The sequence below is a fragment of the Paraburkholderia sp. NMBU_R16 genome (assembly GCF_013282575.1).
In the GTDB taxonomy this organism is placed as follows: Bacteria; Pseudomonadota; Gammaproteobacteria; order Burkholderiales; family Burkholderiaceae; genus Trinickia.
Window position 1 is genome coordinate 1 of the sequence record NZ_JAAAYE010000046.1, and the last position, 45,313, is coordinate 45,313.

General features: G+C 63.9%; 37 protein-coding genes and 1 pseudogene. 19 read left to right on the forward strand and 19 right to left on the reverse strand.

The genetic code is table 11. The features are described from left to right. The first annotated feature begins 171 nt into the window (after positions 1-171). From GWC77_RS20795 to GWC77_RS20805, 3 genes are read left to right on the forward strand one after another with little or no spacing between them, the layout of a single operon-like run. A complete protein-coding gene (locus GWC77_RS20795; protein WP_367949070.1) occupies positions 172-3,918 on the forward strand; it encodes an amino acid adenylation domain-containing protein in 3,747 nt (1,248 codons plus the stop codon). A gap of 38 nt (positions 3,919-3,956) precedes the next feature. Then, complete coding sequence (locus tag GWC77_RS20800) at positions 3,957-4,166, forward strand: MbtH family NRPS accessory protein (protein WP_173260046.1); 210 nt, start codon at positions 3,957-3,959, stop codon at positions 4,164-4,166. Beyond that, positions 4,163-5,578, forward strand: a complete 1,416-nt coding sequence (locus GWC77_RS20805; protein ID WP_173260047.1) for an MATE family efflux transporter — start codon at positions 4,163-4,165, stop codon at positions 5,576-5,578. The genes GWC77_RS20800 and GWC77_RS20805 overlap by 4 nt, the downstream gene beginning before the upstream one ends. An 81-nt stretch (positions 5,579-5,659) precedes the next feature. Here the strand turns inward: GWC77_RS20805 and GWC77_RS20810 are convergent, their stop codons facing one another. From GWC77_RS20810 to GWC77_RS20820, 3 genes are all read right to left on the reverse strand, one after another. Then, the gene (locus GWC77_RS20810) at positions 5,660-7,480 is read right to left on the reverse strand and encodes a M61 family metallopeptidase (protein WP_173260048.1); all 1,821 of its coding nucleotides are present in this window, start codon (positions 7,478-7,480) and stop codon (positions 5,660-5,662) included. 70 nt (positions 7,481-7,550) lie between these two features. Further along, complete coding sequence (locus tag GWC77_RS20815; protein WP_173260049.1) at positions 7,551-8,276, reverse strand: DsbC family protein; 726 nt, start codon at positions 8,274-8,276, stop codon at positions 7,551-7,553. A gap of 75 nt (positions 8,277-8,351) precedes the next feature. After that, positions 8,352-9,527: a UbiH/UbiF family hydroxylase gene (locus GWC77_RS20820; RefSeq protein WP_173260050.1), complete on the reverse strand. Its 1,176-nt coding sequence runs from the start codon at positions 9,525-9,527 to the stop codon at positions 8,352-8,354. Between the two features lie 170 nt (positions 9,528-9,697). Here GWC77_RS20820 and GWC77_RS20825 point away from each other — a divergent pair, with 170 nt between their 5' ends. After that, positions 9,698-10,798 carry a hypothetical protein gene (locus GWC77_RS20825; RefSeq protein WP_173260051.1) on the forward strand — a complete coding sequence of 367 codons (1,101 nt, stop codon included), beginning with the start codon at positions 9,698-9,700 and terminating at the stop codon, positions 10,796-10,798. Positions 10,799-10,832: 34 nt separating this feature from the next. On the opposite strand, the gene GWC77_RS20830 is transcribed toward GWC77_RS20825, so the two are convergent. The 3 genes from GWC77_RS20830 to GWC77_RS20840 form a co-directional block, all read right to left on the reverse strand. Next, complete coding sequence (locus GWC77_RS20830) at positions 10,833-11,264, reverse strand: YbgC/FadM family acyl-CoA thioesterase (RefSeq protein ID WP_173260052.1); 432 nt, start codon at positions 11,262-11,264, stop codon at positions 10,833-10,835. After that, positions 11,261-12,145: a metal-dependent hydrolase gene (locus tag GWC77_RS20835; RefSeq protein ID WP_173260053.1), complete on the reverse strand. Its 885-nt coding sequence runs from the start codon at positions 12,143-12,145 to the stop codon at positions 11,261-11,263. Before GWC77_RS20835 ends, GWC77_RS20830 begins: the two co-directional genes overlap by 4 nt. Positions 12,146-12,298: 153 nt before the next feature. Next, positions 12,299-13,516 carry an MFS transporter gene (locus GWC77_RS20840; RefSeq protein ID WP_173260054.1) on the reverse strand — a complete coding sequence of 406 codons (1,218 nt, stop codon included), beginning with the start codon at positions 13,514-13,516 and terminating at the stop codon, positions 12,299-12,301. Positions 13,517-13,980: 464 nt separating this feature from the next. On the opposite strand from GWC77_RS20840, the gene ychF reads away from it, so the two are divergent. Then, positions 13,981-15,075, forward strand: coding sequence for a redox-regulated ATPase YchF (ychF, locus tag GWC77_RS20845; protein ID WP_173260055.1), 1,095 nt, complete (start codon positions 13,981-13,983; stop codon positions 15,073-15,075). Here ychF and GWC77_RS20850 read toward each other — a convergent pair. Next, on the reverse strand, positions 15,065-16,333 hold the full coding sequence (locus tag GWC77_RS20850; RefSeq protein ID WP_173260081.1) for a glycosyltransferase: 1,269 nt from the start codon (positions 16,331-16,333) through the stop codon (positions 15,065-15,067). The two genes, ychF and GWC77_RS20850, sit on opposite strands and share 11 nt — an antisense overlap. A 185-nt stretch (positions 16,334-16,518) precedes the next feature. On the opposite strand from GWC77_RS20850, the gene ettA reads away from it, so the two are divergent. Beyond that, positions 16,519-18,186: an energy-dependent translational throttle protein EttA gene (gene ettA / locus GWC77_RS20855; protein WP_173260056.1), complete on the forward strand. Its 1,668-nt coding sequence runs from the start codon at positions 16,519-16,521 to the stop codon at positions 18,184-18,186. Between the two features lie 55 nt (positions 18,187-18,241). On the opposite strand, the gene GWC77_RS20860 is transcribed toward ettA, so the two are convergent. The 3 genes from GWC77_RS20860 to GWC77_RS20870 are packed head-to-tail and all read right to left on the reverse strand — an operon-like array spanning position 18,242 to position 20,994. Then, a complete protein-coding gene (locus GWC77_RS20860) occupies positions 18,242-18,871 on the reverse strand; it encodes an HAD family phosphatase (protein WP_173260057.1) in 630 nt (209 codons plus the stop codon). 27 nt (positions 18,872-18,898) lie between these two features. After that, on the reverse strand, positions 18,899-20,725 hold the full coding sequence (locus GWC77_RS20865; RefSeq protein WP_173260058.1) for an aminopeptidase P family protein: 1,827 nt from the start codon (positions 20,723-20,725) through the stop codon (positions 18,899-18,901). Between the two features lie 14 nt (positions 20,726-20,739). Next, positions 20,740-20,994, reverse strand: coding sequence for a hypothetical protein (locus GWC77_RS20870; RefSeq protein WP_173260059.1), 255 nt, complete (start codon positions 20,992-20,994; stop codon positions 20,740-20,742). A 223-nt stretch (positions 20,995-21,217) separates the two neighbouring features. Between GWC77_RS20870 and hemA the strand changes: the two genes are divergently transcribed. The 6 genes from hemA (at position 21,218) to GWC77_RS20900 (ending at position 26,629) form a co-directional block, all read left to right on the forward strand. Next, the gene (hemA, locus tag GWC77_RS20875; protein WP_173260060.1) at positions 21,218-22,504 is read left to right on the forward strand and encodes a glutamyl-tRNA reductase; all 1,287 of its coding nucleotides are present in this window, start codon (positions 21,218-21,220) and stop codon (positions 22,502-22,504) included. 88 nt (positions 22,505-22,592) lie between these two features. Continuing rightward, entirely contained in the window at positions 22,593-23,675 is a 1,083-nt protein-coding gene (gene prfA / locus GWC77_RS20880; protein WP_173260061.1) for a peptide chain release factor 1, read from the forward strand. Positions 23,676-23,721: 46 nt separating this feature from the next. Continuing rightward, complete coding sequence (prmC, locus tag GWC77_RS20885) at positions 23,722-24,612, forward strand: peptide chain release factor N(5)-glutamine methyltransferase (RefSeq protein WP_173260062.1); 891 nt, start codon at positions 23,722-23,724, stop codon at positions 24,610-24,612. 122 nt (positions 24,613-24,734) lie between these two features. After that, positions 24,735-25,046 carry a Grx4 family monothiol glutaredoxin gene (gene grxD, locus GWC77_RS20890; RefSeq protein ID WP_173260063.1) on the forward strand — a complete coding sequence of 104 codons (312 nt, stop codon included), beginning with the start codon at positions 24,735-24,737 and terminating at the stop codon, positions 25,044-25,046. A gap of 43 nt (positions 25,047-25,089) precedes the next feature. Further along, positions 25,090-25,692: a UbiX family flavin prenyltransferase gene (locus GWC77_RS20895; protein WP_173260064.1), complete on the forward strand. Its 603-nt coding sequence runs from the start codon at positions 25,090-25,092 to the stop codon at positions 25,690-25,692. Between the two features lie 145 nt (positions 25,693-25,837). Beyond that, a complete protein-coding gene (locus GWC77_RS20900; RefSeq protein WP_173260065.1) occupies positions 25,838-26,629 on the forward strand; it encodes a class III extradiol ring-cleavage dioxygenase in 792 nt (263 codons plus the stop codon). A gap of 90 nt (positions 26,630-26,719) precedes the next feature. Here the strand turns inward: GWC77_RS20900 and GWC77_RS20905 are convergent, their stop codons facing one another. Continuing rightward, on the reverse strand, positions 26,720-28,309 hold the full coding sequence (locus GWC77_RS20905; RefSeq protein ID WP_173260066.1) for an APC family permease: 1,590 nt from the start codon (positions 28,307-28,309) through the stop codon (positions 26,720-26,722). 413 nt (positions 28,310-28,722) lie between these two features. Here GWC77_RS20905 and GWC77_RS20910 point away from each other — a divergent pair, with 413 nt between their 5' ends. Then, positions 28,723-28,926 carry a cold-shock protein gene (locus tag GWC77_RS20910; RefSeq protein ID WP_173260067.1) on the forward strand — a complete coding sequence of 68 codons (204 nt, stop codon included), beginning with the start codon at positions 28,723-28,725 and terminating at the stop codon, positions 28,924-28,926. Between the two features lie 61 nt (positions 28,927-28,987). Here GWC77_RS20910 and GWC77_RS20915 read toward each other — a convergent pair whose 3' ends face one another. After that, positions 28,988-30,253, reverse strand: coding sequence for an Hsp70 family protein (locus tag GWC77_RS20915; protein WP_173260068.1), 1,266 nt, complete (start codon positions 30,251-30,253; stop codon positions 28,988-28,990). A gap of 189 nt (positions 30,254-30,442) precedes the next feature. On the opposite strand from GWC77_RS20915, the gene GWC77_RS20920 reads away from it, so the two are divergent. Further along, positions 30,443-31,918 carry an MFS transporter gene (locus tag GWC77_RS20920; protein WP_173260069.1) on the forward strand — a complete coding sequence of 492 codons (1,476 nt, stop codon included), beginning with the start codon at positions 30,443-30,445 and terminating at the stop codon, positions 31,916-31,918. An 86-nt stretch (positions 31,919-32,004) separates the two neighbouring features. Here the strand turns inward: GWC77_RS20920 and GWC77_RS20925 are convergent, their stop codons facing one another. Beyond that, entirely contained in the window at positions 32,005-33,291 is a 1,287-nt protein-coding gene (locus GWC77_RS20925; protein WP_173260070.1) for an MFS transporter, read from the reverse strand. Between the two features lie 204 nt (positions 33,292-33,495). On the opposite strand from GWC77_RS20925, the gene GWC77_RS20930 reads away from it, so the two are divergent. Both GWC77_RS20930 and GWC77_RS20935 read left to right on the forward strand, forming a co-directional pair. Then, positions 33,496-34,146, forward strand: a complete 651-nt coding sequence (locus tag GWC77_RS20930) for a TetR/AcrR family transcriptional regulator (RefSeq protein ID WP_173260071.1) — start codon at positions 33,496-33,498, stop codon at positions 34,144-34,146. Positions 34,147-34,175: 29 nt separating this feature from the next. After that, positions 34,176-34,736 carry a DUF1415 domain-containing protein gene (locus GWC77_RS20935; protein WP_173260082.1) on the forward strand — a complete coding sequence of 187 codons (561 nt, stop codon included), beginning with the start codon at positions 34,176-34,178 and terminating at the stop codon, positions 34,734-34,736. Between the two features lie 22 nt (positions 34,737-34,758). Here the strand turns inward: GWC77_RS20935 and GWC77_RS20940 are convergent, their stop codons facing one another. Next, a complete protein-coding gene (locus GWC77_RS20940) occupies positions 34,759-35,589 on the reverse strand; it encodes an SAM-dependent methyltransferase (RefSeq protein WP_173260072.1) in 831 nt (276 codons plus the stop codon). 338 nt (positions 35,590-35,927) lie between these two features. Between GWC77_RS20940 and GWC77_RS20945 the strand changes: the two genes are divergently transcribed. Further along, positions 35,928-36,254, forward strand: a complete 327-nt coding sequence (locus GWC77_RS20945) for a DNA-binding protein (RefSeq protein ID WP_173260073.1) — start codon at positions 35,928-35,930, stop codon at positions 36,252-36,254. Between the two features lie 31 nt (positions 36,255-36,285). Here the strand turns inward: GWC77_RS20945 and GWC77_RS20950 are convergent, their stop codons facing one another. After that, positions 36,286-37,347 carry a methyltransferase gene (locus GWC77_RS20950; protein ID WP_367949071.1) on the reverse strand — a complete coding sequence of 354 codons (1,062 nt, stop codon included), beginning with the start codon at positions 37,345-37,347 and terminating at the stop codon, positions 36,286-36,288. 540 nt (positions 37,348-37,887) lie between these two features. Here GWC77_RS20950 and GWC77_RS20955 point away from each other — a divergent pair. After that, positions 37,888-38,367 carry a DUF1566 domain-containing protein gene (locus GWC77_RS20955; RefSeq protein WP_173260075.1) on the forward strand — a complete coding sequence of 160 codons (480 nt, stop codon included), beginning with the start codon at positions 37,888-37,890 and terminating at the stop codon, positions 38,365-38,367. A gap of 47 nt (positions 38,368-38,414) precedes the next feature. On the opposite strand, the gene GWC77_RS20960 is transcribed toward GWC77_RS20955, so the two are convergent. The 3 genes from GWC77_RS20960 to GWC77_RS20970 all read right to left on the reverse strand — a co-directional run bounded on the left by GWC77_RS20960 (position 38,415) and on the right by GWC77_RS20970 (position 43,225). Next, complete coding sequence (locus GWC77_RS20960) at positions 38,415-40,319, reverse strand: EAL domain-containing protein (protein ID WP_173260076.1); 1,905 nt, start codon at positions 40,317-40,319, stop codon at positions 38,415-38,417. Positions 40,320-40,491: 172 nt separating this feature from the next. Further along, positions 40,492-42,093, reverse strand: a complete 1,602-nt coding sequence (locus GWC77_RS20965) for an MDR family MFS transporter (RefSeq protein ID WP_173260077.1) — start codon at positions 42,091-42,093, stop codon at positions 40,492-40,494. Then, entirely contained in the window at positions 42,086-43,225 is a 1,140-nt protein-coding gene (locus GWC77_RS20970) for an HlyD family secretion protein (protein WP_173260078.1), read from the reverse strand. Before GWC77_RS20970 ends, GWC77_RS20965 begins: the two co-directional genes overlap by 8 nt. 126 nt (positions 43,226-43,351) lie before the next feature. Between GWC77_RS20970 and GWC77_RS20975 the strand changes: the two genes are divergently transcribed. Continuing rightward, positions 43,352-44,092, forward strand: a complete 741-nt coding sequence (locus GWC77_RS20975) for a CerR family C-terminal domain-containing protein (RefSeq protein ID WP_173260079.1) — start codon at positions 43,352-43,354, stop codon at positions 44,090-44,092. Positions 44,093-44,157: 65 nt separating this feature from the next. On the opposite strand, the pseudogene GWC77_RS20980 reads toward GWC77_RS20975, so the two are convergent. Then, a pseudogene (locus GWC77_RS20980) lies at positions 44,158-45,186 on the reverse strand (MFS transporter); the annotation flags it as partial. Positions 45,187-45,313: the final 127 nt, after the last annotated feature.

Genomic DNA, 45,313 nt, shown 5'->3' on the forward strand with positions numbered 1-45,313 from the left:
GACGGGGGACTGCTCGGCGCGGCGTGGCGGCAGCGGTTCCGGGCTACGCCCTTCACCGCTGCCGCCACGCCAGTACTCTCATCCTGATTGACGCGCTGCTCTCATCTTGTTTGACGCGCGGCAGCGCTTCGTACGACGTTCAGGCTGCAGGGCGACCGGCCTGTACGGACCATCGCACCAGCCGACGTCGGGATGACGTTGCGGTTCGTCGATCTCGGCGATCTGGCCGACGCGAACGAACGCCAGATGCGGCTGCAGCAACGGCTCGCCGACGAAGCCGCCGAGCCGTTCGATCTCGAACGCGGCCCGCTCGCCCGCGCATTGCTACTGCAGCTCGCGCCGAACGAACACGTGCTTTTCTTCACGGTCCATCACATCGTATTCGACGCGTGGTCGAACGGTGTCTTCGCCACGGAGCTGGGCGCGCTGTATCGCGCCTGCGACGAGGACCCGCTGCCGCCGTTGCACATCCAATACGCGGATTATGCGCAATGGCAACGCGAGCGGATCGACGACGCACGGCAGCAGCACGCGGCCGACTACTGGAAGCAAGCCCTCGCGGGTCTTCCGCCCGCACTCGAACTACCGACGGACCGACCGCGCCCGCCGCAACGGCGGTACGACGGCGCCCATTGCCCGGTTGTCATCGACGCGGAGCTGACCCGTCAGTTGCACGCGTTGAGCCGCCGTCACGACGCGACGCTCCAGATGACGCTGCTGGCGAGCTGGGCCATGCTGCTCGCGCGGTTATCGGGACAGCATGACATCGTGATCGGCAGTCCGACCGCCGGGCGCCAACGCAGCGAAACCGAGCCGCTCATCGGCTTCTTCGTCAACATGCTCGCGCTGCGTTTTCCGCTGACGCCTGCGCATACGGTAGCGGACTGGCTGCGCCACAGCCGGCAGCAGGCGCTCGACGCGCAACGGCATGCCGAGCTCCCGTTCGAGTACGTCGTCGAACTGGTGCAGCCGTCGCGCAGCCTCGCGCATGCGCCGATTTTCCAGACGACGTTTGCTTGGCAAAACGCGCCGCGCGGCGCACTCGAATTCGCAGGTCTCGACGTTTCGCCGCTCGAAGACCTGGGCGGTGCGACAGCGAAGTTCGACCTGTCGCTCGGCCTGCGCGAAGTCGACGGAAAGATCGCAGGCGTCCTCGAATATGCCACTGCCCTTTACGACCGCGCGACAGTCGAGCGGTATGTCGACCACTGGCGCGCGCTCGTCGCGGCAATGGCGGCTGACGATACCCGGGCGCTCGCCGACCTCCCGCTGCTGACTCCCGCTCAATACCGGCAACTGACAGTGGACTGGAACGCCACACACGTTCCGTCGCCGGCGTCCGTTTGTCTACACCGGCAATTCGAAAAGCAAGCCGACCGCACGCCCGATGCGATCGCAGTCGTGTTCGAAGAACGGCAGCTGACGTACGCTGAGCTGAATGCCCGAGCCAACCGGCTCGCACGCCGCCTCGTCGCACTCGGTGTCGCGCCTGACGATCGGATCGCGTTGAGCGCCGAGCGCGGCATCGAGATGATAATCGGCGTGCTCGGCATTCTGAAGGCCGGGGGCGCCTACGTACCGCTCGATCCGCACGCGCCGCCTGCTCGGCTCGCCTACCTGCTCGAGGACTCGGCGCCCGTCGCCGTGATCATTCCTTCGGCGCAGCGCGCGAGCGCGATCGTGCCGACACATCTACCGGTTGTCTCGATCGAAGAACCCGACGGCGACGCCGACTTGCCGGCAGACAACCTACGCGCGCCAGCTCCCGAAGTCACCTCACAGCACCTCGCGTACGTGATCTACACGTCGGGCTCGACCGGTCAACCCAAAGGCGTGATGGTCGAGCACCGATCGGTCATGAACCTGTGGACCGGGCTGGAGCAAGCGATCTATACCGCCACTGGCGACTGCACGCGAATCGCAATGAACGCGGCGCTCTCCTTCGATGCGTCGGTGCAGGCGCTCACCCAGTTGCTCAGCGGCCGTTGCGTCGTCGTCGTGCCGCAATCCGTGCGAGGCGACGCCGCCGAGCTGTGCGCTTTCCTCGTCCGCGAGCGGATCGACGCATTCGATTGCACGCCGGCGCAACTGGAATGGCTAGTTGCGGAGGGCTTCTTCGAGGACCGACACGGTCATTGTGTGAAAGCGATACTCGTCGGCGGCGAGGCAATCACGCACAGGACGTGGGACCGGCTGCGCGGCGTGCGCACCCCGGCGCTTTACAACGTGTACGGACCGACCGAGTGCACGGTCGATGCAACCATTGGGCGCATCGGCGCCGACGCACAGCGCCCGCACATCGGCCGACCGCTGGCAAATACGCAGATTTATATCCTCGATCGCCGCGGACAGCCGGCGCCGGTCGGCGTGGCCGGCGAAATCTGCATCGGTGGCGCCGGCGTGGCGCGCGGCTATCTGAACCGGCCCGCGTTGGACGCGGAGCGCTTCGTTCCTGACCCGTTCGCCGGCATCGACGGTGCGCGCATGTATCGAACCGGCGACCTCGGCCGCTGGCTCCCCGACGGCACGATCGAATATGTCGGCCGGAACGATCAGCAGGTGAAGATCCGTGGTTTTCGCATCGAGCTAGGCGAACTCGAGTGCGTCCTGGAGCGGCATGCCGACGTCTTGCAGGCCGTCGTCGCCGTTCACGGCGACGACGAACGTCGCCAACTAGTCGCCTATCCAGTCGTCCGCCGGCAAGCGGGCGTCGAGGGGACGGACGCCGCTGCGCTGCGTCGCCACGTCGCAGCATACCTGCCCGAGTACATGGTCCCCGCTGCGATCGTGATCCTCGATGCCCTGCCGCTCACCCCGAACGGCAAGGTCGACCGCCGCGCGCTGCCGGCCCCCGATTTCGCCGCGCGCACGCCGTCGCGGGAACCGGTTACGCCGTCCGAACACGCGCTGGCCGCGCTCTTCGCGGACACACTCGGTATGGCTCGCGTCGGCGCCGACGACAACTTCTTCGAGCTCGGCGGTCACTCGCTGCTCGCCGTGCAACTCGTGAGCCGCATTCGCGCAACGCTGAACGTCGCGCTCCCCGTACAAGCGCTGTTCGAAGCCCCCACCGTCGCCCGGCTCGCCCAGCGGATGGCGGACGGGGGAGCCGCGCCCGCGGGCAGCGCATTGAACATCGTCCTGCCGCTGCGCCCCGCCGGCACGAAGTCCCCGCTGTTCTGCGTCCATGCCGCAACCGGTCTCGGTTGGTCGTACGCGGCGCTCGTCACGCATCTGGACAGGGAGGTACCGATCTATGCCCTGCAGGCGCCGTTTCTCGAACCTGCCTGTCCGCTGCACGAAGACCTCGACGCCCTGATCGACGCCTACGTCGAAGCGCTGCGCACCATCCAGCCCGAGGGCCCGTACCGCCTGCTCGGCTGGTCGATCGGCGGCATCATCGCGCACCGCATCGCGACCCAGCTCCAAAGCATCGGCGAGGAAGTTGAACAGCTCGTCCTGCTCGACAGCCGGCCGGCGGCGCTGGCCGGCTCGCCCGCTGCGCCCGCCGCAACCGACGCACAGCGCCTGCGCCGCTTCCTCGATGTCCTCGGCGCCCCAGCCCTGCCGGACGACCTCGCCGCTGCCTCGCCCCTCGACATCCTGGCTCGCGTTCATGCACGACACGAGCGGCTGTCGGCGTTGCCGCTCGCGCAAGTGCAAAGGCTCTACGCAGTCTTCACGCACATGATGCGCATCTGGCGGCAGCCGAATCTCGGCCGCTTCGACGGCAAAATCGTGTTCGTCGAGGCCACGGCGACGACAACCGCCGCGGGCGAGCACACCGTACCGCCCCGGACGATCTGGACACGCCACGCGACCAACGTCGTCACGCATGGTGTCGATTGCACGCATGACGATCTGGCCCGTCCCGTCTGGATGAATCGGATCGCCCGCATGCTGAACGACATGCTGTGACCGTCCAACTTCGAACGACCGACTTACTGGAGAAAGCAATGACCGACACCCCCGATACGCTCGACGCCCAAGCGCCCGCCTCCGACTATCTCGTCCTCGTCAACGCCGAGGAGCAGCATTCGATATGGCTCGCCGCCGTCGATATACCCGCCGGCTGGTCCGTCGTGCATCGGGCCGCGACGCAGCAAGAAGCGATCGCGTACGTCGACGCGAATTGGACGGACATGCGTCCCGCCAGCCTGCGATGAACAGCGAGCACGGCCGGCGCAACGACGTGATCGTGAACGGCCCGGTCGGGCGCACGCTGCTCGAACTCCTGCTGCCCATTCTCCTCAGCAACGTGCTGCAATCGCTGAACGGCTCGATCGACGCAATGTGGGTCGGCCGCTACATCGGAAAAGCGGCGCTTGCGGCGACCGCGAACGCGAACACGATCCTGTCGTTCGTCGTGGCGAGCATCATGGGCTTCGCGATGGCTGCGACGATCCTGATCGGCCGCAGCCTTGGCGCATCGGACCTACACGAAGCGAAGAAAACGCTCGGTACCAGCGCGACGTTTTTCGCCGTCGTGTCGACATCTATCGCGGCCGCCGGGCTGCTGGGAGCCGAACCGCTGCTCGTCGCGATGCATTCGCCGCCCAGCGTGCTGCCGCTCGCCGCCGCCTATTTGCGCATCATGTTCGCGGCGGTGCCGTTCCAGACTAGCTACCTGTTCGTGACGATCGTCGTTCGCAGCGCCGGCGACACGCGCACGCCGTTGCTCTTCCAGCTTGCAGCCGTCGGGCTGGACATCGTGCTGAACCCCGTGCTCATATGCGGGTGGGGGCCGATTCCAGGGGCCGGCATCGCGGGCTCCGCCGCGGCCACGCTGATCGCACAAACGTCGAGCCTTGCCGCCCTGGCCGTGTACCTCTACCGCCGGCGCCATGTGCTTTGCCTGCGAGCCGACGATGCGCCTCTCCTGCGCCCTGACTGGTCCCGTGTGCGCACGATCGTAACGACGGGCATCCCCATGGGGCTTCAGATGGCGGTGGTATCGTTGTCGACGATCGCGATGATCTCGCTCGTCAATCGGTTTGGCGCATCGACCACGGCGGCGTACAGCGCGTGCCTGCAGCTATGGAACTACGTGCAGATGCCGGCGTTGGCAACCGGAATGGCCGTATCCACGATGGCCGCTCAGAACATCGGTGCGCGCAGGCCGGATCGGGTACGCCGGATCGCGCGGACGGGCATCCTGCTCAACCTCGCGATCACCGGCAGTCTCGTGGCGGCAATCTCCGCGGCCAGCGATAGCGTGCTGCGAATCTTCTTGCCCGCCGACGCCGGCGTCGTGCTGACCGCGCAGCATATTCAGGCCGCCGTCACCTGGTCGTTCGTGCCGCTCGGCGTCACGTTCGTGCTGTCGAGCATCGCGCGCGCCTGTGGCGCCGTCCGCGTTCCGCTCGTCATCCTGTTCGTCGCGTTCTGGTGCATCCGTCTGCCGTTCGCCGCACTGCTGATGCGAACGTGGGGCGCCGACGCCCTGTGGTGGAGTTTCGGGCTCGGCGCAATTGTCGCGATGACGATGTCGCTCGCGTGGTATGGCATGCGGGGAAGTCGCTGCGGGGTCAACGGTGCGTTTCGCGCCGGTGCCGGCACTTCGGATTTCGCGCGGTAACGGCACCGCGGCCGGGGTGCCGTTACGCTGGGGAACCAATCCTCGATGACTGTCAGTAAGGATCGGATCAGCCGAACACGCCTAACCCAGCAGCCAGCGCTCGCGCGCGCGGCGCACTGGCGCACGCGCCTTGTCATCGGCCACGAGCTTGTAACGCGTGACGTCGGGACCGTCGAGCTTCGCGCGCACCGTCCGGAGTTCGTCGCGACGAAACGCGTGAATGTCGACAGTTGCACCGGGCAAATAGCGCCCAAGCAGCGCGTCGAGGTTCGAACCGGTCACACGCACGCCGTCGATGGCGACAAGGACATCGCCTGCCGACAACCCCGCTTTTTGCGCCGCGCTACCGTCGTGAACGGCGGCAAGCGTGCAATCCGTGCCGGCTGAGCGCACACGAACGCCCAGCGATGGCTTGCGGATGCGTCCCGCCTCACCGTTGCCGAGGTCCGGGCGCAGTTCGACGCCGACAGCCGCAAACAACGCGTCGAGCGGCAGATCGCGCGTGCCATAAACGGCTTCGTCGAAAAGCGACCCGAGATCGACGCCCGTCGCCTCCGCGATCAGTGCCCTCACCTCATCCTCGCCGACGCCTTGCGCCTCGTCCCCGTTCCGATAAAAGTCGCGACCGTAGCGTTGCCAGAGCAGCCGCATGACGTCGTCGAGCGACTTGCGGTGATTCGTGCGTTCGCGGATGGCCAGATCGAAGGCCAACGCGACGAGCGAACCCTTCTGGTAGTAGCTCACGATTGCGTTCGGCGCGTTTTCGTCCTGACGGTAGTATTTGATCCAGGCGTCGAACGAGCTTTCCGCCACGCTTTGCTTGAGCCGTCCGCTGCCGCGCAGCACGCCGCCGATCGTCTTGCCGAGTTGGGCGAAGTACTCATTGGGCGACATCGCGCCGCTGCGTACGAGCATCAAATCGTCGTAGTAGGAGGTCACGCCCTCGAAAAGCCACAGCAGCGAGGTGTAGTTCTCGCGCGAGAGGTCGTAGGGTACGAAAGCGGCCGGCTTGATGCGCTTGACGTTCCAGGTATGAAAGTACTCGTGGCTGCACAAGCCGAGGTACGTGCGATAGCCTTCGGTCGTGTCGGTGCGGCCCACAACCGGTAGATCCGTGCGATTGCAGATGAGCGCCGTCGAGGCGCGGTGCTCGAGCCCCCCGTAGCCGTCGGTCACCGCCAGCGTCATGAAGACATAGCGCGATACCGGTGCCTTTTTCGAGCGCGGCTCGAATAGCGCGATCTGAGCCTCGCAAATACGCTTCAGATCGGCCGAGAGCCGCTCCATGTCGACACGCGTCGTGCGACCGGAAATAACGATGTCGTGCGGTACGCCATGCGCGGTGAACGTGGCGAGCTCGAATTCGCCCAGCGTGACCGGATGGTCGACGAGCTCATCGTAGTTCTGCGCCTGATATTCGCCAAAACCGTACCGCTTGGTGCCGCGCGCTTCGGTGAGCGCCGTCCCCACACGCCAGTTCCGATAGGCCGCGCCGGCGGGCTTGCGGATTTCGACGCGGCACGGTGCCGCTTCACGGCCCAACGCTGCGAGAAAGACGCTCGTGCCGTTGAAAAAGCCCGTCGTATCGTCGAGATGGGCAGCCCGCACCGACAGGTCCCATGCGTAGACCTCGTAACGCAGCGTCAGCGCGCCGCCTTTTAGCGGCGCGGTCTGCCACGTTTGCTTGTCGAGCTTGTCGATCCGGACCTTGCGCCCGTTTTCGCTGAAAGCCTGCAGTGAAACGACGTTGCGCGCGAACTCCCGCACCATGTAGCTGCCAGGTATCCAGGTCGGTAAAGAAAAACGCTGGCCGGCGGGATCGGGATCGGCCAGCGTCAGCGTTACTTCGAAGATATGCGCGGCAGGTTGCTTGGGAACGATGACGTAGCGGATCGGCTTCATCGGCAGCTAAGCGAAATGGGCGGGAAGAGAATGGATGTGGGGCGGTCTGCTCAACTCTGGCCCAACCGGTTCAACGCGCTTTGCCGAGCGCACGCTCGAGCGCATCGGCGGATACGGCACCCGGCAGGCGGCGCCCGTCCGCGAGGATGATCGTCGGCGTGCCGGTCACATTCAAGCCGCGGCCGAGCGCGAGATTTTTGTCGATCGCGCTCGTGTCGCAGGTACCCGCACCCGAGGGGGCACGGCGTTCGAGCATCCAGGCTTCCCACGTCTTGGCTCGATCGGCCGAGCACCAGATGGCCTTGGCTTTCGCGGTCGAATCGTCCGACAGCACTGGGTAAAGGAAGGTGTAGACGGTGACGTTGTCGATCGATTTGAGCGATGCCTCGAGTTGCTTGCAGTACGGGCAGTTGGGATCAGAGAACACGGCCATCTTGCGGCTGCCGTTGCCCTTCACGACTTTGACCGCGTTGGCGAGCGGCAGGCTTGCGAAATCGACCTTGTTGATTTCGGCGAGGCGGGCCTCGGTGAGATTCGCGTGTGCTTTCGTGTCGAGCAGATCGCCGACGAAAACATAATCGCCATTGGCATCGCTATAAATCAGCTGTGCGCCGACGTTCACTTCGTAAAGCCCGGCGACCGGTGCCTTGGTGATGCTTTTGATCTGCAGATCGGGCAGGCGGGCCTGCAGCGTCGCCTTGAGCTTGTCCGTCGTCTGGTCGGCGTGCGCGGAGCATCCAAGTGCCATCGCGGCGATGAGGGCAGCGCTCAGGGCGCCGCGCAGGAAAGTAGCCATGATTTACAAGTCCTTCTGATCGTTCGCCGCGCGGGGTTCCGGCGCGGCGCATGGATTCGTGTCCGTCCGTCCCGGCTAGCCAAGCGCCGCCGAAACCAGCCAGCGCTTCACGAGCGGCTGCGCGCCGACCAGCGACATGCCGGCGTTGCGCAACGTACGGGCGAAAAAGCCTGGAAAGGAAAAGAGGCGCTGCAGCCCGTCGGTCGCAGCGGTGAGCGCGCCGATGTCTTCACGGCGAGAGCGCTCGTAGCGACGCAGTAGCACCAGGTCGCCGAGATCGCGAAACGGCTCCTTTTTGGCGAGGACGTCCGCGAGCGATGCCACATCGCGCAGGCCCAGGTTCATCCCCTGCCCGGCGAGCGGATGAATGAGATGGGCGGCGTCGCCGACGAGCGCCACGCGCGGCGCGACGAGGCGATCCACACGTTGCAGCGAAAGCGGGAAACCGTGCGCGGCCCCGACGCATTCGAGCTCTCCGAGCCGGCCATGCGTTGCCCGTTCGACCGCGGCTGCGAGCTGTGCCGGCGCAAGCGCAACGAGCTCGCGTGCATGGTCGGTGCGAGCCGACCAGACGAGCGATACATGGCCGCCCGGCAGTGGCAGCAGCGCGACGATCTCGCGATCGTCCGTAAACCACTGGTAGGCGGTTTCGCCGTGCGGCTTCGATGCTTTGAAGTTCGCCACGACACCGGTTTGCCGGTAGTCGCGCCGCGTCACCTCGGCCCCCATCTGCGCGCGCACCCACGAATGTGCACCATCGGCACCGACGATGAGATCGGCTTCGATCACGACGCCGTTGGCCAATGCGAGCATGGCGGCATCGGTTTTCGCATCGAGCCCTTGCGCCCGCGTGTCGAACCAGGTCACGTGCGGCTGGAAGCGTAAGGCGGCATCGAGCGAATGTTCGACGAGCGTCGATTCGACGATCCAGGCAAGCTGCGGCACAGCCGCCTGGAACGCCGAGAAATGGAGTTCCGCTTGGGCGTCGCCATAGACGCGCATATCGTAGACGGGCGACAGACGATCGTGGTCGAGCGCCTGCCAGACCCGCAGGCGTTCCAGCAGTGCCTGGGAACTCGCTGACAGCGCGTAGATCCGGGCATCGAAAAGCACGTCGGCCGGACGCGGCGCGGCAGGCTGCGCGATCAGGGCGATACGCAGTCCGTTTTGTGCGAGCGCAAGCGCGGCGCATTTGCCGACGAGGCCGCCGCCAACGACGGCGACGTGAAACGTCTGATGATGGGCGGTCATTGCCGCATTATATCTGCGCTGGGTCGCGCGGCCGGGCGCCGCGGCAAATTGGGCCGTGCGGCAGGTCACAGTGCTGCCCGCGCGGCGACGGTCTGCTCGGAACAGGCTGCAATTTCGGTTCGTAAGCGTCGCTTTCGCGTGGCTTTCGTCTCGATGCGGGAGCATCGGCGATGATGGTAGACCACTACGTCTTGCGTACAACGGATATGACGAATGCTCCGAACGGTGGATCTTCTATCTCTCGGAGGCTCGACGGGCTCGACGGCCTCGCCGCCCAGGAAGACGGGGTGCCGTCGCAGAACCTGGATGGCCGCGCCGATGCCGAGTCACCCTACGCGCCGCCTGCCGCGACCGGGCTGCTCGCCGGACTCAACCGACGGTCCATCCGCGACGCGCTCGATAACGGGCGGGCGAGCAGATTCGCTCAGACAGATGAGGCGACACACCTTTCCGGTCGGCCGCGGCAAGACGCAGTCACGCCGGAGACTCGACAGATCCCGGTTGACTCGTCGGCGCCAGAGCCTCCCGGCGATTCAGGCCGTGAACGCGCGGCCCGCGGCGATGCCGGTTTTCATGTCGTAACGGGCGCGGCAAGTCCCGACAATGCCCAAAGGCTCACCCCGCGTGAGCTGAGTCAAGCGGGCACGAAATTCGATGCGGGGCTTTGGACACTCGACGATGCCGTCCGTGAACTCGGCGTCACGGACCCGGACGATCGCGAGAAACTGCGGGAGATGGCAGCGCAGTCTGCACGGTTTGCAGGCGCAACGCTCGTCCGGTCGGAACCCGACGATTCACCCCATGCGCCGGCCCCCGTTGCGCTGCCAGCCGAACAACCGGTGCGCTTATCCGATGCCACATCGACCGCGCTTTCGCCGCGCGTTCAAGCGCGGATGCTATTGCGCTCATGTCTGGAAGCATTCCGACAAGCGGAAGCAGCGCTGGAGGGAGTTCTTTCCAATCAGTATCAAAACGATGGGTTGTCTGAGCACCTGACAAAAGCGGAGCAGCATATCGATGAAGGAACTCAGCAAGCGAATGAAGCTTTCGCGTTGTTGATCGAAGAGACAAAAGCCGCTCCGTCATTGGAATTCAGCAGAACCGTTCGCGAGCGCCAAGTTTCTTTTCAAAACTCCACTGCGCAATTCAGGAGAGAGATTGGGAAGGCCGGAACGAACAACTGGGCATTTGACCGCTTGAGCGATGCGCTCACCCGCATGCGCCGAGGGTTGGAAACTTTGACAGCGGTGTTGGACGGCCAGACACCGTAGGCGCGGGGTGCGTGAGCTGCCGATACCGGCAATGTCACACGGGTGCGATCTCGTGTGAAAGCGCGGCCTTCAAAGCATCTGGCAATGGCGCGGGACGTTGCGTCGCGACGTTGACGCAGGCGAGTCTGAACTCGGCACCTGCCACTGGAGTCTCGTCCCGCATCAGCGTCTGACTGACAAGCAGGCTGCAGCGGCTGGCCGCGGAGACATTTCCGCGCGCCAACAGCCGCTCGTCCAGCGCCGCGGGCTTTAGATAGTGGAGCGTTGCGTCCACCACCGCGAGTGCAACGCCATAGATGTCCTGAAGCTCGCGAGCCGAGCACCCGACGGCGCACTGCCATTCTGAGCGGGCTGCCTCGAACCACCTCAAATAGGCGGTGTGATGAGCCACTCCGCCCGCGTCTGTGTCCGCATAGTAGACACGGACGGCGTGCACGGGCAGCTCGATGGTCAACGAAACACTCATGAGCAGCCGCCCCACTCGTGCGAAGCGGAACTTGCGGCCGCGTCACGCCATGCGGCGATCAGGCGACGGTCGTCCGTATTGCAAGGGTGAAATCGCGGATGAAAGTAGACAAAAAAAGCCGGCGTCATGCGGCGAAACAAGCCCGGCGCCACCCAGAGGTAGCGCAACAACGCGAGCCAGCTTCTCCATGAAGCGCTATCCTGCTCCGCCAGACGCGCAACGTTGACGAACAGCCTTCGCATAAAGCCGATCGTCACCTGTATCGCCGCCGAACAACGAAGAAAGTATGCCCCCACTCCCCGACCGTATGCCGAGGTGAAGACGTCGAACGCCACCGATTTGTGTTCGATTTCCTCGACGGCGTGCCAGCGCCACAACGCGCCAAACTCACTATCGCCTCGCATGATGGCGCCGCTCGCCAGGATCTGATGCGCCAGCGACGCCGTGAAATGTTCCATCGCGACCGTCATCGCAAGCCTGCGTCGCGGTGCAACCTTTTCGAGCGGCTTGGAAAACATCCTGATGTCAAGCGTGTCGACTTCATAACCGCTTGCGACCATCGCACCGAGATATGCCCGATGTTCCCGGCTATGAGCGGCCTCCTGTTGCATAAAGCCGCTGACATCCGAGAGCAGGCGCTCTTCTTTCACATGCTTGCGGTGTTCACGGACGCTGTTGATGAAGAATTTTTCCCCTTTAGGGAAAAACAGCGACATTGCATTGTAGAAGCGCGATACCGCACTTCCGGCTGAGTGCCAGTCGCAAACATCGCCGCCAGCGAGGTCGAACGATATGTCTCGCAGCGATATCAGATCACGATGATCTGCGCATTTTGTTGTTTCCACAACCATTGCAACAGTTGCGATATCGCGTCGTAACATGGCGTCTCCGACGTTGTATATGCGGCAAAGCGCGTAGCGTAGCGATACCCATATTAGATATTGCGCATCGCGTGCTGAGTACGCGCTTTCGTAGCGAACACCCCGAACGGACGCGCGCAGTGCGAAGGAGCGGTTCTCAGGTGACGTTTGCTGCTAAGCCGGGGACCCGGGCGGGCGACCGCTCGGCTTCGTCACGAGCAGCAAGCCGAGCGCCGAAACAGCGACGACGCTGGCCATCGCGACGTAGAGGCCGGCAACCGAAGCCCCGCCATACACGGTGGGCGCGGAAAAGATCAGCAATCCAATCCCGCTCGTCATCAGCACGCTGTTGGCGCGAAAACGACCTAGCAAGTGTCTCGGACACTCCGCCAGGAACCGGGTCTCGCTTCGTATGCGTACCAGGGAGAAACCGGCGCCGAGAAAGAAATGCGTTGTCAGCAAAGCCGGAAAAGCGGAAAGAAGCGGGATCGCCGCGAGAGCGATAGCCATTGTTCCAACTACGATGAAATCGAGGCGCATGGTACCCGGCGAATTCGCCGCAAACTTTGCTAGCCACACGCCGACAAGGAGTGCGCCGATCGACCACGCTGCTTCTATCATCGAATAGTCCGCGCTCGTGCCGCGGAAATAAAAGGCGATAAGCGCCGGTAGCAATGTATTCGTGATCTGCCCGATCGAAAACGCCAGTGCGGCGCAGGTTGCTATCGCGAACAATCGGCGGTGCCGAAGGTAGAGCATCGGCCCTGCGGAAAATGCTCCCCGTTTCCAGGTGGGCGAAGCGCTATCGCGCGCCACATACAAGGCAGGCAGCAACCACCAGCTGATTCCGGCCAGAAGCGCACCACAGGCAGAAATGAAGAGGAAAGCGTGAACGAGGTTGGCTTGAGAAACAACCAGGCCGCCCAACGCCGTCCCGAAAATCAGCGCGATTTGAGCGGTGGAATTGAGGGTCGCCAAGTGCCGAGGTCGTTCGGACTGCTGAAGATGAGTCTTCAGGAAGTAATCCATTGCGCCGCCCAGGACAGAACTGGAGGCAGTAGTCAGGACTACGGCGACAGCGATGGCCTCGAACATCGTCTCGTCGGTCAGCGTCGCTTGTGTAAGAAGCGGGATTCCGCCCGAAACGACGATGCCTAGATGACCGCACAGCAGCATTGCTTTTTTTCTGGCGAAGTAGTCGACCGTTGCGCCCAGAATCGGCGAGAGAACCAGGCTGGCCACCGTCGAGATCAACAGAATCTTTCCGGCAGCGTCAGCTCGCCCTGTGCTCTGCACCGCCGACCATGCGACCACGACCAATTGATAGCCGATTCGCAAGAAGTTGATCGCGGCCAGTGCCGCGAATAGTTTGATGGACGGGCTGCGCGCCAAGCCAGCGGCCGGACGCGGACATTCGACTTCGACTACGTCAGTGGTCATCGTGGCAAGTTCAAGCCGTCGACAGTTGGGAGAGCGGACCTGACGACAAGGCCTTTCGCTCGGCGACAATTTAATGCCTATCGACCCGGAACGTATACGAAATGTAATAAAACCCGTCTAGGTCGATAGTCAGCGTAACCGGCTGCCCTGAGCCTTCGAACCATCTGCCGGAGAGGCTGGCCGAGCATTGCGCGGTCGCGCAGACGTCCCATCGCCAGCCAGTCCACCCGCCCGAAAGCGTTACAATTACCGTTTCACGAGTCGAAGACGAGCACGAACCATGGACGACAAGCGCCCGATCCGAGCCCGTTCCGTCTCGTACCCGAATTCAGCTTGCGGCTATCGCACTTCGGTCCATTGCGGACAACGGAAGAAGCGGCGAGTAACCGCAACAGATCGATCCAGAAAGGTCTTCCATGAGTCTCAAATGCGGCATCGTCGGCCTGCCGAACGTCGGCAAGTCCACCCTCTTCAATGCACTGACGAAGGCCGGCATCGCCGCCGAGAACTATCCGTTCTGTACGATCGAGCCGAACGTCGGTGTCGTGGAAGTACCCGATGCGCGGCTGAAAGCGCTCGCCGAGATCGTCAAGCCTGAGCGCGTCGTACCGGCTGTCGTCGAATTCGTCGATATCGCGGGCCTCGTCGCCGGAGCGAGCAAGGGCGAAGGCCTCGGTAATCAGTTCCTCGCCAATATCCGCGAGACCGATGCGATCACGCACGTCGTGCGCTGCTTCGAAGACGAAAACGTGATTCACGTGGCCGGCAAGGTCGATCCGCTCTCCGACATCGAAGTCATCAACACGGAACTGGCGCTCGCCGATCTCGCCACTGTAGAGAAAGCGCTCGCCCGCTATTCGAAAGCCGCGAAATCGGGCAACGACAAGGAAGCCGTCAAGCTCGCCGCGGTACTCGAGAAGGCCCGCGCGCAGCTCGATATGGCCAAGCCGATCCGCGCGCTCGATCTGTCCGATGACGAGGCCACGCTCCTCAAGCCGTTTTGCCTCATCACCGCGAAACCGACGATGTATGTGGCCAACGTGAAAGACGACGGCTTCGAGAACAACCCCTACCTCGATGCCGTGCGCCGGCATGCCGATGCGGAGAAATCGCCCGTCGTCGCGGTGTGCGCGGCGATCGAAGCGGAGATTGCCGATCTGGCCGACGAGGACAAGGAAGTGTTTCTCGCCGATATGGGAATGGACGAGCCGGGCCTGAACCGTGTCATCCGTGCTGGTTTCAAGTTGCTAGGTCTGCAGACGTACTTCACGGCAGGCGTGAAGGAAGTGCGCGCCTGGACGATCCATATCGGCAATACAGCGCCGCAAGCGGCCGGCGTCATTCATACAGACTTCGAGCGCGGCTTCATCCGCGCACAGACGATCTCGTTCGATGACTTCGTTGCCTATAAAGGCGAACAAGGCGCAAAGGAGGCCGGCAAGATGCGCGCCGAGGGCAAAGAGTACGTCGTGCACGATGGCGACGTCATGAACTTCCTGTTCAACGTCTGAGCTCCACCAGCCCGGCCCGGCTCCCCGCACGCGCAATCGACTCGATCGTCCGCACGGCCTCGCCGAGGCCGTCTTCTTGCGCCATCGCCGCACCGATTGCGGCCGCGCGCGTGCGTACTTCCGCACGCGACGCGAAGTCGATGGCGCGTGCCAGCGCCGCCGCCGATACCCGCTTTCCTTGCACGGCTGCCGGTGCGATGCCGCGCTTAGCGAGTCGATCCGCCCAAAAGAATTGATCGGCCGCAAAAGGAACGACGACGGAAGGCACTCCCGCACGCGCCGCCGAGTGCGATGTACCGGCGCCCCCGTGGTGAACGACCATCGAGGTGCGCGGAAAGAGCCACTCATGCGGCGTATCCCCAACCACATGGAAATTCGAAGGCAACGCGTTGCCATCTATGCCGCTCCATCCCGGGTAAAAGAGGGCGCGGCGCCCCCCGACGGCCCCGATCAATGCTTCGCCAAGTTTGCGCCGATCAAAGCCCGCCATGCTGCCAAAGCCGATGTAGATCGGTGCCTCCCCCGCCGCTAGGAAATCGGCGAGCGGCTTCGGGGCGGACCATTCGCGCGCACCCGGCGGTCTCCATTGCCCGCAAATACGCGCCTGCTGCGGCCAATCGTGAGGCTGTGGCAACAGGCTCGGCGACACACCGTAAAGAATCGGGTGTTCGGTCCACACGCGCTCGCGTGCGGGCAGCGCACAAACGCTCGCTCGCGCCGCGTTCGTCGCTTTGCGAAACGCACGCCAGAGCATCGCATTGACGAAATGGTGGCTCGAGCGGTTGAGCCAGCCCGGCAGCTTGCCGGGCGGCAAAAACGGTGACGCGAAATCAGCGGTCGGCGTGATCGGAATCATACCGGCGCCGATAGCGGGGATGCCCAGGCACTCGGCTACAGACAGCCCGACAAACGACGCCAGCGCCGATACGATCAGCGCATCACAGCCACGCGCCGCGTCCAGCGTCTCGCGCATCCAGACCATCGTATTCGCGTTCGCGATCTCCGCCAGAGCGCGGGCCGTGTTCGAAAAATTCGTTTTACCGCCAACGACATTCGATAACGCCTCGCCCGGCATCAAGGCTCGCTTGATGTCGCCCGTCAGCGGCGATGCGGGTACGCCAAGCGCCGCCGCACTCGTCAGCGTCGATGCATCGGCCAAAATACGCGCCTCGTGACCCGCGTCGATCAGGGCGCGGCACAATGCGCCGAGCGGACGCGTATCTCCCTCGGTTCCGTAAGTCACCACCGCGAATTTCATCGTGCGCTCTTCCAATGCCGGCTTGCACCAGCTTATCGTTACGACGCCGTCGCGGCCTGCGATCCGGTCCATCTTTTGCCCCTCTGAGCACTCGGCCACGCCCCCACCGAAACGCGCGCTTCTTTGCGCGCTCGCCCGGTAACGTGTAAGACTAGCGTTTTCTCTTAATTTCCGTTTCCCCGCACATGGCCCAATACGTCTACACCATGAACCGGGTCGGCAAAATCGTGCCGCCCAAGCGTCAAATCCTGAAGGACATCTCGCTCTCGTTCTTCCCCGGCGCGAAAATCGGCGTGCTCGGCCTGAACGGCTCGGGCAAATCGACGCTCATTCGCATCATGGCCGGCGTCGACCGGGACATCGAAGGCGAAGCGACGCCGATGCCGAATCTGAACATCGGCTACCTGCCGCAAGAGCCGCAGCTCGATCCGGAAAAAACCGTGCGGGAGGCTGTCGAAGAAGGCCTCGGCGATGTCTTCGGCGCGCAAAAGAAGCTCGACGAAATCTACGCGGCCTACGCCGAACCCGATGCCGACTTCGATGCGCTGGCGGCAGAGCAGGCGAAGTACGAGGCGATCCTCGCCGCGAGCGACGGCGGCAGCCCAGAGCAACAACTCGAAGTCGCCGCGGACGCGCTGCGCCTGCCGCCGTGGGACGCGAAGATCGCGAATCTGTCGGGCGGTGAAAAGCGCCGCGTGGCACTGTGCAAGCTGCTCCTCGAAAAGCCCGACATGCTGTTGCTCGACGAGCCTACCAACCACCTCGACGCCGAATCCGTCGAATGGCTCGAACAGTTCCTCACGCGTTTTCCGGGTACGGTCGTAGCCGTCACCCACGATCGCTACTTCCTCGATAACGCCGCCGAATGGATTCTCGAGCTCGACCGCGGCTACGGCATTCCGTGGAAGGGCAACTACAGCAGTTGGCTCGATCAGAAGGAAACGCGCCTGAAACAGGAAGAAACGGCTGAATCGGCGCGTCAAAAGGCGATCAAGAAAGAACTCGAGTGGGTGCGCCAGAACCCGAAGGGCCGTCAGGCGAAATCGAAGGCGCGTATCGCCCGCTTCGAGGAGTTGAGCAGCCAGGATTACCAAAAGCGCAACGAGACGCAGGAAATCTTCATTCCCGCCGGCGACCGGCTGGGCAACGAAGTGGTCGAATTCAAGAACGTCACCAAGGCCTATGGCGACCGGCTGCTCATCGACAACCTGAGCTTCAAGGTGCCGCCCGGCGCGATCGTCGGCATCATCGGCCCGAACGGCGCCGGCAAGTCCACCCTCTTTCGCATGCTGACAGGTCGCGAAACTCCCGATTCGGGCACCATCGATATGGGGCCGACGGTCAAGCTCGCCTATGTCGATCAGAGCCGCGACGCGCTCGACGGCTCGAAGACGGTCTTCGAGGAAATCTCCGGCGGCGCCGATGTCCTGACGGTCGGCAAATACGAAACGCCCTCGCGCGCCTACATCGGCCGTTTCAACTTCAAGGGTGCGGATCAGCAAAAGAACGTCGGCAATCTCTCCGGCGGCGAGCGCGGGCGCCTGCATCTGGCAAAAACGCTCATCGCCGGCGGCAACATGCTGCTGCTCGACGAACCCTCGAACGACCTCGACGTCGAGACGCTGCGCGCGCTCGAAGACGCGCTGCTCGAATTCGCGGGCTCGGTCATGGTCATCTCGCACGACCGCTGGTTCCTCGATCGCATCGCCACCCACATCCTCGCGTTCGAGGGCGACTCACAGGTGGTTTTCTTCGATGGCAATTACCAGGAGTACGAAGCGGACAAGCGCAAGCGCCTAGGCGAGGAAGCGGCCAAGCCCAAACGCATCCGCTATAAGCCGATCACGCGCTGATGAGCTGATACGGGCGGGGAAAGCGGCAAGCGCCCGGTCAACCGGGCGCGCTCATTCAGGTGCCCAGCGCGAGGCCCAGCTCCCGCAGCCGTGCCTCGGTGGCGGCCGCGCTCGTGTGGTGCACGCCGTGCCATCCGAGCGCTGCCGCGGCGTGCGCGTTCTTGATGTTGTCGTCGATGAAGACGAGATCATGGGCCGCCACGCCTGGCACATGCCGCTCGATGCGGGAAAACATCTCGGCATAAATCGCCGGATCGGGCTTCACGAGCTTTACGCGGCCCGATACGACGATGTCGCGAAAGCGCCGCAGCACGTCGAAACGATCCCAGGCATACGGGAACGTCTCGGCCGACCAATTCGTGAGCCCAAAAAGCGGCACGCCGGCAGCCTCGAGCTTTTCGACGAGCGCCGCACCCTCGGCAATCACCCCACCGATCATTTCGTGCCAGCGCGCATAGAACGCGCGAATCAGCGATTCATGCTGCGGAAAACGGGCGACGAGCTCCGCGGTCCCGGTCTCGATCAACTCGCCGCCGTCTTGCCGGACCACCCAGTCCATCGAGCACACCTCGGTCAGAAAGCGGCGGCGCTCTCCTTCGTCGGGAATCAGTTTGCGGTACAGATAATCGGGGTTCCAGTCGATGAGCACCCCGCCGAAATCGAAGACCACCACCTTCGCTGCCATGCAACGCTCTCCCTCGTCGTGCAAAGATCAGATCGCTCGCGTGCGAGCCTCGAGCCAGGCTCGGGCCTCACCCGTCACATGCGGCGAGATACGCTCACGCACCGTCTCGTGATAGCTGTTGAGCCATGCGCGCTCGTCATCGCGCAACAGCGCCGGCGCAATGGCGCGTGTATCGATCGGGCACAGCGTCAGCGTCTCGAAGTCGAGGAACGCGCCGAACTCCGTCTCGCCCGCCGCGCGGCTCAAAACGAGGTTCTCGATTCGCACGCCCCATTGCCCCGGTCGATAGATCCCCGGCTCGACGGACGTGATCATCCCTTCCTGCATCGCGGTATAAGGCTCCGCCGGCGCATAGTGCGAGATCACCTGCGGCCCTTCGTGTACGTTGAGGAAATAACCGACGCCATGCCCCGTGCCGTGCCCGTAGTCGACACCAGCTTCCCAGATCGGCGCACGCGCGATGGCATCGAGCATCGGCGAACGGATACCCCGCGGAAAACGGGCGCGCGAAAGCGCGATCATGCCCTTGAGCACCAGCGTGAAATCGCGTCGTTGCGCGTCGGTGATCGAGCCGATCGGCATCACCCGCGTAATGTCGGTCGTGCCGCCCAGATACTGTCCGCCCGAATCGATCAGCAGCAATCCATCGCCCGCGATGCGCGCATGCGATGCCTCGGTCGCGCGATAGTGCGGCATCGCGCCATTCGCGTTGAAACCGGCAATGGTGCCAAAGCTCTGGCAAATGTAGCCGGGCCTGCGCGCTCGCGCGGCGGTGAGCCGTTCGTCGACGATGAGCTCGGTCAGCGTTTGCCGACCAAGCGCGTTTTCGAACCAGGCGAAGAACTCGGCCAGCGCGGCGCCGTCCTGTTCCATCGTCGCGCGCACGTGCTCCGCCTCGGCGGCAGTCTTGCGCGACTTCGCGAACGTGGACGGGTTGACCGCCTCGACCACGTCGACCGACTGCGGCACCGCCTCGCGCAAGCCGTAGGTGATGCGCCGCGGATCGATGAGCAACGTCGCGCCGGAAGGCAGCGCCGCAAGCGCGGCAGACGCCCGCTCGTACGGTGCGATCGACACGCCGTCGCGCGCGAGGCTAGCGGCGACATCGGGCGGCACCTTGCCTGCGCCGACGAAAAGCGTGGCCGACTCGAGACCGATCAGCGCATGGCCGACGAAGACGGGATTGAAATTGACATCGGCACCGCGCAGATTCGTGAGCCAGGCGAGATCGTCGAGCGTCGAGACGAAATGCCACTGCGCGCCCTGTTCGCGCATCGCTCGCCGCACGGCTTCGAGCTTTTGAACCCGCGCCACGCACGCGTACGGCTCTCGATGCTCGTAAACGGGCGCTGAGGGCAGTTCCGGACGGTCTGCCCACACCGCGTCCAACAGATCGAGGTCGGTCCGCAGCCCGATGCCTCGCGCGCTCAGCGCATCGGCCAATGCACGTGCGGCGGCGAGCGCCAGCACTGAACCATCGGCTCCCACGTTCGACCCCGAGGCCAGCCGCTGCGCGAGCCAATCGACATGCGGCTGCGATTGCTGCCCCGCCGTCATCCTCATGAGTTCGACCCCGCTGCCCTCGAGTTCGGCGGCGGCTTGCACCCAATAGCGGCTATCGGTCCACACGCCCGCGAAGTCCGCTGTGACGACGAGCGTGCCGGCGGAGCCCGTGAAGCCCGAGAGCCACTGCCGGGCTTGCCAGCGTGCGGGCAGATATTCGGACAGATGCGGATCTGAGGACGGCACGACGTAGGCGTCCAGCCGCTCGCGCGCCATGGCATCGCGCAAGCGCGCGATGCGTGCGGCAATGTCCAGGGCGGACCCGGCGGTCTCGGTAGGTCGGTCGTTCATGAATCAGGCCTCATTTATCGTCGAGTCGCCAGCCCGACGGTCACCGCCACGGCGATGAACGCGACGGCCGTGCAGACCGGCCACTCGAACACCCCGCCATCGTAGAAAAGCCCGGACACGTTGCCAGCCATCTTCGCTGCCGCGGCGGCCACGATGCCGACACCAACGGCAACGAACCAGCGCACGCGGCTCGCGCGATAGAGCGGGTGCAAGCGCCAGCCGGCCAGCCCGACCACGATGCCGAGCACGACGAGTCCGGGCCATCCCATCAGCCGCGCGCCGCCGTCGACCGTACCGGTCGAAACACGCGGAAATGGAATGAACCTGTCGATTGCATGGCGGTCTTTTTCTATGACGGAGATCGTTGGGAAAGGGACGCTTCGGGGCCCGCACCGGGGATTGACGCGGACGTGCCCAAAGCATGGAACCGTTATAATACCCGGCTGAAATCCTAGCGCCGCCCTGTCAACCTGGCGGCAATGCACCCCGCATATGCAACTGCTAACGATCGGAATCAATCACCACACAGCGCCCGTCGCACTGCGCGAACGTGTGGCGTTTCCGCTCGAAGAGATCAAGCCGGCGCTCGCGGCGCTCAGATCGCTGTGGCTGGGGCGGCCGGCGCTTGGGGCTCCCGAGGCGGCGATCCTGTCGACTTGCAATCGGACAGAGCTCTATTGCGCGACTGACGACCGCGCGCCGCGCGAAATCGCCATCGAATGGCTTTCGCATTATCACGGCATGGACGCAGCCGATCTCGCCCCGCACGTCTATGCGCTGCCGCAGTCGGAAGCCGTGCGCCACGCTTTTCGCGTTGCCTCGGGGCTCGATTCGATGGTGCTCGGCGAAACCCAAATCCTCGGACAAATGAAGCACGCCGTGCGTGCCGCTTCCGAGGCGGGGGCGCTCGGCACCTACCTCAATCAGCTGTTCCAGCGCACGTTCTCGGTCGCGAAGGAGGTGCGCGGCACGACGGCCGTAGGGGCCCAGTCGGTCTCGATGGCCGCCGCGGCGGTCCGCCTAGCCCAGCGCATCTTCGACAAAATCTCGAACCAGCGCGTGCTTTTCATCGGCGCGGGCGAGATGATCGAACTCTGCGCCACGCACTTCGCCGCACAGGAGCCGCGCGAGTTGGTCATCGCGAACCGTACCGTGGAGCGCGGCGCGAAGCTGGCCGAACGCTTTCGCGGACGTGCGATGGCACTCGCCGAGCTGCCCACGCGCATGCACGAGTTCGACGTCATCGTTTCGTGCACGGCATCGACGCTGCCGATCATCGGACTCGGCGCCGTCGAACGGGCTGTCAAGGCACGGCGGCGCCGGCCGATCTTCATGATCGATCTCGCGGTGCCGCGCGACATCGAGTCCGAAGTGGCCGAGCTGCAAGACGTTTTTCTCTATACCGTCGACGATCTCGGTGCGATCGTTCGCGCAGGCAACGCTTCCAGACAAGCGGCGGTGGCCCAGGCCGAAGCGATCATCGAGACGCGCGTACAGCACTTCATGCAGTGGCTCGACGCACGCAGCGCCGTGCCGGTGATCCGCCACATGCACATGCAGGCCGACGCGCTGCGGCGCGCCGAACTCGAGCGCGCGCAAAAGATGCTCGCGCGTGGCGACGACCCGGCCGCGGTGCTCGAAGCCTTGTCGCAATCGCTCACCAACAAGCTGATCCACGGCCCGACGCACGCGCTCAACCGCGCGAGCAGCGAAGACCGGGCCGCGCTCGTCGAGTTACTCGGCGGCGTATACCGGCACGCGAAGCCCTCCGATCGTTAGCGTCGCGGCAAAACGCCGCGCCGGCGCGGGTACCCCGCCCGAGCACCGTCCCCGATTCCTCTTCCCTTCAGGAGCCCCGCTCCAGACCATGAAAACGAGCATGCAACAGAAGCTCGACCAGTTGACCACCCGGCTGGCCGAACTCAACGATTTGCTGAGCCGTGGCGACGTGACGGCCAATCTGGACCAATATCGCAAGCTCACGCGCGAACATGCGGAGATCGGGCCGGTCGTCGAGCACTACGGCCAATGGCGCCAGGCGCGCACCGACGCCGCAACGGCGCAGGAGCTGCTGGCCGACGCGTCGATGCGCGACTTTGCCGAAGAGGAAGCGCGCGCCGCGCGCGAACGCATGGGCCGCCTCGAATCGGAGCTGCGCACGATGCTGCTGCCGAGGGATCCGAACGACGAGCGCAACATCTTCCTCGAAATCCGCGCGGGGACAGGCGGCGACGAATCCGCGCTGTTCGCCGGCGACCTGCTGCGCATGTACCTGCGCTACGCCGAGCGCCAGCGTTGGCAGGTCGAAATGATTTCGGAAAGCGTCTCGGATCTCGGCGGATACAAGGAAGTGATCGTCCGGATTGCGGGCCAGGGCGCCTACTCGCGGCTCAAGTTCGAGTCGGGCGGTCATCGCGTGCAGCGGGTGCCGGCCACGGAAACGCAGGGCCGCATCCACACTTCCGCGTGTACGGTCGCGGTCATGCCTGAGGCCGACGAGATCGGCGAAGTCGAGATCAACCCGGCCGATTTGCGCATCGATACGTTCCGTGCGTCGGGTGCGGGCGGTCAGCACATCAACAAGACCGATTCGGCCGTGCGCATCACGCATTTGCCGACAGGCATCGTCGTCGAATGCCAGGACGATCGGTCGCAGCACAAGAACAAGGACCGCGCGCTCAAGGTGCTCGCAGCACGTATCAAAGACAAGCAGTACCACGAGCAGCATGCGAAGGAAGCCGCCACGCGCAAGAGCCTGATCGGATCGGGAGATCGCTCGGAACGCATCCGGACCTACAACTTCCCGCAAGGCCGGCTCACCGATCACCGCATCAATCTGACGCTCTACAAGCTCGAGTCCGTCATGGACGGCGATCTGGACGACCTGATCGCGGCGCTCGTGAGCGAGCATCAGGCCGAATTGCTCGCGTCGCTCGGCGACGCGGACTGAGCACGCCAGCGCCCTTTTTGCCGCACCGAACGGACGATCCGCCACCATGACGACCCGACGCCCCGCCCCCGCGCCCGATCGTGCGGTCGGGCCGAGCACACCGGCCACCCCCGCCGCGCTGCTGGGCGCGACGCGCTTGCCCGCGCTCGAAGCGCGCATTCTGCTCGCTCACGCGCTAGGCTGGCGGCGCACGGAACTCATCACGCGCGGCGACGAGCAGCTCGACAATGAGGCGCTTCACCGCTATCGCGCGCTCGAAGCGCGCCGCATGAATGGCGAACCGGTCGCACAACTCACGGGCAGCCGCGAGTTTTTCGGACTCCAGTTCGAGATCACGCCGGACGTATTGATCCCGCGCCCCGAAACCGAGCTGCTCGTCGAAACGGCGCTCGCGGCTATCGTCGACATTGCCATGCCGCGCGTGCTGGACCTCGGTACAGGCAGCGGCGCGATTGCCGTGGCCATCGCCGCGACGCGACCCGACGCTCGCATCTGGGCCCTCGATCGCTCGGCCGCGGCGCTCGCCGTCGCCGCGCGCAACGTCGCGAAGCTGGTCGATGCACGCCGCCCGGGCGGGGCACCGACGCTCATTGAAAGCGATTGGTATGCCGCGCTCGCCCCGACGCTCGCATTCGATGTCATTGTCGGCAACCCGCCCTACATAGCCGCGGGCGATCCGCATCTCGCGCAGGGTGATTTGCGCTTCGAGCCGCGCGGCGCGTTGACTGACGAAGCCGACGGCCTCGCAGCGATTCGGACCATCGTGGACGGGGCGCGCCGATTCGTCGCACGGGGCGGCCAGGTTTGGGTCGAGCACGGCTACGATCAAGCCGAAGCCGTCCGTGCACTCTTTGTGAAGCACGGTTTCGAGAATGTCGGCTCGCTGGCCGATCTGGCCGGCATCGAGCGCGCGAGCGGCGGCGCCGCGCCGGCGTAAGCTGGGCCGCAGCGTCGCGGCCCCTACGGCGCGAGGCGGCCCGGGCCCCCGAGTGCGAAATCCGTTATCATTTCGCTCTATCTCCCCCACATTCCGTGCCTGTCACGGATTCAAGGTCAGTCATGGACACGCAACAACGCATCAAGCAAATCGTCGACGAACACTCGGTCGTGCTCTTTATGAAAGGCAATGCGCAATTCCCGATGTGCGGTTTTTCCGGGCGCGCCGTGCAGATTCTGAAAGCATGCGGCGTCGGCGAGTTCAAGACGGTCAACGTTCTCGAAGACGACGAAATTCGCCAGGGCATCAAGGAATTTTCGAACTGGCCCACCATTCCGCAGCTTTACGTGAAGGGCGAATTCATCGGCGGCTCGGACATCATGATGGAGATGTACGAATCGGGCGAACTCCAACAGCTCTTCACCGCCGCTTGACGCCGCGCGCGTTGCGTCGCGCCGCCTGATCGACTGCCAAGCCATGCCATCGCCCAGCGCGCCCCCGCGCCGGCTCATCGTCGCCATCACCGGAGCGACCGGTGCGATCTACGGCGTGCGGCTGCTCGAAACGCTGCGCCGCATAGGCGGGATCGAGTCGCATTTGCTGATTTCGAGTGCCGGTTGGCTCAATCTGCAGCACGAGCTGCAGTTGACCAAAGACGATGTACATCCGCTCGCCGACGTCGTCCATTCCGTGCGTGACGTCGGCGCCAGCATCGCGTCGGGATCGTTCGCGACCGACGGCATGATCGTCGCACCCTGCTCGATGAAGACGCTCGCGAGCATCGCCCACGGCTTCGCCGATAACCTCATTACACGCGCCGCGGACGTCACGCTCAAGGAACGGCGTCGGCTCGTGCTGCTCGTGCGCGAAACACCGCTGAATCTAGCGCATCTGCGCAATATGACGGCCGTCACCGAAATGGGCGGGATCGTCTTTCCGCCGCTGCCCGCGTTCTACAATCGGCCCGCTTCGATCGATGAGATCGTCGATGACACCGTCGCACGCGTGCTCGACCTCTTCGGCTTAGGCCACCCACTCGCGGCAGCGTGGCCCGGGTTGCGCGGCGAACCGACCGACTAGTCGTCGGTCGGCGTTGGGCACGTATCGGCGTCCATTGCCAACCAGCGCGATACGATGCGTTTCATGAAGACGGATTTATCGCGGCGACGGGTGCGCCTATAGTCGAGGCAAATCACCTTTTGCCGCATTGCGCGACGCTTCGATCATGTCCCGTCTACCCTCGCTTTATTTGTCCCACGGTGCGCCTACGCTGCCGATCGATCCCGCACTGCCCTCGGCGGCATTCGGCACGCTTGCGGCCCGACTGCCGCGTCCGCGTGCGATTCTGATGCTCTCGGCGCACTGGGGTACGGCCAAGCCTGTGGCCAGTACGGCAGCCTCGCCGGCGACAATCCACGATTTTCACGGGTTTCCGCGTGCGCTGTATGAGATCGACTACCCGGCGCCGGGTGCACCCGAGGTCGCACGTCAGGCCGTAGCGCTGCTCGAGGCGCAAGGCATCGATGCCGCGACCGCCGAGCACGGGCTCGATCACGGCGCGTGGGTGCCGATGCTATTGATGTTTCCGCAAGCCGACGTGCCGGTCGCACAACTGTCGATCCAGCCGCACCGCGACCCGATGCATCACTTCCGGATGGGACGTGCGTTGCGTCCGCTTGCGGACGACGGTGTGATGATCGTGGGTTCGGGCCAGATCACCCACAACCTGCGGGCAGCTGATTTCAACGCCGGACCGGACGATGTCGATCCGCGCGTGGCGCAGTTCACGGATTGGTTCGAGGAGAGACTTGCCTCGCACGATATCGATGCGCTGCTCGACTACCGACGGCAGGCACCGCATGCGGCACTGATGCATCCGAGCGACGAGCATTTGCTGCCGCTCTACGCGGCGCTCGGTGCGGCGCCCGACGATTACTCGCTCCAGATCGACTCGTTGGGTACCTATCAACGCGCGCTCGCGATGACGAACTACGTGTTCGACACGCCGGCTCCGTAAAGTCAGCGCGCCCCGCCCGGCCGCGGAGGGCCGGGCGGGGCGCGCATCGAATGCGTCATCGATCGAAAGCTCAGTCGAGCCTCGCGGCGCTTACACGCCTACCCCTTGCATGATTTCCTCTTCGGGCTCGCGCTCGTCCAGGTAGTGCGTGCGATACCCGGTATTGACACCCCAGTAATAAAACCCGAGCGAGAACACCGCGACGACGAGCATGTCCCAGCCGTAAGGCAGCACGCCCATGCCGCCAAACTGCTTGCTGCCGATCAGGGACAGCAGTGCCATCGTCGGCAGATACGCGATGAGCCACCAAGCGGCCTTGAGATCGCGCCCCCAACCGGTCCAACCCGACTTGCCCTGGTAGTAGAAATAGACAGGCAACGCCACGATCATCAACAGGATGATTTCGCCCGTCAGCGGCCACTTCGCCCAGTAAAGAACCATCGACGCGCAAACGAATGCGAACGGCGAGACGATGTTCATGAGCGGCAGACGGAGCGGCCGCGCGACATCCGTGGCGGCACGGCGCAGCGCCATGAGGCTGATCGGCCCGGTCAGATAGGAAATGACGGTTGCGACGGAAATGACGGCCGCGAGCGAGCTCCAGCCGCGGAAGAACAACAGAAAGATGAACGAGACGAGCAGGTTGAACCACATCGCATTGCGCGGCACACCGTAGAACGGGTGCACGTTGCCGAACATCTTCGGCAGCGTATTGTTGCGCTCCATCGCGTAGATCATGCGGGTCGTCGTGGCCATGTACGTCGTGCCGGTACCGCTCGGACTGACGAACGCGTCGACGTAAAGCATGATGGCGAGCCAGTTCAGATTCAGCGCGATCGCCAACTCCGCGAACGGCGAGGCAAAATTGAAGTGATTCCAGCCCTTGGCGACGTCGGCAGGATTGACTGCGCCGATATACGCTATCTGCAACAGGACGTAGATGACGAGCGCGAGCAGAATCGAGCCGATGACCGCGAACGGCACGCTTTTCGCCGGATTGCGTGCCTCGCCGGCGAGGTTCACCGGGCTTTGGAAGCCGTTGAACGCGAACACGATCCCGCTCGTCGCGACGGCCGTGAAGACCGCGGACCAGCCGTAGGGCGCGAACTCGCCCTGCGCGCCGAGGTTCTCGTGATGAAAGCCGGTGAAAAGGCCCAGAATCGTGAGTCCCGGGATCAGGAATTTGAAGACGGTGATAGCCGTGTTGGCGCGCGCGAAAACCTTGACGCCCCAGTAGTTGAGCAGGAAATAAACGATGACCAGCACTGCCGACAGGGCTATGCCCATTGGCGTTAACGATTCGTTGACGAACAACGCGTGAGCCCAGTCATAGGGCCAGGTACTCATGTACTGAATGGATGCCTCGGCCTCGATGGGAATGACGGACACGATGGCGATCCAGTTCGCCCATGCGCTGATGAAGCCGACGAGTGCGCCGTGCGAATAACGGGCATAACGCACCATGCCGCCCGATTCCGGAAACATGGCACCGAGTTCGGCGTAGGTGAGCGCAATGGCCAAAATGACGACGGCGCCGATGATCCAGGCGCAGATCGCGGCCGGGCCCGCAATCTTGGCCGCCTTCCACGCTCCGAAGAGCCACCCGGAACCGATGATCGAACCGAGCCCCGTCAGCATCAGCGCAAACGGCCCGATGTTCCGTTGAATAGAACTTTTCACAACCTCTCCTTAGGATTTTCGAACTGCCCGACGGGCCGTATGCGAACCTTTGTGGGGCTCGCTCGGGCGCCTGACCTCGCAGCGGAGCTCGCCGCAACCAGGCGCAACCCTGTCGCGCGGCGGTAGTTTACCGGCTGCGCCCCACCGTAGGGCATGATTTGATCTGGAACCATCAAAAATGAGGCGAATCGCACCGGTGCGGGGCAAAGCGTTCTATCCCACTGGCACAGTAGGGCGATGTTGACCGCGCGCAGGATTCGCCGTATAACGTCGTGGCAGGATTTCAAGTGGCGCGTGTGAATTGGTCTTTCGTGGTTCGCCCTTCAGGTACTCCGGTTGGTCCTATTACCCTTCCTTGATCTTCATGCACCCCGGGCTTCGGCCTTGTTCACTCATTTTTAGGAAACAGTAATATGGAAACCGGTACCGTCAAGTGGTTCAATGACGCGAAAGGCTTTGGCTTCATTACGCCCGATGGCGGCGGCGAAGATCTCTTCGCGCATTTCTCGGAAATCCGTGCCGAAGGCTTCAAGACGCTTCAGGAAAACCAGAAGGTCCAGTACGAAGTGAAGACGGGCCCCAAGGGCAAGCAAGCGGCCAACATCAAGCCGCTGTAAGCGACACCGTCTTGACTGACGCAAAAACCCCGCGAATGCGGGGTTTTTTCATTTTGTCGATTCACGCGTGGGCGAAGACGCGCCGCGCATGGATGCCGAGCCCCATCGCAACGCTCGCCAGGCGGTCGCCGAAGACGGGCGTGGCCTCAGGGAAGGCGTTCGCGATGGCATGGGTCAGGAATGCAAGGCCCGTCGAGCCACCGGTGAAATAGATCGCGTCGACATCGTTTGGCGCGAGACCTGCCGCGCGCGCCGTATCCAGCGCTGCATCGACGATGCGGCGAGTCTCCTCGAAACCCGCATCGATCAGTTGTGCATCCTCGAACGCGAGTGAAAGCCCGGGCTCGACATCGTCCAGATCTATCGATGTCTGCCCGCCCGCCGCCACGCCGATCTTTGCCTCTTCCGCCCGCGCGGCAAGGGCATGGCCCAGGCGGTGTTCCACCGCACGGACCAGCCGCTCATGGTGCCGCACATCGCGATAGAGATGCCGCATGAGCCGGACTTCACCGCTACGCTTGCCGGTATAGACGGTGTTGATCAGGTGCCACGTCGCAAGATCGAAGTAGACCCGGTTCGGCACTTCGCGGCCTTCGGGATCGAGCGATTTGTAGCCGAGTTCCCTCATGATCGTCGCGAGATTCACCCGGCGATCGAAATCCGTCCCCGCGACATGCACGCCGTGATGCGCGAGCACGTCGTCCTTGCGCTCGACGCGCTTCATGCGCTCGGGGCCGACGCGTACGAGCGAGAAATCCGACGTGCCGCCGCCGATATCGGCCACGAGCACGAGCCCCTCGTTGGTCAAGCGGGCTTCGTAGTCGAACGCGGCCGCGATCGGCTCGTACTGGAAGTGCAATTCGCGCAAGCCGGCGGCCTCGGCAGCCGCCTCGAGCTGACGCTGCGCGAGGCGGTCGGCACGCGGGTCGTCGTCGACGAAAAACACCGGACGGCCCAGCACCGCGCGGGTCACGGCATCGTGCGCACAAGCCTCCGCGCAAGCCTTCAAATGTGCGATGAAAAGCGCGATGACATCGGTGTACTTGATCGCCGTCCCGTCACCGAGCTCCGTCGTGGTCTCCGCGAGCGGAGAACCGAGAATGCTCTTGAGCGAGCGCATGAGGCGCCCGTCAAAGCCGTCGATATAGGCCTCGAGCGCTGCTCTGCCGTACACGCGCGAATTTTCATCGGTGTTGAAGAAAACGGCCGTCGGCAACGTCGCATGTTCGCCTTCGACAGGGGCGAGACGCACGGCACCGGCCGCGGGCAGCGCAACGGCAGAGTTCGAAGTGCCAAAATCTATCGCGCAGTAAGTCGTCGCTGGCATGGCGTCACCCGTCGAGGCTGCGAAGAAGGACCGGCTTTGTAACACGAACGCCCCGCTCGGGCAACCGCAAATCTCGGAGGCAACCCGGACACTTCGCCGCCACCGATCGCGGGCACGAGGATTGCGCGCGACGTACGTTCCGCCTGCCATCGCAGGCTTGCAGCCGGCTTTCACCAGGAGAATCGCCGCGTGGCTCAACCCGCCCTCGATCGCACCGTAGATGAACCTCGCCCCGATGTCATCGAAACGGACTTACCCTCCCGGCTCGATCGCCTGCCATGGGGGCGCTTTCACACACTCATCGTGGCGGCGCTCGGCGTGACGTGGCTCCTCGACGGGCTCGAAGTCACGCTTGCCGGGGCGGTGGCGAGCGCATCGAAAGCAAGCCCGGTTCTCCGATTTTCGAACGCCGACGTGGGCCTTGCCAGCAGCGCCTATATCGCAGGGGCCGTACTCGGCGCGCTCGGCTTCGGCTGGCTGACGGACCGGCTGGGACGGCGCAAACTCTTTTTCATCACCCTCGGACTCTATGTGGCCGCCACGGCCGCCACCGCGCTTTCCTGGAATCTCGCGAGCTTCGCGCTCTTTCGCTTTCTGACCGGCGCGGGAATCGGCGGCGAGTACGCCGCAATCAACTCGACGATTCAGGAATTCACGCCGGCCCGTGTGCGCGGCTGGACCGATCTCGGCATCAACGGCACGTTCTGGGTGGGCGCCGCACTCGGCGCCGGCGGCTCGCTGGTGTTGCTCGATCCGCGGCTGGCACCGGGCGATCTCGGCTGGCGGCTATGTTTTTTCATCGGCGCGGCCCTCGCGCTCGCGATCGTCTGGATGCGCATGTGGGTACCGGAAAGTCCGCGCTGGCTGATCACGCACAATCAGCCCCATGCAGCGGGCGAAATCGTCGAGGCGATAGAAGCACGCTTTCACCGGGCAGGCAGACGGCCGACCCAGGAGGCGGTACGTACACTGCGCTTTATCAGGCGCGGGCACACGCCGCTGCGCGAAGTGTTCGCGGCGCTCTTCGTACTGCATCGACGGCGCTCGCTCGTCGGCCTCGCGCTGATGACGGCGCAGGCGTTTTTCTATAACGCCATATTCTTCACCTATGCGCTGGTGCTCACCGATTTCTATCACGTGCCCGGCGCGCGTGTAGGCTGGTATCTGCTGCCGTTCGCGCTCGGCAATTTCCTGGGGCCGCTGGTGCTGGGGCATGCGTTCGATGCCATCGGCCGCCGTACGATGATTACGTTCACCTATGCCCTATCGGGCTTACTGCTCATCGGAAGCGGATATCTGTTCGAGCGGCAGATGCTCGACGTCGTGCAACAGACCGCCGCCTGGATGGTGATTTTCTTTTTTGCCTCGGCGGCTGCAAGCTCCGCCTACCTCACGGTCAGCGAATCGTTTCCGCTGGAAATCCGTGCACTCGCCATCGCTGTCTTCTATGCCTTCGGCACGGGCCTTGGCGGGATCGCGGGGCCGGCGTTCTTTGGGCGGCTCATCGATACGCACGAACGCAGCGCTGTCTTCGACGGCTATCTGGTGGGCTCTGCGTTGATGATCGCCGCGGCGGTCGTCGCGGCAATCTGGGGCGTGGATGCTGAACGCAGACCGCTCGAGCACGTTGCGTTGCCGCTTTCGGCGCTGCCCGACGACGAGTGACCTACGATGAAGCGCTGCGGGGCGCCCTCGTTGCAAGCGCCTCGCAGCGGCGATGTCCCACTACGCCGGGAATATCGCCGCATGCGTCATGCGGCCGGACTCAGATCACGCACCAGGCCTCGGCGGTGGATTCGCAGTACGACGATGGCGGCGACGAGACACAACCCGCCCGAGATCGTCGACGCGACGGTGTAGGTCCCGAGATCGGCACGCAGCACACCGGCGCCGAACGCAGCGAAGGCCGCACCGAGCTGATGCCCGGCAACGATCCATCCGAATACGACAGGCGCCGAGTCCTTGCCGAATACGTCGGTCGTGAGCCGGACGGTGGGCGGCACGGTGGCAATCCAGTCGAGCCCGTAGAACATCGCGAACAGCGGCAAACCGAAGAACTGGACTCCAAATGCATGCGGCAGATAGATCAGCGACAGGCCGCGCAGTCCGTAGTACCAGAAGAGCAGCGTACGGCTGTTGAACCGGTCGGACAGCCAGCCCGAGAGCGTCGTGCCGACGAGATCGAAAATTCCCATCGCAGCGAGCAGCGACGCGCCTTGCACCTCGGTCATCCCATAATCGCCGCACATGGCGATCAGATGCGTGCCGATATAGCCATTCGTACTGGCCCCGCAGACGAAAAAGCTGAAGAACAGCAGCCAGAAGTCGCGCTTTCCGGACGCCCGGGCCAACGTACCGAAAGCAATCGCGAGTGGATTTTGCGTCGTGCCGGCAGTGGCGACCGGTGCGTCGGGCGCCGCGCCGTAGGGACGCAATGCGACGTCGGCCGGGCGCTCGGGCAACAGGAAGAAAACGAGCGGCAGCACGATGACCGCAGCTGCCGCGACGATCATCACGACCGGCCGCCAGCCATGGTGCTGCGCCACCGAGGCCAGCATCGGCAGAAATACGAGCTGCCCCGTGGCCGAGCTGGCCGTCAGGATGCCCATGACGAAACCGCGCCGCTCGACGAACCAGCGATTGACCACCGTCGCACCGAGCGTCAGCGCGGCCACGCCTGTGGCGCCTCCCACCATTACGCCCCAGCTCAGCACCATTTGCCACGGCGCGGTCATCATCGAGGACAATGCCACCCCGCCCGCCATCACGGCCAGCGCGGCCAACACCGTCGGGCGCACGCCGAAGCGCTGCATCGCCGCCGCGGCGAAGGGCCCGGTCAAGCCATAGAGCGCGATATTCACCGAGATTGCCAGCGAGATCGTGGCGCGGCTCCAGCCGAACTCGTGCTCGAGCGGCACCATCATGACGCTCGGCGTCGCGCGCGTGCCCGCTGCCGCCAGCAGCACCAGAAACACCACGGCAGCTGCGAGCCAGCCGTAGTGGAACCTTCCTCCTATCCGTTTCGCTGCCCAGTTCATCGGCGCTCCTTTTTCTTGACGTACCGCGCGATGCGGCGCGCTGTTCATTGATTCGAGGTGTTCTTCGACGCGTTCCCGGGCCCCTGCGCCCGCTGTTGTGACCAACCTGTCACAAAGTTGAGTTGCAATGCTAGTTACCGATCGGTAACATGTCAAGCGTGTCGATTCGTAGGCCTGAACGCACGATCACCGGAAGGAACGCTCATGACCCGCACTGCCTCGGATAAATCCGCCGCCCGCTCCCGCCCTCATACAGCGGGCCCCACGGCGCAGCAGTTGCTGCTGCGCGCCGCCGGCGAGCTGTTCTATCGGGAGGGAGTTCGGGCGGTCGGCGTCGATGCCGTCGTCGAGCGTGCCGGCGTCAATAAAATGAGCCTGTACCGGCAGTTTTCGTCGAAGGACGAACTCGTGGTCGCCTACCTCGAACAGGCGAGCGAGCGCTTTTTCGAGCGCTTCGACGGCAGTATCGGCAAGCATCCGGGCGAGCCGATCCGTCAGATCGCTCAATATTTCGAAGACCTGACGGGCCGCGCATCGGTCGAGGGTTATCGGGGCTGCCCGTTCGTGAACGTGTCGGCGGAATTTCCCGAGGCGAACCATCCCGCGCGCCAGTGCGTGGCGCGCAACAAGACGGAGCTGATGGCGCGGCTCCTCGCCCTCACGACCGCCGCCGGTGCGGACGATCCAGCGTACCTTGCGAACGCGCTCGCGCTGCTGATCGAAGGCATTTATGCCGCAAGTCAGACATACGGGCCCGGCTGCGGGCCTATCAAGGCGGCGCCCCGGCTAGCCGCCCAGCTCGTTGCCGCCGCTTGTCCCGCCGCGTGTTCGCGAGCGGGGGATGCGCAGGCATGAGCGGCAACGTGAACGCGGTATCCCCCGACATGGGCGGGCGTCCGCTCTCCGATGAAGCCGTCGTCGCGGCGACGCAGCATTGGCTCGTGCGCGCCGTGATCGGGCTCAATCTGTGCCCGTTCGCCAAAGCCGTCCATGCGAAGGGACAGATACGATATGTGGTCAGCGACGCACGCGATATGGAAGGCGCGTTGACCGAACTCGAAGCTGAACTCAAATGGCTCGCCGAGGCAGACCCGGCGCAAGTCGATACGACACTGTTGATTCTTCCGCACGCGCTGGGCGCCTTCCTCGAATTCAACGACTGCGTTTTCTTTGCCGAACGGCTTGTCGATCAATTGGGCCTGCAAGGCATGCTGCAAATCGCCAGCTTCCATCCCGATTACCGCTTCGAAGGCAGCGAACCCGAGGACATCGAAAACTATACCAATCGCGCCCCTTATCCAATCCTGCACCTGCTGCGCGAAGCAAGCGTTACGCGTGCAGTCGACGCCTTTCCCGATGCGGCCGATGTTTACGAACGCAACATCGAAACGATGCGGCGCCTCGGTCACGAGTGCTGGCGGCGGTGGATGGGAGAGAAGGAGTAGTCGTAGAAAGATGGAGTAAGCGTTAAACGAAAAACCGCTCGCGCAACGCGTCGAGCCCGAGCGTATCCAACACCTCAGTCAGCCGCTCGGCCGCCCGCCGGCCCGACAGCGCCTTATGTTGGGCAACGATCAACTCGTTCTTCATGGAGTGCTCCCACCCCACGAGCTCGGTCACGCTCACCTGATAACCGTGCGCCTCGAGCTGAAGGCAACGCAGCACATTTGTGACTTGAGATCCAAACTCGCGCGTGTGCAGCGGATGACGCCAGATTTCAGTCAACGCATTGCCAAGCGATTTGCCCTTGTTCCGGCGTAACACGCCAGCGACTTCGGCCTGGCAGCACGGCACGAGCACGATATGACGCGCCTTCTTGGCCAACGCGAAACGAATGGCATCGTCAGTGGCCGTGTCGCAGGCGTGCAGCGCAGTCACCACGTCCACCGTCGACGGCAGGTGCGGCGACTCGATCGACTCCGCCACCGATAAATTCAGGAACGACATTCCCTCGAAGCCAAGCCGCGCCGCGAGTTCGCTCGAACGTTCGACGAGTTCCGGACGCGTCTCGATTCCATAAATGTGCGAACCGTCGTCGCGCGGCAACGCCTTGAAAAAAAGGTCGTACAAAATAAAACCGAGGTAGGACTTACCGGCACCATGATCCACGAGCGAGACGGAGCCCTTCTCGCGGCGGACCTCTTCGAGTAGCGGCTCGATGAACTGATAAAGGTGGTAAACCTGCTTCAGCTTGCGGCGGCTATCCTGATTCATCTTGCCGTCGCGGGTCAGGATATGGAGCGCTTTCAGCAGCTCGACCGACTGTTCGGGACGGACTTCGTAGTTTTTTGCGGACATCGTCGGGGCGACCTGTGCGGAAGTCGCGCCTAACGTGCGACAGCCTACAGAACAACAAGGAGATTCGCGTCAGTTTACCGAAAAGCGTGGCTTCCCGTTCGTTGGCGACAGTCGATGGAACGTATCGTGCTCCAGCGCGTCCTACTGCGAAGTCGTCGCAACCGACAAGCCGCAGATTCGCCGCGCTGCATAAGCTGACGGGTGGGAGCAAGCGTAACGTGCAACGGAGCACCGGCCACATGTTACGTAACACTGCATCGGGGGGAAACGGAGTATGCGGGGCCGCAATACGGTGCCCACATCCTCGAAAGGATCAAGTTGACGAAAGGACGACAGGGATGGCTACGATACCCAACGGAGATGCAGAGCAAAAGTTTCAAGCCATGCTCGCCACGCTCCTGGCGGCGCCAACCGGCTGGTCGGAAAAACAGCAGCTCGAGCTCGAAATGGCACGCGATATTTCCAACGAAATGCTGCGTCTTGCCGAATCGATGCGCGACACCGAAGACACCCGACTCGAGACGTTGCTGACACTGCTCAAGTACGCGAAGGTGGTCGACTTCATTTTGACGACGCTCGCGTCCAGGCGCGATATCCGTCCGCAAACGCTACGCGTCATCTTCAAGCTCGCGGGCCTGAAAGTCGACGAAGCGTATCCGGGCTGAGCCGCGAAGGCACCAGCGCGCCGCGAGTCGGTCAACGCGGCACCGCACGCACGCCAAGCCGCCAGAGCGAAGTCACCTCTGCCGAGCGCGCGCGATAGAGCGGGTCCCCAGCATCCGATGCCTTAGGATGCTGAGGTCTGATATCTTCGCGTCCGCGCACCTCCAACCCCGCCGCATCGATCATTGCCATCAGCGCCTCGCGCGTGCGCAGCCCCAAGTGCTCTGCGAAATCCGACAGAATCAGCCATCCCTCGCCACCCGGTTCCAGATGCGCGGCGAGCCCGGCCAGGAAACCGCGAAGCATGCGGCTGTCGGGATCGTAGATAGCACGCTCGACCGGCGAGCTCGGACGGGCCGGCAGCCAGGGCGGATTGCAGACCACCAGCGGCGCCCGCCCTGGAGGAAAAAGATCGGCCTCGATCACGTCGATGCGATCGGCATATCCCAGACGCGCTACATTCTCACGCGCACAGGCAAGCGCGCGAGCATCGCAGTCCGTCGCCACGACGCGCTCAAGCCCACGCTTGGCCAGAATCGCCGCCAGTACGCCGGTGCCGGTGCCGACATCGAAAGCCAGTGTCCGCGCCGGCAGCGGCGCCCGCGCAACGAGTTCCAGGTACTCGCCGCGCACGGGTGAAAACACCCCATAGTGCGGGTGGATCCGCGCCCCGTCGAGCGCCGCGATCTCGACACCCTTCTTGCGCCACTCGTGCGCGCCGATGAGCCCTTGCAACTCCCGCAGCGAAACGACGCTCGGCTCCGCGGCCGGCCCCCATGCCTCCTGGCACGCGTCGCGCACATCGGGCGCACGGCGCAACCCAATGCGATAGTCCTCGCCGAGCGGAATCAGCAGCATGCCAAGCGTGCGCGCGCGCTGGGCCTGCGCCTGACGATGCAAATTGAATGCGTCGAGCGGCGCGTCGGCCGTTTTGCGCGGTTTGCGGTCGATGCGCCGCGCCATGGCCTGCAACAGCTGACGAGCGTTCTGAAAGTCGCCGCGCCAAAGCAGCGCGGTGCCCTCGCAAGCTTGCGCATAGGCCGCGTCGGCGGTAAGGCGATCGTCGGCGACGACGACGCGCTTAGGCGCGCGCACGCCGGCTTCGGAGCGCCACTGCGCGCGTTGTTCAGTGCCGGCTTCGGTCCAGCTGAGTTGATCGGGCGTCGAATCTAGAGTCACGGGTATGGATTTCGATGTAGGCGGCGGGGCTGCCGCGGCGAGCGCGTTCCGCGGCTCTTTTCAGGACGACACGATACCTCGCATTGCACTGCCCGGGCCATTCCGCTCGAAATTTGATAGCTTGAAAACGGCACTTCGTCCGACTTTTCGATATCGACATGCGGTGCGAGCAGTGACTACTCGCCCACATCGGCTTATGGCATCAATTTCGGAGGCATGATGGATCTCGTCCATCTGTTCAAAACCTTCGATGGTCGCGCACGCGCGGTGCGAACGATTCCCGCCTAGTCGAAAAGAAGCTTCGCGGCGTTCCGTCCGATATCGGGTAGCCGAACGCCCGGCCTATCGGCATCGATCGTTCAATGACGGGCCGGCCGCTTCATTGCAGCGCGGAACGAACCGGCACGGGCGAGTTCGCAACTTCGCAACTTCGCAATCACGGGAAAGGAGTCTTCGATGATTCTCCAATCGATTGAAGCGCCGGCAATCGGCCAATACTGGCAGGGACAGGGCGGTCTCTATGCGGGGATCATGCCCGATTACGAGGGCCACGAACCTAAGCATCTCGTGTTCTCGATCGATGAAGCCGTCGACATCGAGTGGGGTTCGGATCATGTACCGGAGGCAACGAGTAGAACCGACGGCGCAGCGAACACACAAGCGCTGCTCGCGCGCGCAATGCCGCACCCAGCCGCCAAATGGGCCGACGACTACGAGAAAGACGGCCATACCGATTTTCATCTGCCATCCCTCGCGGAACTGAACGTTGCGTACGTAACGATGCCAGAGCTGTTCTTCCCGAACGACATGTACTGGTCGAGCACCGACCGCGATGCGATCACGGCTTACGCGCGCAATTTCGGCGATACCGATCTGGACTTTCTCTTCAAAGTTTTCGGAGCGCGCGCACGCGCGGTGCGCACGATTCCCGCCTGAGGAGGCAGGGACGGCGCGTCGTCGAGCAGACGGCGCGCGTCGCCGCGTCAAACCACGATGCGTCCTTTTCCACCGCATGGCGCATCGCCCAACTGCGGCAACGTGCCGCCGTCAACCAGCAGGCGCGTCGCAGCATCGACGTCGAGCGGCTTGCTGTAAAGGTAGCCCTGCGCGTCGAAGCAGCCCAGCGAGAGCAGAAAATCGCGTTGCGCGGCCGTTTCGACACCCTCCGCAATGACCGCCAGGCCGAGGGTCTTGGCGAGCGTCACGATTGCAGTCGCGATCGCGCCGGAGTCGCCGGCGCCGATCCCTTCGACGAATGCACGGTCGATCTTGATGCGATCGATCGGCAGCTTGCGCAACTGGCCCAGGCTCGAATAGCCCATGCCGAAGTCGTCGATCGCGATCGTGATGCCGGCACGCCGGAATTCGCCCAGGCGCCGCGCCGCGGTCTCCGGCTGGCGCATCAGCGCCGTCTCGGTCACTTCGAGCTCGACGCACGCTGGCTCGATTCGCGTCTCGTTCAAGATTCGCTCGAACGTTTCGACGACATCCGCACGTTGCAGTTGGAGCGGCGAAACGTTGACTGAAATGCGTGGGACACGCACGCCCAAGCGCTGCCACGCGACGACCTGCGCACAGGCAGCGCCCAGCACCCATTCGCCGAGATGCGAGACGAGTCCGGCAGTCTCCGCTACGGCGATGAAATCGCTCGGCTGGATCTCGCCGAAATCGACGTCATGCCAGCGAACCAGCGCTTCGAGGCCACGCAGTTCTCCCGTGCGCATATCGACTTGCGGCTGATAGTGCAAATGCAGACCGCCCGACTCGATGGCCTTTCGCAACCGCGCCGACAGCCGCAACCGGGCATCGGCTTCGGCGCGCATCCTCGGCTGGTAGAGCTCATAGCAGTTGCGGCCCCGATTCTTGGCGGCATACATCGCGATGTCGGCGCTGTGCAGCAAACCGGCTGCATCGCGGCCGTCATCGGGAAACGAGCTGACGCCGATGCTCGCTCCTAGCAAGAGCTCGTGCCCGCCTACGTCGATCGGCTTGGACATGGCTTGCAGCACCGCTTCGGACAGTGTCGATCGGCGATCGGCGCCATCTTCCTTGCTGTGGCGCGCAACGATGACGAACTCGTCCCCGCCGTAGCGTGCAACGATCTCGTCATCGTGCGCGCAAGCCGCGAGCCGTTCAGCCATTTTGACGAGCAGCTCGTCGCCCACGTTATGGCCCAATGCGTCGTTGACGGTCTTGAAGCCGTCGAGATCGATAAAGAGCACGCTGATCCGCTCCTGCGCGCCCTCCGCCCCGGCCAGCAGCGCCTGCAGGCTCCCGGCTACCGTGCCGCGATTGACGAGTCCCGTGAGGCTGTCGCGTTCGCTCAGCTCGCGCAATCGCGCCGAGCGCTCGATGAGCTTGGCGGACACATCGTGCGTGGTCTTGGCGAGCACGAGCGGATAGACCACGGCAACGGGCAGCCACGCAAAGTCGATGTAAGACTCGGCGCGGACGAGTACCGACGGCGCACCCAGTATGAGGACACCGAGGAAGACCGCGCAGGCGCTCGCGAGCGTGCCGGCCAAAAAGAGCCGCCAGCCGCCTACCGCCATATTGTCGAGCGCGAACATGAGCAGAATCACGATCGTGCCGATCGGTGCGAACTGTATCGCAACCGCGAGCCACCCACCCCACGCGGAATCGCAGACGAGGTTCACTCTTTCCCGCACGATCGGCTGTGCGGCTCGCTTTGCCTGCAGGTAGGCCACGTGCGGCCATATCAGGCAAATCGCCCAAACGGACGCACGAAGCCACGCACCGGCATGCTGCGCATGCAACTGCAGCAGGATCGGCGGCAATCCCATTACATAGCCAACAAGGCGGATGACGTAGATGCGCCGCACCAAACCGGCGCCGCGCCCCCTGTCACCCGAGTCCGATGTCAGCACACGTCACCCCCGGCGATTTTTCATATCTTACCGAGAATATATGCCGTCCTCGACGGGATTCCGCAGCGGGACGTGCCCTCGAGCGCTACTGCCCTGTTGGCACGCCACACCCAGTCCTGAGCGGCTAAACCGGTTGCGTCTGCGCAGCAACTCCGATGCCCGGGAATGCGCGTCAGTGACGGGCTGCGCTTGCGTCGACAGATACCTGTTTGGGCATTCTCAATAACAGTGCGAGCGGGATGCAGACGAGCAACGCGATGGCCAGGACGTAGAAGGTTTCAGAATAAGTCATCACCATCGCCTGCACTTGGATCTGCTGCGCGAGCTGGCCCAGCGCCTGCAGATTCGCGTGCGCCGAATCGCTCGCGCGGGCGAGCCAGCCCGCCGCGTCGGCGGCGATTCGTTCCTGCCCGCGAAGGGAGTTTGCCGTGACCGACTCGCGAATGGCCGCGACATGAAAGCTGTTGCGACGATCGATGACCACGCCGATGATGGCGAGGCCAATCGAGCCGCCCAAGTTGCGAGCCATGTTGTAGAGGCCCGCCGCATCCGCCGACTCCTCGCGCGACACGGCCGCCATCGATGCCTGGTTCAGCGGCATCATCGCGAGCATCTGTCCCACGCCGCGCAACAGTTGCGACCACAGAAAATCGTGACCGGCGCTTTGCGACGTCAGCCCGGTATCGATGAAGCAGCTAATCACGAAGCAAGCGAGACCGCTTACTACCAGCACGCGAAAATCGACCTTGTTCAGCAAGCGCGGCAGAATGGGCATCACGAGGAACGCCGGCAGACCCGCAAGCAACATGATGCCGCCCGATTGCTCGGCGTTATAGCCTGCGATAAGGCTCAGGAACTGCGGTACGAGATAAGAAACCCCGTAGATGCCCGCCCCCACCGCCGAGACAATGAGAATGACGCTCGCATACCGAATGTTGCGCAGGAGCGAGAGCCGCATGATCGGTTTGTCGGCAACGAGTTGAGACACCGCGATCAGCACGAAACCGAGCGCCGCGATCGCACTCATGGCAACGATCTCGTTCGATTCGAACCATTGGTGACGCTGCCCTTCCTCGAGCACGACCGTCAACGAGCTCAGGCCGATCGACAGGCCGACGATACCGATCCAATCCGCCTCCACGAATTCGCGCCAGCGCGGCGACTCACTGGGCAACCCGGCAAGAAGCAGTGCCAAAAGGGCCACGCATACCGGCAGATTGATGAAAAAGCACCAGCGCCACGAGACGTTCTCGGCAAGCCAGCCGCCGACGACAGGGCCAAGCAACGGACCGAGCAAGACGATGAGCCCGAAGATCGTCATGCCGATCGCCAACTGCGCACGCGGCAATCGCGTGCGAATGATCGTTTGCGCGGTCGGGATCATGGCGCCGCCCGTGAAGCCCTGCCCGATGCGGCCGACGATCATTGCCTGCAGCGATGCAGACATGCCGCACATCATCGAAAACGCCATGAAAAGCGCCGCGTTCGCAAGCAGGAAGTTACGCAGGCCGAATACGCGCGTGAGCCAGGCTGCGAGCGGAATCATCACGATCTCGGACATCAGATAGCCGGTCGAAATCCAGGTGCCTTCCGTGCCGGTCGCGCCTACGGCACCCTGAATCTGCGGCAGCGCCGAGTTCGTGATCGAGATATCGAGCGTGGCCATCAGCGCGCCGAGCGCGCCGGCCGCGACCGCGATCCAGTCGGCGGCGCCCGCCCGCTCGCCGTGAGCCGGTGTATCGGGCAGGCCGGCAGCCGACGCCGACTCAGCCATGCCGGTTCTCGCTGACGACGCGCTTGTCGTCGTCACGCGCCGAGCGCGTGTCGACATCGACCGTCACCGACAGCCCGGGCAAAAGGAGAGTGCGCGTTTCACTGCCCGTTTCGATGCGAATGCGAACCGGCACACGTTGAACGATTTTCGTGAAGTTGCCCGTCGCGTTTTCGGGCGGCAGCAGTGCGAACTGTGCCCCGGTGCCTGGCGCGAAGCTATCGACGACGCCATGCAGCTCGACACCGCGCAGCGCATCGACATGCAGCGTCGCGGGCTGTCCAACCCGCATGCGCCGCATTTGCGTTTCCTTGAAATTCGCTTCGAGGTAAACCGCTTGCACCGGCACGACCGACATCAGCCGCGTGCCCGGCTGGACGTATTGGCCGACCCGAACGCTGCGATCCCCCACGCGGCCGGCGAGCGGGCTCACGAGCGTGGTGTTTCGCAAATCGAGCTGCGATTGCCGCAAACTCGCACGCGCCGCTTCCAGTTGCGCGCGCGCCTGTGCGATCTGCGCCGTCATCGATGTCACCTGAGCCTGCGCGGAGCGAACCGCGGCCGCCTTGGCCGTGAGCGTCGCGCGCGCTTGATCGCGCGTGCTCGTCAGCTCCGCAAGATGGACAGCCGTTTCCGCGCCTTGCGCGGTCAGCGGCGCATAGCGTCGTACATCGTCCGCGTCATGCTCGAGCGCGACGCGCGCGACCTGCTGTTCCGCCTGCGCCTGTGCGACGATAGCCTTTTGCTGCTCGACGTCGGCCTCAGCGCGAGCGAGATCGGCGGCGCGTGCGTCGACGGTCGCCTGCGCCTGATCGACGGCAGCCTGATACTGGCGCACATCAAGCCGTACGAGCGGCGCGCCGGTCGTGACCGCCTCGTTGTCCGCGACCCGCACCTCCGCGACGTAACCGCTGACTTTGGGTGCGATCGTGACGCTGTCGGTCTGCAGGTAGGCATCGTCGGTCGTTTCGATGAAACGCCCGTGCGTCCACCAGTACGCAAACCAGGATGCACCCGCTATCGCGAGGGCGATCAGCAAGACTGCGAACAGTGCTCGCTTGTTCGGGCGCGGTGGCGTGCCGCGCCCCGAACGCGGCCCGTCGATGCGCGCGGAGGCATCGATAGTCTCCGACATGATGTTGGATTCCCGGTCTACATGAGGCGCTCAATTTATTCCACTTGGAAAAAATGTGTCAAGTGATATATTTTCGCCTTCGGGCAACAGGTCGATCCAGGCGAGAACGTGAGGAGCACGAAGCCCATGAGTGAAATGAAGCGTGGCCGGCGCCCCACGCAAGGTGGATATGCGCGCGGCGACGAAACGCGGCTGCGCATCGTTCACGCAGCCATCAAGCTGTTTGGCGAGCGCGGTTTCGAGGCCGCGTCGACACGCGATATCGCGGCGCGGGCGGGCGTGAATGCGCCGGCGCTGCAGTACTACTTCGCCAACAAGGAAGGGGTTTATCGTGCCTGCGCGGAGCACATTGCGGACGTGGTCTGGGAGCGCTTCGCGCCGGTCGTGCAAAGCGCGAACGACAAGCTTGCGTCCGGTGCGGACACACCGGCGTTGATCGACGCGTTCATTGACATCCAGCGGGTGATCGCCGAGCGGATGTTCTTATCACCTGCAACAGCCAGTCAACGTCTGTTTTTCGTACGGGAGCAAACGGGGCAGGAGCCGTCCATCGCGTCGGAAATCCTGCAAACGCGAATGCGCGCGCCGCTGAACCGCGTCGGTACCGAATTGGTTGCGCGCATCGGCGGCACGCGCATCGACGATCCGGTTACGCGAATTCGCCTCTTGAGCCTGCACGGCCAGATGATGGTATTCAATGTCGCGCCGCGCTCAGCCCTGACGCTGCTCGAGTGGACGCACATCGATGCCGAGAAAAGTGCGCTGATACAAAGGACGATCGAAGCTCAGACACGCGCGCTCCTGAACCTTTGGGCCGAAGCGCGCACAGCGGGAGACGATGGGCGAAGCCGCGGCGCCGGGCTCTGACGGCACGCTCGACAACGTGCGTGCGTTGTCGAGCGGCCGCCGCCAAGCCTTCGCCGCCTGTTGCCTCAGGCTTGCGCGACGATGAGCCGGCGTTCGGTTTGGAACCAGGCGATGGCGGCGCCGAAACAAAGCACGCTCAAACAAACGATCGGCACGATCATGGGACCGAACGCGGTGCCTGTCGCCTTGCCGGCATAAGGCATGAGATTCTGGCCGAAAAAGCCGCCGAGATTGCCGATCGAATTGATCGCCGCCACGCTTGCCGCCGCTCGCGCGCCGCTGAAGTAACGCGGCGGCATCGACCAGAAGCACGGATAGAGCAGCGGGATGCATGCCCCGCCGAGCACGAGTGCGATGAAGCGAAGCGGTGTCGTCGGCAACAGCAGACTGCAGGTGAAACCGAGCGCACCCACCGCGGCGACGATGGCGATCGCCTTGAGAACGCCCTTGCTGCGCTTGAGCTTGCCCGGCAAGTAGAGCAGCAGCAGCACGGCGATGGCCCAGGGCAGCATGCTCAGCAAACCGTTGGTCGTGCTGGCGACACCGAATGACTTAACGAGCGTCGGCAGCCAATAGGTCACGCCGTACAGCGACGTCGACATGAGCATATAGGTGCAGGCGAACAGCATGACGCGCGGATCGAGCAACGCCTTCCAGGGATGCTCATGCACCGCGTCGACCGGTTTCTCGCGTTCGAGCGCCGCGAGTGCGATCTGCTTTTCGCGCGCATCGAGAAAACGTGCCTCCTGCAGCGATGCGGGCAGGATCTTGAAGACGACGAGTGCGACGAGCACGGCGGGCAAACCGGTTGCCACGAAGACCCACTGCCAGCCGGCCAGCCCGAAGGCGCCGTCGAGACTCAGCAGCCAACCGCCCACGAGCGAGCCGAGCATATTGGCCAGCGCGCTGCCCAGCGTAAAGATGCCCAGTACGCGCGCCCGGTAGCTCTGCGGGAACCAGAGCGTCAGATAGTAGATGACTCCCGGGTAGAAGCCGGCCTCCGCGACCCCCAGCGCGAAGCGCAGGCCGCAGAAGATCCCCATCGAGGTCGTGAAGCCCATCAGCACGGTGATGGCACCCCAAGTCAGCATGATGTGTGGCGCGACAATCTGGATGAGAGACGCGCGACAAACAAGATGAGAATGTCGCGGCGAGGTTGATGATGCCGATGTTGATTGACGCTGACAAGCGTTTGTTGATTGACGCTCGGCGCATGTTGCA

Bases quoted from the DNA above. Each gene is read 5' to 3' on its own strand.
- GWC77_RS20915 (WP_173260068.1), bottom strand. From the start codon at position 30,253: ATGCCAGCGACGACTTACTGCGCGATAGATTTTGGCACTTCGAACTCT.
- GWC77_RS20945 (WP_173260073.1), top strand. From the start codon at position 35,928: ATGGCTACGATACCCAACGGAGATGCAGAGCAAAAGTTTCAAGCCATG.
- GWC77_RS20820 (WP_173260050.1), bottom strand. From the start codon at position 9,527: ATGACCGCCCATCATCAGACGTTTCACGTCGCCGTCGTTGGCGGCGGC.
- GWC77_RS20800 (WP_173260046.1), top strand. From the start codon at position 3,957: ATGACCGACACCCCCGATACGCTCGACGCCCAAGCGCCCGCCTCCGAC.
- prfA (WP_173260061.1), top strand. From the start codon at position 22,593: ATGAAAACGAGCATGCAACAGAAGCTCGACCAGTTGACCACCCGGCTG.
- ettA (WP_173260056.1), top strand. From the start codon at position 16,519: ATGGCCCAATACGTCTACACCATGAACCGGGTCGGCAAAATCGTGCCG.
- GWC77_RS20975 (WP_173260079.1), top strand. From the start codon at position 43,352: ATGAGTGAAATGAAGCGTGGCCGGCGCCCCACGCAAGGTGGATATGCG.
- GWC77_RS20825 (WP_173260051.1), top strand. From the start codon at position 9,698: ATGATGGTAGACCACTACGTCTTGCGTACAACGGATATGACGAATGCT.
- GWC77_RS20955 (WP_173260075.1), top strand. From the start codon at position 37,888: ATGATTCTCCAATCGATTGAAGCGCCGGCAATCGGCCAATACTGGCAG.
- GWC77_RS20940 (WP_173260072.1), bottom strand. From the start codon at position 35,589: ATGTCCGCAAAAAACTACGAAGTCCGTCCCGAACAGTCGGTCGAGCTG.
- GWC77_RS20925 (WP_173260070.1), bottom strand. From the start codon at position 33,291: ATGAACTGGGCAGCGAAACGGATAGGAGGAAGGTTCCACTACGGCTGG.
- hemA (WP_173260060.1), top strand. From the start codon at position 21,218: ATGCAACTGCTAACGATCGGAATCAATCACCACACAGCGCCCGTCGCA.
- GWC77_RS20935 (WP_173260082.1), top strand. From the start codon at position 34,176: ATGGGCGGGCGTCCGCTCTCCGATGAAGCCGTCGTCGCGGCGACGCAG.
- GWC77_RS20850 (WP_173260081.1), bottom strand. From the start codon at position 16,333: ATGAAATTCGCGGTGGTGACTTACGGAACCGAGGGAGATACGCGTCCG.
- GWC77_RS20930 (WP_173260071.1), top strand. From the start codon at position 33,496: ATGACCCGCACTGCCTCGGATAAATCCGCCGCCCGCTCCCGCCCTCAT.
- grxD (WP_173260063.1), top strand. From the start codon at position 24,735: ATGGACACGCAACAACGCATCAAGCAAATCGTCGACGAACACTCGGTC.
- GWC77_RS20970 (WP_173260078.1), bottom strand. From the start codon at position 43,225: ATGTCGGAGACTATCGATGCCTCCGCGCGCATCGACGGGCCGCGTTCG.
- GWC77_RS20870 (WP_173260059.1), bottom strand. From the start codon at position 20,994: ATGGGATGGCCCGGACTCGTCGTGCTCGGCATCGTGGTCGGGCTGGCC.
- ychF (WP_173260055.1), top strand. From the start codon at position 13,981: ATGAGTCTCAAATGCGGCATCGTCGGCCTGCCGAACGTCGGCAAGTCC.
- GWC77_RS20900 (WP_173260065.1), top strand. From the start codon at position 25,838: ATGTCCCGTCTACCCTCGCTTTATTTGTCCCACGGTGCGCCTACGCTG.
- prmC (WP_173260062.1), top strand. From the start codon at position 23,722: ATGACGACCCGACGCCCCGCCCCCGCGCCCGATCGTGCGGTCGGGCCG.
- GWC77_RS20815 (WP_173260049.1), bottom strand. From the start codon at position 8,276: ATGGCTACTTTCCTGCGCGGCGCCCTGAGCGCTGCCCTCATCGCCGCG.
- GWC77_RS20805 (WP_173260047.1), top strand. From the start codon at position 4,163: ATGAACAGCGAGCACGGCCGGCGCAACGACGTGATCGTGAACGGCCCG.
- GWC77_RS20810 (WP_173260048.1), bottom strand. From the start codon at position 7,480: ATGAAGCCGATCCGCTACGTCATCGTTCCCAAGCAACCTGCCGCGCAT.
- GWC77_RS20835 (WP_173260053.1), bottom strand. From the start codon at position 12,145: ATGTTACGACGCGATATCGCAACTGTTGCAATGGTTGTGGAAACAACA.
- GWC77_RS20860 (WP_173260057.1), bottom strand. From the start codon at position 18,871: ATGGCAGCGAAGGTGGTGGTCTTCGATTTCGGCGGGGTGCTCATCGAC.
- GWC77_RS20895 (WP_173260064.1), top strand. From the start codon at position 25,090: ATGCCATCGCCCAGCGCGCCCCCGCGCCGGCTCATCGTCGCCATCACC.
- GWC77_RS20865 (WP_173260058.1), bottom strand. From the start codon at position 20,725: ATGAACGACCGACCTACCGAGACCGCCGGGTCCGCCCTGGACATTGCC.
- GWC77_RS20830 (WP_173260052.1), bottom strand. From the start codon at position 11,264: ATGAGTGTTTCGTTGACCATCGAGCTGCCCGTGCACGCCGTCCGTGTC.
- GWC77_RS20965 (WP_173260077.1), bottom strand. From the start codon at position 42,093: ATGGCTGAGTCGGCGTCGGCTGCCGGCCTGCCCGATACACCGGCTCAC.
- GWC77_RS20910 (WP_173260067.1), top strand. From the start codon at position 28,723: ATGGAAACCGGTACCGTCAAGTGGTTCAATGACGCGAAAGGCTTTGGC.